49 protein-coding genes, 3 tRNA genes and 4 pseudogenes (1 of these 56 running past the window's edge) are annotated in these 57,671 nt (G+C 54.0%); 31 read left to right on the top strand and 25 right to left on the bottom strand.

Annotated elements, in window-relative coordinates; all coding sequences use genetic code 11:
- Together AACT07_RS03965 and AACT07_RS03960 are read right to left on the bottom strand one after the other, a co-directional pair.
- Positions 1 to 1,285 carry the 5' portion of a site-specific integrase gene (locus AACT07_RS03965; RefSeq protein ID WP_069526663.1) on the bottom strand. It extends 236 nt beyond the left edge of the window, so 1,285 of the gene's 1,521 nt are visible here — the first part of the coding sequence; it begins with the start codon at positions 1,283 to 1,285; its stop codon lies beyond the left edge, outside the window.
- A 3-nt stretch (positions 1,286 to 1,288) separates the two neighbouring features.
- Positions 1,289 to 2,599: a site-specific integrase gene (locus tag AACT07_RS03960; RefSeq protein WP_069526662.1), complete on the bottom strand. Its 1,311-nt coding sequence runs from the start codon at positions 2,597 to 2,599 to the stop codon at positions 1,289 to 1,291.
- 141 nt (positions 2,600 to 2,740) lie between these two features.
- Between AACT07_RS03960 and AACT07_RS03955 the strand changes: the two are divergent.
- The 17 genes and pseudogenes from AACT07_RS03955 to AACT07_RS03875 form a co-directional block, all read left to right on the top strand.
- Positions 2,741 to 3,154, top strand: a pseudogene (locus AACT07_RS03955) (ComEC/Rec2 family competence protein); the annotation flags it as partial.
- Positions 3,155 to 3,258: 104 nt separating this feature from the next.
- Complete coding sequence (gene msbA / locus AACT07_RS03950; RefSeq protein WP_069526660.1) at positions 3,259 to 5,022, top strand: lipid A ABC transporter ATP-binding protein/permease MsbA; 1,764 nt, start codon at positions 3,259 to 3,261, stop codon at positions 5,020 to 5,022.
- Positions 5,022 to 6,017, top strand: a complete 996-nt coding sequence (gene lpxK, locus AACT07_RS03945) for a tetraacyldisaccharide 4'-kinase (RefSeq protein ID WP_069526659.1) — start codon at positions 5,022 to 5,024, stop codon at positions 6,015 to 6,017. Before msbA ends, lpxK begins: the two co-directional genes overlap by 1 nt.
- Before the next feature lie 120 nt (positions 6,018 to 6,137).
- Positions 6,138 to 6,326, top strand: coding sequence for a Trm112 family protein (locus AACT07_RS03940; RefSeq protein ID WP_005347033.1), 189 nt, complete (start codon positions 6,138 to 6,140; stop codon positions 6,324 to 6,326).
- On the top strand, positions 6,323 to 7,072 hold the full coding sequence (kdsB, locus tag AACT07_RS03935; protein ID WP_021229372.1) for a 3-deoxy-manno-octulosonate cytidylyltransferase: 750 nt from the start codon (positions 6,323 to 6,325) through the stop codon (positions 7,070 to 7,072). Before AACT07_RS03940 ends, kdsB begins: the two co-directional genes overlap by 4 nt.
- A gap of 212 nt (positions 7,073 to 7,284) precedes the next feature.
- Positions 7,285 to 7,929, top strand: coding sequence for a UvrY/SirA/GacA family response regulator transcription factor (gene uvrY, locus AACT07_RS03930; RefSeq protein WP_005337448.1), 645 nt, complete (start codon positions 7,285 to 7,287; stop codon positions 7,927 to 7,929).
- A 127-nt stretch (positions 7,930 to 8,056) separates the two neighbouring features.
- Positions 8,057 to 9,910 (top strand): excinuclease ABC subunit UvrC, encoded by a 1,854-nt coding sequence (uvrC, locus tag AACT07_RS03925; protein WP_042081980.1) that lies wholly within the window; start codon positions 8,057 to 8,059, stop codon positions 9,908 to 9,910.
- 199 nt (positions 9,911 to 10,109) lie between these two features.
- Positions 10,110 to 10,664, top strand: coding sequence for a CDP-diacylglycerol--glycerol-3-phosphate 3-phosphatidyltransferase (gene pgsA / locus AACT07_RS03920; RefSeq protein ID WP_031227442.1), 555 nt, complete (start codon positions 10,110 to 10,112; stop codon positions 10,662 to 10,664).
- 181 nt (positions 10,665 to 10,845) lie between these two features.
- Positions 10,846 to 10,921: transfer RNA gene (locus AACT07_RS03915), tRNA-Gly, on the top strand.
- Between the two features lie 35 nt (positions 10,922 to 10,956).
- Positions 10,957 to 11,030, top strand: a tRNA-Cys gene (locus AACT07_RS03910).
- A 41-nt stretch (positions 11,031 to 11,071) separates the two neighbouring features.
- Positions 11,072 to 11,158, top strand: a tRNA-Leu gene (locus AACT07_RS03905).
- A gap of 261 nt (positions 11,159 to 11,419) precedes the next feature.
- A complete protein-coding gene (locus tag AACT07_RS03900; protein WP_069526658.1) occupies positions 11,420 to 12,628 on the top strand; it encodes a tyrosine-type recombinase/integrase in 1,209 nt (402 codons plus the stop codon).
- Positions 12,629 to 12,868: 240 nt separating this feature from the next.
- Complete coding sequence (locus tag AACT07_RS03895) at positions 12,869 to 13,078, top strand: helix-turn-helix transcriptional regulator (protein WP_042056289.1); 210 nt, start codon at positions 12,869 to 12,871, stop codon at positions 13,076 to 13,078.
- Positions 13,079 to 13,088: 10 nt separating this feature from the next.
- A complete protein-coding gene (locus tag AACT07_RS03890; protein WP_069526657.1) occupies positions 13,089 to 13,502 on the top strand; it encodes a hypothetical protein in 414 nt (137 codons plus the stop codon).
- Positions 13,503 to 13,516: 14 nt separating this feature from the next.
- Positions 13,517 to 14,053 (top strand): ash family protein, encoded by a 537-nt coding sequence (locus tag AACT07_RS03885; RefSeq protein ID WP_083249912.1) that lies wholly within the window; start codon positions 13,517 to 13,519, stop codon positions 14,051 to 14,053.
- A gap of 151 nt (positions 14,054 to 14,204) precedes the next feature.
- Positions 14,205 to 14,465: a hypothetical protein gene (locus tag AACT07_RS03880; RefSeq protein ID WP_042056284.1), complete on the top strand. Its 261-nt coding sequence runs from the start codon at positions 14,205 to 14,207 to the stop codon at positions 14,463 to 14,465.
- A 123-nt stretch (positions 14,466 to 14,588) separates the two neighbouring features.
- Complete coding sequence (locus AACT07_RS03875; protein WP_083249911.1) at positions 14,589 to 16,853, top strand: DUF927 domain-containing protein; 2,265 nt, start codon at positions 14,589 to 14,591, stop codon at positions 16,851 to 16,853.
- A gap of 521 nt (positions 16,854 to 17,374) precedes the next feature.
- Here the strand turns inward: AACT07_RS03875 and AACT07_RS03870 are convergent.
- The 17 genes from AACT07_RS03870 to AACT07_RS03790 all read right to left on the bottom strand — a co-directional run bounded on the left by AACT07_RS03870 (position 17,375) and on the right by AACT07_RS03790 (position 32,505).
- On the bottom strand, positions 17,375 to 17,704 hold the full coding sequence (locus AACT07_RS03870) for a DMT family transporter (RefSeq protein ID WP_069526656.1): 330 nt from the start codon (positions 17,702 to 17,704) through the stop codon (positions 17,375 to 17,377).
- 42 nt (positions 17,705 to 17,746) lie between these two features.
- On the bottom strand, positions 17,747 to 18,133 hold the full coding sequence (locus AACT07_RS03865) for a DMT family transporter (RefSeq protein ID WP_069526655.1): 387 nt from the start codon (positions 18,131 to 18,133) through the stop codon (positions 17,747 to 17,749).
- A 19-nt stretch (positions 18,134 to 18,152) separates the two neighbouring features.
- The gene (locus AACT07_RS03860; protein ID WP_069526654.1) at positions 18,153 to 18,854 is read right to left on the bottom strand and encodes a hypothetical protein; all 702 of its coding nucleotides are present in this window, start codon (positions 18,852 to 18,854) and stop codon (positions 18,153 to 18,155) included.
- A gap of 11 nt (positions 18,855 to 18,865) precedes the next feature.
- Positions 18,866 to 19,486, bottom strand: a complete 621-nt coding sequence (locus AACT07_RS03855; RefSeq protein WP_069526653.1) for a phosphate propanoyltransferase — start codon at positions 19,484 to 19,486, stop codon at positions 18,866 to 18,868.
- Entirely contained in the window at positions 19,483 to 19,935 is a 453-nt protein-coding gene (locus AACT07_RS22380; protein WP_069526652.1) for a BMC domain-containing protein, read from the bottom strand. The genes AACT07_RS03855 and AACT07_RS22380 overlap by 4 nt, the downstream gene beginning before the upstream one ends.
- 12 nt (positions 19,936 to 19,947) lie before the next feature.
- A complete protein-coding gene (gene cutD, locus AACT07_RS03845; protein WP_069526651.1) occupies positions 19,948 to 20,895 on the bottom strand; it encodes a choline TMA-lyase-activating enzyme in 948 nt (315 codons plus the stop codon).
- 113 nt (positions 20,896 to 21,008) lie between these two features.
- Entirely contained in the window at positions 21,009 to 24,395 is a 3,387-nt protein-coding gene (gene cutC / locus AACT07_RS03840) for a choline trimethylamine-lyase (RefSeq protein WP_069526650.1), read from the bottom strand.
- Between the two features lie 25 nt (positions 24,396 to 24,420).
- Positions 24,421 to 25,575 carry a 1-propanol dehydrogenase PduQ gene (locus tag AACT07_RS03835; protein ID WP_069526649.1) on the bottom strand — a complete coding sequence of 385 codons (1,155 nt, stop codon included), beginning with the start codon at positions 25,573 to 25,575 and terminating at the stop codon, positions 24,421 to 24,423.
- Positions 25,576 to 25,590: 15 nt separating this feature from the next.
- Positions 25,591 to 25,848: a EutN/CcmL family microcompartment protein gene (locus AACT07_RS03830; protein WP_042056263.1), complete on the bottom strand. Its 258-nt coding sequence runs from the start codon at positions 25,846 to 25,848 to the stop codon at positions 25,591 to 25,593.
- Between the two features lie 26 nt (positions 25,849 to 25,874).
- A complete protein-coding gene (locus AACT07_RS03825; RefSeq protein ID WP_069526648.1) occupies positions 25,875 to 27,461 on the bottom strand; it encodes an acetaldehyde dehydrogenase (acetylating) in 1,587 nt (528 codons plus the stop codon).
- A gap of 53 nt (positions 27,462 to 27,514) precedes the next feature.
- Positions 27,515 to 27,796: a BMC domain-containing protein gene (locus AACT07_RS03820; RefSeq protein WP_017408466.1), complete on the bottom strand. Its 282-nt coding sequence runs from the start codon at positions 27,794 to 27,796 to the stop codon at positions 27,515 to 27,517.
- 11 nt (positions 27,797 to 27,807) lie between these two features.
- Entirely contained in the window at positions 27,808 to 28,092 is a 285-nt protein-coding gene (locus AACT07_RS03815; protein WP_042080492.1) for a BMC domain-containing protein, read from the bottom strand.
- Between the two features lie 16 nt (positions 28,093 to 28,108).
- On the bottom strand, positions 28,109 to 28,387 hold the full coding sequence (locus AACT07_RS03810) for a BMC domain-containing protein (RefSeq protein WP_010634659.1): 279 nt from the start codon (positions 28,385 to 28,387) through the stop codon (positions 28,109 to 28,111).
- A gap of 721 nt (positions 28,388 to 29,108) precedes the next feature.
- Positions 29,109 to 29,522: a FidL-like protein gene (locus AACT07_RS03805; RefSeq protein WP_253182221.1), complete on the bottom strand. Its 414-nt coding sequence runs from the start codon at positions 29,520 to 29,522 to the stop codon at positions 29,109 to 29,111.
- A 101-nt stretch (positions 29,523 to 29,623) separates the two neighbouring features.
- Positions 29,624 to 30,433 (bottom strand): transcriptional regulator, encoded by an 810-nt coding sequence (locus AACT07_RS03800; RefSeq protein WP_069526646.1) that lies wholly within the window; start codon positions 30,431 to 30,433, stop codon positions 29,624 to 29,626.
- Positions 30,434 to 30,454: 21 nt separating this feature from the next.
- The gene (locus AACT07_RS03795; RefSeq protein ID WP_042056255.1) at positions 30,455 to 31,027 is read right to left on the bottom strand and encodes a TetR/AcrR family transcriptional regulator; all 573 of its coding nucleotides are present in this window, start codon (positions 31,025 to 31,027) and stop codon (positions 30,455 to 30,457) included.
- Positions 31,028 to 31,707: 680 nt separating this feature from the next.
- Positions 31,708 to 32,505, bottom strand: a complete 798-nt coding sequence (locus AACT07_RS03790; protein WP_042056253.1) for a DeoR/GlpR family DNA-binding transcription regulator — start codon at positions 32,503 to 32,505, stop codon at positions 31,708 to 31,710.
- A 253-nt stretch (positions 32,506 to 32,758) separates the two neighbouring features.
- Here AACT07_RS03790 and ltnD point away from each other — a divergent pair, with 253 nt between their 5' ends.
- The 13 genes from ltnD to AACT07_RS03725 all read left to right on the top strand — a co-directional run bounded on the left by ltnD (position 32,759) and on the right by AACT07_RS03725 (position 49,075).
- Positions 32,759 to 33,667, top strand: a complete 909-nt coding sequence (gene ltnD / locus AACT07_RS03785; RefSeq protein ID WP_069526645.1) for an L-threonate dehydrogenase — start codon at positions 32,759 to 32,761, stop codon at positions 33,665 to 33,667.
- Entirely contained in the window at positions 33,664 to 34,914 is a 1,251-nt protein-coding gene (otnK, locus tag AACT07_RS03780; protein ID WP_069526644.1) for a 3-oxo-tetronate kinase, read from the top strand. Before ltnD ends, otnK begins: the two co-directional genes overlap by 4 nt.
- Complete coding sequence (otnC, locus tag AACT07_RS03775; protein WP_069526643.1) at positions 34,907 to 35,539, top strand: 3-oxo-tetronate 4-phosphate decarboxylase; 633 nt, start codon at positions 34,907 to 34,909, stop codon at positions 35,537 to 35,539. The genes otnK and otnC overlap by 8 nt, the downstream gene beginning before the upstream one ends.
- Positions 35,536 to 36,309, top strand: coding sequence for a 2-oxo-tetronate isomerase (gene otnI, locus AACT07_RS03770; RefSeq protein WP_069526642.1), 774 nt, complete (start codon positions 35,536 to 35,538; stop codon positions 36,307 to 36,309). Before otnC ends, otnI begins: the two co-directional genes overlap by 4 nt.
- 35 nt (positions 36,310 to 36,344) lie before the next feature.
- Positions 36,345 to 37,292, top strand: a complete 948-nt coding sequence (gene denD, locus AACT07_RS03765) for a D-erythronate dehydrogenase (RefSeq protein ID WP_069526641.1) — start codon at positions 36,345 to 36,347, stop codon at positions 37,290 to 37,292.
- Positions 37,289 to 38,791 carry a GntP family permease gene (locus tag AACT07_RS03760; protein WP_069526640.1) on the top strand — a complete coding sequence of 501 codons (1,503 nt, stop codon included), beginning with the start codon at positions 37,289 to 37,291 and terminating at the stop codon, positions 38,789 to 38,791. Before denD ends, AACT07_RS03760 begins: the two co-directional genes overlap by 4 nt.
- A 232-nt stretch (positions 38,792 to 39,023) precedes the next feature.
- Positions 39,024 to 39,962, top strand: a complete 939-nt coding sequence (locus AACT07_RS03755) for a restriction endonuclease (RefSeq protein WP_069526639.1) — start codon at positions 39,024 to 39,026, stop codon at positions 39,960 to 39,962.
- Between the two features lie 14 nt (positions 39,963 to 39,976).
- Entirely contained in the window at positions 39,977 to 41,581 is a 1,605-nt protein-coding gene (locus tag AACT07_RS03750) for a type I restriction-modification system subunit M (protein ID WP_069526638.1), read from the top strand.
- Positions 41,571 to 42,989, top strand: a complete 1,419-nt coding sequence (locus AACT07_RS03745; protein WP_216093279.1) for a restriction endonuclease subunit S — start codon at positions 41,571 to 41,573, stop codon at positions 42,987 to 42,989. Before AACT07_RS03750 ends, AACT07_RS03745 begins: the two co-directional genes overlap by 11 nt.
- Before the next feature lie 100 nt (positions 42,990 to 43,089).
- On the top strand, positions 43,090 to 46,371 hold the full coding sequence (locus AACT07_RS03740; protein WP_069526637.1) for a type I restriction endonuclease subunit R: 3,282 nt from the start codon (positions 43,090 to 43,092) through the stop codon (positions 46,369 to 46,371).
- A gap of 102 nt (positions 46,372 to 46,473) precedes the next feature.
- Positions 46,474 to 47,403, top strand: a complete 930-nt coding sequence (locus AACT07_RS03735) for an Abi family protein (RefSeq protein WP_216093278.1) — start codon at positions 46,474 to 46,476, stop codon at positions 47,401 to 47,403.
- A gap of 218 nt (positions 47,404 to 47,621) precedes the next feature.
- Positions 47,622 to 48,410, top strand: a complete 789-nt coding sequence (locus AACT07_RS03730) for a hypothetical protein (RefSeq protein WP_139123912.1) — start codon at positions 47,622 to 47,624, stop codon at positions 48,408 to 48,410.
- Positions 48,411 to 48,451: 41 nt separating this feature from the next.
- A complete protein-coding gene (locus AACT07_RS03725; RefSeq protein ID WP_069526634.1) occupies positions 48,452 to 49,075 on the top strand; it encodes a hypothetical protein in 624 nt (207 codons plus the stop codon).
- Positions 49,076 to 49,963: 888 nt separating this feature from the next.
- On the opposite strand, the gene AACT07_RS03720 is transcribed toward AACT07_RS03725, so the two are convergent.
- From AACT07_RS03720 to AACT07_RS03710, 3 genes are all read right to left on the bottom strand, one after another.
- Complete coding sequence (locus tag AACT07_RS03720; protein WP_171902789.1) at positions 49,964 to 50,905, bottom strand: helix-turn-helix transcriptional regulator; 942 nt, start codon at positions 50,903 to 50,905, stop codon at positions 49,964 to 49,966.
- A gap of 209 nt (positions 50,906 to 51,114) precedes the next feature.
- Complete coding sequence (locus AACT07_RS03715) at positions 51,115 to 53,436, bottom strand: beta-glucosidase family protein (protein ID WP_069526632.1); 2,322 nt, start codon at positions 53,434 to 53,436, stop codon at positions 51,115 to 51,117.
- An 11-nt stretch (positions 53,437 to 53,447) separates the two neighbouring features.
- Positions 53,448 to 54,800 (bottom strand): MFS transporter, encoded by a 1,353-nt coding sequence (locus AACT07_RS03710; protein ID WP_069526631.1) that lies wholly within the window; start codon positions 54,798 to 54,800, stop codon positions 53,448 to 53,450.
- Between the two features lie 339 nt (positions 54,801 to 55,139).
- Here AACT07_RS03710 and AACT07_RS03705 point away from each other — a divergent pair.
- A pseudogene (locus AACT07_RS03705) lies at positions 55,140 to 55,835 on the top strand (transposase); the annotation flags it as partial.
- Between the two features lie 152 nt (positions 55,836 to 55,987).
- Here the strand turns inward: AACT07_RS03705 and AACT07_RS03700 are convergent.
- The 3 genes and pseudogenes from AACT07_RS03700 to AACT07_RS03690 form a co-directional block, all read right to left on the bottom strand.
- Positions 55,988 to 57,028, bottom strand: coding sequence for an IS481-like element ISAs19 family transposase (locus tag AACT07_RS03700; RefSeq protein WP_069526630.1), 1,041 nt, complete (start codon positions 57,026 to 57,028; stop codon positions 55,988 to 55,990).
- Between the two features lie 376 nt (positions 57,029 to 57,404).
- Positions 57,405 to 57,533, bottom strand: a pseudogene (locus AACT07_RS03695) (IS1595 family transposase); the annotation flags it as partial.
- Positions 57,534 to 57,540: 7 nt separating this feature from the next.
- Positions 57,541 to 57,671 (bottom strand): annotated as a pseudogene (locus tag AACT07_RS03690) (IS3 family transposase); the annotation flags it as partial.

Here is a 57,671-nt window from a genome sequence, read left to right as displayed (position 1 = left end):
CGCATTCACCGGTGAGTTCACGGCGCCCAGTCGCCAGTTCAATGCTACTGATGGTCTTTTCCTGAGCCATCGGGTCGTTCTTCGAGCGAAATGCCGGGAAGTGCATATCAAAGGCTGGTTCCATCGCCTCGCTCAACGTATCGATCAGACCTTGAAAGGCGATATCAACGTAATACTGGCAGGTATAGGGAGAGGCGTGCTTAAGCACTGCCGCAATAGTCGTCGCAGAGCAGCCAGCCACGGCGAGCTGTGTGCCAACCGTATGTCGCAGACCGTTGAAGTCGAAACTAATCGATTCCTGTAATTTCCGGATCGGATACAGATAGGTTTGATTGAAAGCGGATGGAGTTATTTCGCCGAAATTAGCTTGGGCGAGGCTTGCGACCCAGCGACCATCTGAACCAACCCCGCGTGCCGGAAACAGGGCCAGCTTGCCGATGTCATCGTTGGCAACCAAGTGCCCCCAGGTTTTGATGACCTGGATGCGTTGCGTTTCGAGCAGCTCTCCTACGATGCTATCGAGCTGATAACTCATTTTTTTGAGGGACGTAGCGCTGACGCAAGTTTTTTGGGGAACGACCCACAGGAAGTAAGTCTTGACCTGCGTTTCGGGATCAACGTCGATTTGCAGATCGGCCAGTGTGAGACGCCGATAGCTGGACGGCCTGCAATACACATGAAAGGCCAAATGCAGGAAGGCGAAATGCCCGATGTCGATGGCGCCGCTCTCGTAGGCATCTTCGGCTCGCCGCAGGATATCCACTTGTGCGGCGCGCGAGAGCGCCGTTGCGACAATTTTATCGATTTTTTTTCCATAAAAGCCCTTGATGGGTTTCCTCATAGGGAAGTCCTCGGGGACGAGGTCTGGGGCAAAAAGCGGTGATTCACGATTTTCGGAGTACAGTTGCCGGAAACCCCTGAGGTAATCCATTGGGACATCCTGATGTATCGTTCGCAGGATGAGCAGAAAGGCGTGGTCGATATGCGTGACTCGGGGAGCGTCTGCCCGTTGTGTCTGGATGTTACGAAGCAGGACTCGAGTTTGATCGCTCTCCTTTTTTATTGACTTGAGCGTAATTCGATTTCGGCGCGCGATCATTATGCCCTTAAAAGTCAGGAGGAAGGCGTCCTCGTAGCCCGCGCGCAGTTCGCTCAGGTTGAACGATATAGTCTGCGTTCGCTGATCATTTTTGGGGCCGGTGGTCTCACTCATCTTCCACTCGAGCGGAACCGCATCATCCCATTCCGCAACCGTGTTGCCGATTACTTGCTGTACTATGGACATGGCTTAGCCCTTACCTTTTGTATGCACCTCAGTAATCAATTGACCATAAAACGCTTTCAGTTCCATGTTGGCTTGCTCACTTAAGGCGCGAGCGGCATAGCGTTGAGGCTGCTTGCTATGCAGCGTCCAGCCAAATCGACTCTTCATCTTGTCCAGTGCGCCATCGTTGGTGCCTTTCAGTTCAATAAACAGACTGGCAGCCGAATGGCGCAAGATGTAAGCATAAAAATCGTACTGCTTCTCGCACTTGAAATAGGCGTCGTTACCGACATTCAGCATGCCTAGCTGTGCGAGCCGCTTGCCGACACGATTGAACATGGCTGTCAGCGTGGAGCGGTGCTTGATGGGTTCCCCCTTTTCATTCAGAAAGAGAAAAGTGAGGCTCCGGTTCTTCAAATGTTTGGCAAGGACTGAGTCGCGTTCTTTAATGAGGTACTCGGTGATGGCGGTGACGGTAAACGGCCATAGCGTAATCATCGTCTCAGAGGCGTATGTCACCTTCTTGCTGCCAGCCCCTTTCAGAGCTGGTGTTCCCGTTGTCGGCAGGCCAGGTCGTTGCCTTGTGTTGTCCTTGAGGACGAGGTGACCGCTGTTAGGACGGAAGTCTTCACGCGTGATGTTGCCAAGGGCTCCGGGGCGTAAACCCTCGCAGGCAAGCAGAAACATGGCCCTGTCCCGGTAGAGGGTCGCCGAGGATTTGCCCCCCTCCGTCAGAAAAAGTGTCACAGGCTCCAGGACGACGGCGCGGATAATTTGCAGGAAGCGATGAGAGGGAAGACTCTGGATTGTCAGGTGATGGTTCTGCTTGGTACCAGCCACCTCACGCTTTAACTTTTCCTGTGTTTGGTCATAGGCGGTGATCACCTCACCACGTAAGGTGCCGGACTGGATGTGCGGATCCAAAAACACTTCTCGATAAAACTTCAGGTAGCTGGCGATGTGATTGAGGCGCTTTGCTGCCGTATTTGCCTCAAGTGCACCACGCATGTCTTCAGGTGGTGTTTCTGCTTTGGCGCTTGTGATCAACACGACCTTGGCATCGGATAGCCGCTCTATTTCGCTCAGCGGTCGGTAGCAGAGCCCCGCGAGGCACTTGATCTCGTTGTAGGTCAGGCAGCGCTTATCCAGCATGCGAACGGCCAACTCTATCCTGTGGGCCACAAAAAACCGTTGTAGAATGCGCAGCGATTGGCTCACCAGTTCCCGAGTGTTTGGGTTGTCAAATTCGTCGGTGAGAAACTTGCTGAACGGGTAATGAATCGTTCCATCGTCGCGAAGCAGAAGGTAGTTCCTTTTGGCACTAAATTGACGCATATAAAATGACAATACTTATCTGGTATGAAACCAAAGTTTAGCGCAAACAAAAAAAGACAAGCGATTTTACGCTTGTCTTTTCGGAATGCTCCTGCAACTAAGGTTGTGGTATTTTGTTACACCAACGCTATATCTTCACCATCCGATGGCTGCGTGGTGCGCATCAGCGATGGGCAGCGCAGCGTGCTGCTGAGCGCCGATATCGAGCGGCAGGCCGAGCAACGGCTGGTAGCGCTGGAGGGAGAGGGGTTGGCCAGCACCTTGCTGGTGAGCCCCCATCATGGCAGTCGCACCTCTTCCACACCCCCGTTTGTCGCGGCGGTAGCGGCGCAGGAGGTGATCCACAGCGCCGGCTTTATGAATCAGTGGGGCTTTCCCCGTCCCGATGTGGTGGCCCGCTATCGGGATGCCCGCCAGTGGATCACTGGTCAGCAAGGGGCGATGCTGGTCGAACCCACCGCAGCGGGCTTGAGCGTCACTGCCGAGCGAGATCTGGGCCCCTGGTACCGACGCAGTGGCGAGTGGTGGCGACCGCGAGTGTGGTTTGAGCAATAATCGGCCATTTCTGCCGTGGAGGAATGCGATATAGGTGGCGGCGCTTGGTGTAAGCCTGCGCTTTGGCTAGAATAGCCCGTCATTTCCATTACTAACGGCTATTCATGCAACAAGAAACCTCACAAGAGAGCTGGCCAGTATTCAAACGCCTGCTCGGTTATGTCCGTGATCGCAAGCTGGGCCTGGTCGGTGGCATCATCGGGATGCTGGGCTATGCCGCCGTGGATACCACCTTTGTCTACTCCATCAAGCCGCTGATCGATCAGGGCATCAATGGCAACGACAGCACCGTTTTGAAATGGATGCCTTTCTTCGTCCTCGGCATCGTGGCCCTGCGCGGTGTCGCCAACTTTCTCTCCAACTACTGCATGGCCTGGGTCGGCAACCATGTCGTGATGCGTCTGCAACAGCAGGTGTTCAATCACATGGTGGCGATGCCGATGAGCTTCTTCGATCGCCAGAACACCGGTCATCTGCTCTCCAAGGTGACCTATGACGCCAGTCAGGTCTCCTCGGCGGCGAGCACCACGCTGGTGACCCTGGTGCGGGAAGGGGCGACCGTGGTCGGTCTGCTCGGCCTGATGTTCTGGCACTCCTGGCAGCTGTCGGTGATCTTTTTGGTGGTTGGCCCGCTGGTGGGGGTCATCATCGGCCTTATCAGCCGTCGTTTCCGCCAGATCAGCCGTCATATCCAGCAGGCGGTGGGGGATATCACCACCTCCACCGAGCAGATGCTCAAAGGGCACAAAGAGGTGCTGATGTTTGGTGGCCAGAAGGTGGAAGAGAAACGCTTCTTCCAGGTCAGCAACAACATGCGCCAGCAGACCATGAAGATGGTCGCCGCCGATGCCATCGGCAGTCCTGTGGTGCAGATGGTGGCCTCCATCGCGCTGGCTGCCTTCCTCTACGTTGCGACCATTGACAGCGTCAAGTCAACTCTGACTGCCGGTACGTTTACCGTCATGATCACCTCCATGATGATGCTGCTCAAACCGCTGAAAAGCCTGACCGACGTCAACAACCAGTTCCAGCGCGCCATCACCGCCTGCCACAGCCTGTTTGGCCTGCTCGACAGCGAGCCGGAGCAGGATACCGGCACCCGTACTCTGGAGCGTGCCCGCGGCGAGATCGAGTTTCGCAACGTCACTTTCACCTACCCGACCAAGGACACCCCGGCGCTGCACAACGTCAGCTTCAAGGTGGAGGCGGGTAAATCGGTGGCGCTGGTGGGCCGTTCCGGCTCTGGCAAGAGTACCATTGCCAGCCTGCTGACCCGCTTCTACGACATCGATCAGGGAGAGATCCTGCTGGACGGCATCAACATCCGCGAATACAAGTTGAGCGAGCTGCGCAAGCAGTACGCGCTGGTCTCCCAGCATGTTCACCTGTTCAACGACTCGGTGGCCAACAACATCGCCTACGCGGCAGAAGACAAATACAGCCGCGACCAGATCGTGCAGGCCGCCCGTATCGCTCATGCCGACGAGTTCGTCAGCAAGATGAGCAACGGGTATGACACTGTGGTTGGCGAAAACGGTGCATCCCTCTCCGGTGGTCAGCGCCAGCGTGTTGCCATTGCGCGCGCTCTGCTGCGCGATGCGCCAGTTCTGCTGCTGGATGAGGCCACCTCGGCCCTCGATACCGAGTCCGAGCGCCACATTCAGGCGGCTATCGACGAGCTTTGCAAGGCGCGTACCTCGCTGGTGATCGCCCACCGTCTCTCTACCATCGAGAAGGCGGACGAGATCCTGGTGATCGACGAAGGCCATATCGTCGAGCGCGGTAACCACGCAGCACTGATGGAGCAGCGCGGCACCTATGCCCAGCTGCGCGCCATTCAGTTTGGCAACGCGGGAAGCAAGGCCTGATGCTGGAACGGCTCTGGTATCGCAAAAGTGGCTGGCGCTGGTTGCTGGCCCCCTTTGCCCTGCTGTTTGCCATCATCAGCGGCACCCGCCGCTACGCCTATCGTCACGGTTGGCGCAAGGGGTATCGCTCCTCCTTGCCGGTGATCGTGGTGGGCAATATTTCGGTGGGGGGCAACGGCAAGACGCCGGTGGTGGTCTGGCTGGTGGAGCAGTTGCAAGCCCGCGGCTATCGTCCCGGGGTGGTGAGCCGTGGTTATGGTGGCAAGGCGCCCCATTACCCCTATCGTCTGGATGAGACCAGCACCACGGCGCAGGCTGGGGATGAGCCGGTGCTGATTGCCCGGCGCTGCCGCTGCCCCGTGGTGGTTGCCCCGAAACGAGCCGACGCGGTACGACTGCTGGAGCAGAGCGGTGAAGTGGATATCATCATCACCGACGACGGTCTGCAGCACTACGGGCTGGCCCGCGACATTGAGCTGGTGGTGGTGGACGGAGCGCGCCGTTTCGGCAACGCCTGCCTGCTGCCCATGGGGCCGCTGCGCGAGCCGGTCACTCGTCTCAAACGGGTGGACGCCATCATCTGCAACGGCGGCGAGCCGGGCAAGGGGGAGTACCCCATGCAACTGGTCGCCGACACCCCGCGCCGGGTGCGCGACGATGCCCCGCTGGCAGCCCCCTTGTCGGGGCCGGTCGATGCGCTGGCGGGGATCGGTCATCCGCCCCGCTTCTTTGCCACCCTTGAAGGGCTCGGCTACCAGCTGGATCAGCAGGCCGCCTACGGCGATCATCACCCCTTCGATCGGGATGAGCTGGTGGGCCGCTTTGCCAGCAAGCCGCTGCTGATGACCGAGAAGGATGCGGTCAAGTGTCGTCCGTTTGCCCTCGAAAACTGGTGGTATCTGCCGGTCAGTGCCGAGTTGCCCGCCTCCCTGCTCGATGCCCTGCTGCACAAGCTGGGGGCGAAGGCGAAGGGCGCGACCAAGGCGCAAGATTAATCTCTCTCGCCTCGGCGGGGGAGCAGGGGGGAATATGCCCCGCATGGAATAGCTGGTTGCTCGACATCCATCGCTGGCGTGATGAAGCCGCCAGCGCGACATCGTTGAAGGAGTATCGTTTTGGCTTTGGACATCAAGTTGCTCGACATCATCGCCTGCCCGGTCTGCAAGGGTAAGCTGCATTACAACAAAGCAGTTCATGAGTTGGTCTGCCGCTTCGACAAGCTGGCCTATCCGCTGGAAGAGGGGATCCCGGTACTACTGGAGAACCGTGCCCGTCCGCTCAACAGCGATGAGCTGCCGTCATGAGTTTCGTCGTCGTCATTCCTGCCCGCTATGCGTCAACTCGTCTGCCGGGCAAGCCGCTGGCGGATATCCATGGCAAGCCCATGGTGCAGCACGTGGTGGAGAAAGCTCTGCAATCAGGTGCCGATCGGGTGATCGTTGCCACCGATGACGAGCGGGTACAGCAGGCACTGCAGAGCACCGGCGTCGAGGTGTGCATGACCTCACCGGATCACCAGTCCGGCACCGAGCGTCTGGCCGAGGTGTGCCGTCACTACGGCTTTGCCGCCGATACCATCATCGTCAATGTGCAGGGGGATGAGCCGCTCATTCCGCCCGCCATCATTCGTCAGGTGGCGGATAATCTGGCCGCTGCCACGGCGCCGATGGCGACCCTGTCGGTGCCGATCAAGGATGCCGAAGAGGCGTTCAATCCGAACGCAGTGAAAGTGGTGACTGACAAGGATGGCTACGCCCTCTACTTCAGTCGCGCCAGCATTCCCTGGGATCGGGATCGCTTTGCCAACAGTCACGAGCAGATTGGTGATCACTACCAGCGTCATATCGGTATCTATGCCTATCGCGCCGGCTTTATCCAGCGTTATGTAGACTGGGCACCGAGCGTGCTGGAGCAGGTCGAGGCACTGGAGCAGCTGCGGGTGCTCTGGTACGGGGAGAAGATCCACGTCGCCCAGGCCCTTGAAGCACCGCCGGTCGGGGTGGATACCCAGGCCGATCTTGAGAAGGTGCGGGCCTTTTTGGCCAAGTGATGGCCACAGCACTAAAGTCATGAAAAACGGTGTCGCAAGGCACCGTTTTTTGTTTTGAAAATTTATATAATTATTTGATTTTAAACGCTAAACATGGGTTTTCTCAAACTTTTGGCGTGCATGGTTTGCCAAAGCGACGAGTTTGGTTATGATGCAAGACGCCCTGTTAACCCTAACCGGGCGGCTAAAACGAGATAAAACGGGGTGTTTGGGTGATAAATGTATTCCTGGTCGATGATCATGAGCTGGTGCGTACAGGGATAAGACGCATTCTTGAAGATGTGCGCGGGATCAAGGTGGTGGGTGAGGCACAGAGCGGCGAGACAGCAGTCACTTTCTGTCGCCAACACCATCCGGACGTGATCCTGATGGACATGAACATGCCGGGTATTGGTGGTCTGGAAGCGACCCGCAAAATTCTGCGGATCCGTCCCGATGTGCGCATCATAGTGCTGACCATTCATTCAGAAAATCCGTTCCCCACCAAGGTGATGCAGGCAGGCGCCGCCGGTTACCTGACCAAGGGGGCTGCCCCTGACGAGATGATCCAGGCGATCCGGCTGGTGCACTCCGGTCAGCGCTACATCTCCCCGGAGATTGCCCAGCAGATGGCCCTCAGCCAGTTTGCCTCCGCTGACGAGAATCCCTTCAAGTCCCTTTCCGAGCGCGAGCTGCAGATCATGATGATGATCACCAAGGGGCAGAAGGTGACCGATATCTCCGAGCAGCTCAACCTGAGCCCGAAGACGGTCAACAGCTACCGCTATCGGCTGTTTAGCAAGCTGGGGATCAACGGTGACGTGGAACTGACCCATCTGGCCATTCGCTATGGCATGCTGGATGCCGATACCCTCTAATCGGGTGGCGTGTGGTCACAAAGGCGGCGAGTGCCGCCTTTTTGCTTTTCTGCCCCTTTGCTTTTCGGGCGGCGAGGGCAGTATGCTCTGCCCGTCAATTTTTGCCTTTGTGTGAGCCGAGTAGCTGATGACCCTCTCTCCCGAACCTCTCTTCGACAGCAAGGCGTTTCTGAGCGCCGTCACCCATCAGAGTGGCGTCTACCGCATGTATGACAGCGGTGGCACCGTGATCTACGTGGGCAAGGCCAAGGATCTGAAAAAGCGGCTCGCCTCCTACTTTCGCACCAACGTCGACAGCATCAAGACTCGCACCCTGGTGCGCCAGATCGCCGATATCCAGGTCACCGTCACCCACACCGAGACTGAGGCGCTGATCCTCGAGCACAATCTCATCAAGCAGTACCAGCCCCGTTATAACGTGCTGCTGCGGGACGACAAATCCTACCCCTGGATCATCATCACTGCGCACCAGCATCCACGCATCGGCGTCCATCGCGGTGCCCGCAAGGTGAAGGGGGAGTACTTCGGCCCGTACCCCTCTGGTGGCGCGGTGCGCGAGAGTTTGCACCTGATGCAGAAAATATTTCCGGTACGCCAGTGCGAGGATGCGGTCTATGCCAACCGCACCCGTCCCTGCCTGCTCTACCAGCTCAAGCGTTGCGCTGGCCCTTGTGTTCCTGGACTGGTGAGCGAAGCCGAATATGCCCAGCAGGTGGAGCTGGCCAAGCTGTTTCTGGCGGGCAAGAACCAGCAGGTGATTGGCGAGCTGGTGGGCAAGATGGAGTCCGCCAGCGGCGATCTGCGCTTTGAAGAGGCGGCCCGCTATCGGGATCAGATCCTGGCGCTGCGCCGGGTTACCGAACAGCAGTCGGTGAGCGGCAACGTGCTGGACGAGCTGGATGTGGTGGGGGTCGCCTTCCAGCAAGGTGCGGCCTGCATCCACGTGCTCTTTATCCGTCAGGGCAAGGTGCTCGGCTCGCGCAGCTACTTCCCGAAAGTGCCGGCTGACACCCCGCTTGACGAGGTGGTGCAATCCTTCCTGCTGCAGTTCTATCTGTCGGGGCAGGGGGGACGGCAAATCCCGAGCGAGGTGCTGCTCGACGTGGCGTTGGAGGACGAGAGCGTCATCGCCGAGACCCTGAGCCAGACCGCCGGTTACAAGGTGCGGGTGGTGAGCCGAACTCGCGCCGAACGGGCCCGCTTTATCAAGCTCGCCTCTATCAACGCCGAGACGGCGCTGCGCTCGCGGCTGGCTCACAAGAGCACCATCACCGCCCGCTACGACCAGCTGGAAGAGCTGCTGGAGCTGGAGCGCCCCATCGCCCGCATGGAGTGTTTCGATATCTCCCACACCATGGGGGAGCGCACCGTGGCCTCTTGCGTGGTGTTCAACCGGGAGGGGCCGCTCTCATCGGAATATCGTCGTTTCAATATCGACGGTATCACTGGCGGTGATGACTACGCGGCGATGGAGCAAGCGCTGGAGCGCCGCTTTGGCAAGCAGCAGGAGCCGGACAAGGTGCCGGACGTGCTGTTTATTGACGGTGGCCTCGGTCAGTTGCGCCGCGCCGAAGAGATCCTGGCCCGTCAGCTGGAGTTTCTCGGCGGTAAATATCCGCTGCTGGTGGGGATTGCCAAGGGGGTCACCCGCAAGGCGGGGTTGGAAACTCTCATTATGGGGGAAAGTCACGAAGAGTTGCATTTGCCGGCAGATATGCCCGCTTTGCACCTTATTCAGCATATTCGCGATGAATCCCACCGTTTTGCCATTACCGGCCACCGGGCCAGACGGGCCAAGGCCCGCACCAGCAGCAGTCTGGAGGATATTCCGGGGGTGGGGCCAAAGCGGCGGCAGGCACTGCTCAAATATCTGGGCGGCCTGCAGGAGGTCAAAAAGGCGAGCGTGGATGAACTGGCCAAGGTACCCGGCATCAGTCAGGAGCTGGCCCAGACCATCCACGATGGCTTGCACAGCGCCTGAGCAGGATTTGCGGCATGGCAAAATCGCTAACTCCTTGATGCACAAGAGCCGTGACGCGGGGGGGCCGTAAATGCCATAATGGCCCTCGCATTTTGAGAAGATTGATGGATTAAAAAGACCAAGACGGGCGCCAGTGCGGTTGCATCGCAAATCGGCTTTGGCGCACTATGTAGCGACGTACAAGAAGTGGCTGAAAATAATGACAAACATACCTAACCTGTTGACGTTTTTCCGGATTTTGCTCATTCCCGTCTTCGTCATCCTGTTCTATCTGCCTTATCAATGGTCCTATCTGGCTGCCGCCATCATCTTTATTCTGGCCGCTGCCACCGACTGGTTTGATGGCTATCTGGCTCGCAAGCTCAATCAGTCCACCGCCTTTGGCGCCTTCCTTGACCCCGTTGCCGACAAGATCATGGTTGCCGCCGCACTGGTGGTTATCGTCGAACACTACAACACCATCTGGGTGACCATCCCCGCCATGACCATGATTGGCCGCGAGATCATCATCTCCGCCCTGCGTGAGTGGATGGCCGAGCTCGGCAAACGCTCCTCGGTGGCGGTCAGCTGGATTGGCAAGTGGAAGACCATGATCCAGATGGTGTCGCTCACCGGTCTGATTTGGCAATACAACGTCTGGATGGTGTGGCTCGCCTATGTGATGCTCTATGTCGCCACCGTGCTCACCTTCTGGTCGATGTTCCAGTACATGAAGGCCGCCTGGGGCGATTTGACCCACCACGCCAACCTGTGAGTCACCCGCGCTGCAAGGTGAGGTTTCCGCTGATTTGAGGCAGGAAACGGCCAAAGGCGCTAAAACCGTTCAAAAAGGGCAAAAAATGCCCGAACGATCAGGTAATTAAATATTTCTGGTTGACTGGACGAGGAACATCGCTAGAATGCGTCCTCGTAGTCAGGCAGTCAGCCAGACCAATGCGGGAATAGCTCAGTTGGTAGAGCACGACCTTGCCAAGGTCGGGGTCGCGAGTTCGAGTCTCGTTTCCCGCTCCAAATTCAGACAATTGAGATCCAACTCTCTTTTGCATGGCGCGTTAGCAAAGCGGTTATGCAGCGGATTGCAAATCCGTTTAGTCCGGTTCGACTCCGGAACGTGCCTCCATATTGACAAGCCCGCCACGCGAGCTTGATACCGATTGCGGTGCCCGAGTGGTGAAATCGGTAGACACAAGGGATTTAAAATCCCTCGACGTTCGCGTCGTGCCGGTTCGATTCCGGCCTCGGGCACCAAACTATAGTTTCATACAGTCTCAAGACATACCATAAACCCGCATAGCTAAAGGCTTTGCGGGTTTTTTGTTGTCTCTCGTCGTATCATAAGGCCTCATGACATCCCCCCGAGTTTGGGGGTACTTTTGGGGGTACATGTTCCCACTGGGATAAAAAGTACCCCCACATGCCCGCAATCCCGCGCCATTCCTGGCCTGTGAGGTGGAGGCTTATACCCCCAGCGTCTGTCATGTACCCCCAATTGAATCGGGAGATACCCCCATGCCGCTATCTGATACCGCAGCTAGACAAGCCAAGTTCACTGGTAAGCAGCAGAAGCTGTCTGATGAAAAGGGACTCTTTTTACTTATAACTTCATCGGGGAAGTACTGGCGCCTCAAGTTCCGCTTTGGTGGAAAGGAGAAGGTGCTAGCTCTAGGGGTCTACCCAGAGGTTTCCTTGAAAGAGGCGAGGGCTAAGCGAGAGGAGGCGCGCAGGCAACTGGCAGACGGTATCGACCCCAGTCTTGCCCGTAAGCAGAGCAAGGTGGCCAACCGACTCGCCAGCGAGAACAGCTTTGAGGTCATTGCCAGGGAGTGGCACCAGAGTCAGCTAGCTCGCTGGAGCCCAGGCCATGCCAAGCGGGTGATCGAGTCTTTGGAAGTGGATGCCTTTCCCGACCTGGGGTTGGTGCCGGTTGCTGAGCTGACAGCGCCCATCATGTTGGATGCTTTGCGCAAGATAGAGGCGAGGGGAGCGACTGAAACAGCTGGGCGGGTGCTGCAACGGATCAGTTCCGTCATGCGTTACGCCATCCAGACTGGGCGGGTCAGATACAACCCAGCCCAAGACCTGAAAGGGGCGCTCAGGGCTACCAAGCAAGAACACCGTCCAGCACTTCCACGTGCTGACTTACCGGAGTTTTACCGGCGTTTGGCTGCTGAGCCACTGAACCCTGCAACTCGTCTAGCTATCCACCTATTGATGTTGACGATGACTCGCCCTGGTGAGGTGCGCTTTGCTCGCTGGGATGAGTTCGACTTGGCGCGAGCAGAATGGCGGATCCCTGCTGAACGTATGAAGATGCGGGTACCTCATATCGTACCTCTTTCCCGTCAGGCTCTTGCTGTGCTTGAGGAGCTACGTCAGATAACCGGGCACTGTGAGCTGTTGTTCCCGAGTGAACGGAAGTTGACCAATCCCATCAGCGAAAACACTCTGAGTTATGCTATGGGACGAATGGGTTACAAAGGAATTGCCACACCTCACGGTTTTAGGGCCTTGGCATCCACCATCCTCAATGAGGAGGGCTTTGACCCTGATGTGATCGAACGCCAGCTTGCCCATGCTGAGCGTAACAAGGTGCGGGCGGCCTATCACCGGGCTGAGTACCTTGATGACCGCCGCAAGCTTTTGCAGTGGCTGGCTGATTTCTACGAGTCACAACAGGGCAGCAATGTTCGTCCTGTGAACTTCAATAGAGTAGGGTAGGTAGCGGGAGGATGTGACACGTTACGCGACTGCTTGACTCGTTATCACACCAACGTTAGGATTTCCCCATAATGGCCCATTCTTTAGAGATTGGGCCTTTTTCATATCCAAACCCGGCCATCGTGCCGGGTTTTTGTATTGGAGGATACGAAACCAAAACTGACCTCATTCATTATCAATAACAGTTCCCCCCTTAAGCCCGACCACTGTGTCGGGCTTTTTCATTTCAGGAGAGCGCACATGAAAATTCCAGAAACAGGGTTTATTCGAGAGGCACAACTGGTAACGACGGCCAGCAAGGTAGGTCCATTGCCGTTCAGTAAGTCCACGTTGTGGAGGATGGTTGGCGAAGGCAAATTCCCCAAGCCAATAAAGCTGGGCGCGCGAGTCACTGCCTGGCGCTGTGAAGATGTTCACGCCTGGATCAATGCTCAAGGCAAAGCTGCGTAAGGAGGAGAATATGCAAAAAGAAAAAGGCCTCGCCATTAATGGTACGACCCAGCTTGCACAAGGTCCGCATATCACCAAGTACGAATTGGTTGCTCTCCACTTGTTGGAACAGGGAGTTCAGGGTGTCAGCGCCTTGTCTGGCCTGGCTGGACTCCATGATCTCAACTTGCGCAATAGCATTGGCCTGCTCCGTCGAAACCACGGGATAGCCATCACCGATGCGTTTTTCGAACACCAGCACTGCGGCGGCGGGGCCACCCGCTTCAAGCGCTATTGGCTAGCCGACCGAGATCAAGCCTATAGGCTAGTGGCCCTGGTCAACCACTGGCGATACCAGAGGCAAGCAACCCCTTTGGACGATGACTACGCAGCCGTTCTGTGTGCTCGTACACCGGTATCCAACCCCCTCCCTCCTGCAGCTTAATTCCGAGGTATGCCATGAAAAAACAATATGGGCTCACTGCCCAGGGCGAAGCTTTGCCCAAATCCCAAGAGGTGGGCTTGTTCCTCAATCTTCAACGGGGTAGGATTCGCCCTGTAGCGGCAAAATCCGCTGCCGGGCGTGAGAATCCGAGACTATCCTTGGTGCCGACCCACGCGCCAGCGTGGTTTTTTGTCGGTACTCGACCCCCATTTCTTGGGGCTGCCTTGCTATACCTGCTCGGCAGCTTCTGTTGTGTTATGGCGGTTCGGGCAGGGCAGCCGCAAGGCTGGCCGGTTTCCAAGGTAGCCGGTTTCTCACCCCTGTCCGGGCTGCCACCCATGAGCGTGAGAACTCCAGGTGGCAGAGAAAATCTGACTACCTTGGAGGCTGCCACTATGGCTACTGTCCCCACCCAGGCTTTATCTAGCCGACTCAGATCCCTGATTGCTCATCCGTGTCACTCGGCCGCACTTTGGCGCCTTTGCACTCCCCCTCCCTGTTGCATGACCACCTACCGGGTTACCCCACCTGATGGGGGGCTCATCGTATGAACCTCATTTATCCACTCCCTCTTTACGCCTTGCTCGACCAGTTTGAGGCGCTGCTAGAACAAACCGACCTCAGCATTCAGGAGCGAACACAGTTTCGGTTTCTGCTTGATGCCTTGCGTCACGAGGCTGCTATCTGCCAAAGGAGGTTGTCATGACTTACTTCGCATGGGCCAATGGCACGAATCCACCGACCTTTATTGGTCCACCTAACCCCAGAACAGGGAAGCGTACACAGCGGGGCACCCTGAGTGCTTTCCTTTGCCGAAATGACCGTGATCGTTTTATTGCCCAGACCCAGGGCGCTGCGGTGGCTATCACCGCGAAGGAGGCTCGAGAGCTGAAAGCCGGTTTGGATGAGCGGGCGTTCAAGGAGCTGGTTACCGTTTTGCTGGGAGGGACATGCCATGAGTAAGCGACTGCTCAACACTCTAAATCGCCGCATGTGGTGCGAATTATCACGTAATCCACTTCGCCCCGCGGTACTACGAGAACTCTTCAAGCGGCTGACCAAGGAGAGTAAGCGGAGGGAGATGCAATGACAACGGTATTCCAAAGAACTGTTGGTTCCGGGAATCGTAGTAGTCCTCCATCCCGGGCCGGTGCCTTCCTCAAGTTTGCAGACCTGGATGACCTGCAGGTTGTCGTGATCCACACCGGTGAACAAGCCAGCAGGGATGCTGGCATCAGGGCGACCCTACAGCGTGCTCATAATGACGCGATAGCAGCAGAGAACCCGATTGACCCGGAGCTCGAACCGGAGCAAGTGCTGTACGTGGGGCCGGCCCAACTAGACGAAGGGGGCAAGCTTTACAAAATGGCAGATCGTGATGCCACCAAGCGGGTCATCGTTCACCAGTATGGCAATCTGCACTCTAAGAAAGCCAAACGCCTGATCATGGCTCTACGTGAGCAAGCTCCGAGGGCTGAGATCTATCGTGCCTACCAAGGGCAGAATGCTGAGCCTTGGCCGCTGGTGGATATCGTTGCTTTCGAACAGACATTGGAGGTGACCCCAAACACCGATGAAGCGCCCTGGATGGTTAATGTAGCCCCACTTCATCTGGTGAAAGGTGAGCCAGAGGAGGGGCAAGCATTACCGGCTGGATTTGAGGTGAGAGGCTCGCGTTTGTGTGCCCTGACGACCGTCGGTAGAGGGGAGGATGCCCGGCAAGAGTGGCTCCCAATTGCCAGCCCCATCCACGTGTTGGCTGAAACCTCCGATGAGCAAGGCCGAGGCTATGGCCGATTGCTCGAGTGGCGAGACAGTGCCGGGCGCGTGCGCCAGTGGGCCATGCCGGTGCGTTCCTTGGTCCCGCGCAATGGTGAAGAGGTGTTTGCCGCACTACTGGATGCGGGGCTGCCCTTTATCGATCTCAGCCACAAACGCAGGCTTGCGGCCTACCTGATGAGCTGCCAACCAAAGCGGCGTATCACCTGTGTCGAGCGAACAGGATGGCATGGCAAGGCTTATGTGCTGCCAGGGGGCGCTATTGGGCCGGATGCCGAGCGGGTCATTCTGCAGACTGCCGGCTACACCAGTAGCGACTTTACTGAGCACGGTACCCTGGCCGGCTGGCAACAGGGGGTTGCAGGGCTGGCCGTGGGCAACTCTCGGCTCTGCTTTGCGCTGTCCTTGGCCTTTGCGGCCCCTCTGCTTTCCTTGGTCGGCATGGAGGGCGGAGGCTTTCACCTCAAGGGGGAGAGTACCGACGGCAAAACCACTGTGATGAAGGCGGCCGCCAGTGTCTACGGTCACCCGGACCGCTATGCCCAAACCTGGCGGGCGACCGGCAACGCCATCGAGGGGATCGCCAGCCGGCGCAATGATGCCCTGCTCTGTCTGGATGAACTGGGTGAGCTGGACGGGCGGGAGGCTGGTCAGACTGCCTATATGCTGGCCAACGGCCAAGGTAAGGGCCGCAGTAAACAGGATGGCGAGCTGAGAGAGCGGAAAGCCTGGCGGTTGCTGTTCCTCTCCACCGGTGAGCTGAGTCTTGAGGACCATGCCGCCAGTGCTGGGAAGATTACCCAGGCCGGAATGGAGGTGCGGACAATCCAGATCCCCAGTGATACCGGGCACCATGGCGCCTTTGAGTGGCTTCATGGCATGGATGGCGGCCGTAGTTTTGCCGATACCCTCAAAACCAACTCAGAAGAGCATCATGGCATCGCTTTTCGCACCTATGCGCAAGCTCTGACCCAGGCGACAGATGAACACAGTGAGCGGTTGAGGGCTGAGATTAAGCAGTTGGCTGCCGAGCTGACACCCAAGGGGGCGGGTAATCAGGTAGGGCGAGCCATCAACCGGTTTGCGTTGGTAGCGGCGGCTGGGGAACTGGCCACCCGATTGGGGGTGACCGGCTGGCCAGAGGGAGAAGCCATCAGGGCGGTGAGGGTCTGTCTCAAGGCATGGCTGGCAGAACGGGGACACCTGGGAAATCAGGAGGACTCAGCCACCCTGTTGCAGGTACGTGGTTTTGTCTTTGCCCACCAGTTCACACGTTTTGCTGATTGGTTCGATGCCAACCACCGGCCAGCCAATATGGTGGGCTACCGTAAGGTGGAGTCGGATAGCGTGAGCTTCTTTGTGCTGCCCCAAGGCTGGCTTGAGATCACCAAAGGGAGAGACCCCAAACGAGCGGCCATCTTGTGCCTTGAGGCCGGCTATCTTCTTACTGGCAAAGACAAGAAGCGGTTACAGCGACAGGTCAGATTGCCGGGTATGGGGAAGGGGATGAGGGTCTATGTACTGGGAGAGAGAGTATTGGGTGATGAAGGAGATTGCTTAGAGGATGATTAACCCCAATTAGCAGGAGCCAAGGGCCACCGAGTGTGGCCCTTTCCATTTCGGCCTTGTGCGCGCGCGTGAAAGAACAAGCAATAATGGTGGCTACAGTGGCTACACCACAACAAAACACCGCTGTGGGCCTTATGTATCAAGGGATAGAGGTGTAGCCACCAGGCTTATTTTTAGTGGCTACACAATGGCTACAGTGGCTACACGACAGTGCCTGCGTGGATGGTTTAGAGGGGGAGAGTTATGCAGTAGTTTTAGTCATCTATTTTTGCACTTAGAAAGTTAGAAATTTTCCATTTTTTCTGCATGAGTAAGCTATTTAAATTGGTACGGCACTTATGTTGCACATATGATACTTGGTCAAAAATAGAATTTTATTTAGGTGCTGCATGAATGTTTTTTAGATGAACGAATATGTAGCTGGTGACGTATGTTGTTTAACCTGCTTTTCTGTCCAGATAATACCTAGTGGCTTTTAAAGTAACGGGAACCTTTGCCGATAATGGTGAAGGCTCCCGTACAATTTACATCGCAGAGAATACATTCATAATCACACCGCCTGAAATAATCAAAATCATAGCTGCTATTGCGGGTAAATCAGGCTTCTGCTTATACAGAATCATAGAGCAAATTGTAACGCCAACGATACCAAATCCACACCAAAGTGAATAGGCAACGCCTACGGGGATTGTACTCATTGCACGTGTCAGAGCGAAGTAACAAAGGCTGTAGGCACAAACGACTAATGCTGATGGAGCTAGCTTGCTAAATCCATTAGTTTTTTTAATCATTGAGGTGCCAGTTATTTCAGAGCCGATGGACAGTGCTAGCCATAAAAAACCTATGTTAAACATGGTGTATATTCCTTAATTTTAATTATCAGATTGTTAGCGTTGTTATTTTGAAGCTTCGCCTGATGAGGCGTCATCTTCTTCACTACCCATTTTTGAAAATACGTTCATTATAACTATGCCACTTGCAATAACTGCCATCCCGATAATGGCTGCGGTGTCTGGATGTTGGCCATAAAAAGCCATACCTAATGTAGATACGACTAAAATTCCTGTGCCAGACCAAGTAGCGTAGGCAAGTCCAACTGGAATATCTTTTACCGCACGAGAGAGTGAGTAGTAGCAGGTACAATAGAGCAGTACGAGCAAGCCGAGCAGTAGCATCTTAGTGACGCCCTCACTGCTACCGAACATTTTTAAGGTGGAGGTTGCCGATGTTTCGGACACAATCACCAACAGCATCCATAACCAACATTTTGCTTTTGAAGACATAACTTAAACTCCGGGGTTGTTATTTAAGGTAAGGTTCTCTTTCTTTTTTACTGTTTTTCAAAAAATCAATCGCTGCATCGGTTAGCTGTGCCGTGGGGGCACGGGCCAGCATCGGGTTCATCTCCACATCGCTGACGGTGAGATAGCGTCGTGGGGGGCTCGCCGTATTCACTGGTTTCAAGTCTGCAAAGTGGTCCGATGCCAATTTATCTAGCAGCTCATTCATGGTGCATAAGGTAACGCCAATCTCGTTCAGACCTGTTAGTGCAGCCTGCATATGCCCGGCATACGCCGTGTTCGTTTGCGCACCCAAAAGTTGATTTAGTTCACTCGTGGGATCGCAGTGATAGCGCAGTGCAAGTACCGGCAAGCCGCTCAGCAGGGCATCGTGCAGCCGCCGGGCCACGGGGCTTTGCAGCGAGCCGTTCAGCAGGTCCATCGCCAGCGGATAGTCGAGAAAGGGCAGCACCAGCGCGCGATAGGGGGCGAGCGGTAGGGCCTGTTGCCAGACGTTGGCCGGCACTGTCTCCCCCAGCGGTTGCCACAGCGCGCCATCCTCGATCTCTTCTGCCAGTGCAAGCTGCAGGGGCTGCCCACAGCTGGCCAGACGGTTTCGAATGGCCTGCCGATAGCCCTGGGCCGCGGTCACCATCACCAGCAGTGGCGGCTGTAGGCGCCTGAGCATCTGTTCGACCAAGCGTTCAATCTGTTCGTCGGTCATGGGGATCTCCGTTAGCCGAGCAGCCTGACCTGCGCGCCGTTTTTCAGTCCGGCGGCGTTGGCCTCTTCGGTATCGATGTGAAATTCCAGGGCGAAATCCTCGCGCACCCGCACCACCACCTCATCGAAGGTCAACTGGCGCTCGCCGTCGCTGCGCACGCTCACCTTCTGGCCATTGGTCACGTTCAGCTGGCGGGCGTCTTGTGGCGAGAGGTGGATATGCCGCCAGGCGCAGATCACCTGGGATCGCAACTCCACGTGGCCGGCGGGGCCGATGAGCAGCGCGCTGCCGGTATTTTCCAGCTGGCCGGACTCACGGACTGGTGCCTTGATACCGAGGGTGAAGCAGTCGGCGCGGGAGATCTCCAGCTGTGAAACCGGCCGGGTCGGGCCGAGCACCCGCACCCGGGTTAGCGAGCCTTTGGGGCCGACCACGGTGACGCACTCTTCGGCGGCAAATTGGCCCGGTTGGCGCAGCGGTTTGAGCGGTGTCAAGGTGTAGCCCTTGCCGAACAAGGCTTCCACATCCTGCTGTGCCAGGTGAACGTGGCGATTCGAGATGCCGACCGGGATCGCCGGGCTGACCAGGCTCAGACGGGCGGCGATCTTTTGATGCAACTGGGGATCGATCATGCTTTCTTCCCTTTTCTTGCCGCGGCCTGTCTGTCTTCCGCCTGATCCCCAGCAGGCTGGCTGGCCGGTGGAGTGGCCGGTTCGGTATCGGCACCGCTTGGCAGTGGCAGGGCTGGGGCTGCACCTGTTGCGGCCGTCAGCTCGGTGCTGGTGCTGGCCGGTGCGCGCGGCGGGTAGCCCTTGAGGTTGCTAAGCGCCGCTACTGCGCTTGGCTCCGGGCGTGCAATCACCAGTGAATGGACCTGCTGGTCGATAGTGGCAGCCACTGCTACACCACGCTCGATAGCGGTGTGGATGGCGCTGATCTCCCCTTGGAAGCAGACACTCACCAGCCCAGAACCCACCTTGCGATAACCGATGCAGGTGACGCTTGCGGCTTTGCAAGCAGCGTCCACGGCCTGAATGGCGGCGATCAATCCTCGCGTTTCAATTACGCCCAAACTTTTCATCGTCGACTCCTTTTAGTGGCGGACCAAGCGAATATCGAAATCAAATTGTGCAAAGAAGGCCTCCAGCCGATCCAATTCATCCGGCGTGTAAGAGGGGTCTTGCGTAATCGGGTAGGGTATATCCAGCCGTTCATATTTCTTGCGGCCCAGCTGGTGGTACGGCAGCATGTCGATCCGCAGGATATTTCCCCGCTTTGCCAATTTCTGTACATATTCGATGGCGCCGGTAATGGCATCCCATGAATCGTTATATCCACGGATTAGTGGCATACGCACAATCACCTTGGCGCCGTAATCAACCAGCCATTCCAGATTGCGGCGAATACCTTCATTGCCGATACCCAGCATCGCTTTATGCTGCTCGCTGTTGATTTGCTTGATATCGAACAAAAAGGTATCGGTGACGGGCGCCAGCTGCTGGTAATTGGCCAGCGAGGTGGTGCCCTGGGTCTCGATGGCGGTATTGATCATCATCTTCTTGCATTCGCTAAACAGCGCGACGGCAAAGTCGGTCTGCAGGCTCATCTCGCCGCCGCCGATGGTGACACCACCGCCGGAGGAGATGTAAAAGTCATAGTCCTGCATGATGATCTCCATCAGCTCGCTGACGGTGACATCCTTGCCCATGATGTCCAGTGCATGCTGGGTGCAGACCTCTTCGCATTTGCGGCAGCCGATGCAATCTTTATTGCGATCGACGAAGTGTTTCATGCTGCCGTTCTCTTCGGCCCGGTAATGGACTCCGGCCGGACAGACATTCACGCAGTCACCGCAGTTGATGCATTTGTCGTGCGAGAACATCACCTGAAATTGGCTGCTGAGCCCTTCAGGGTTGGCGCACCAGGGACAGCGAAGGTTGCAGCCCTTGAAAAAAACCAGCGTGCGAATGCCATCGCCGTCATATATCGAATATTTCTGGATATTGAATATGCGGCCGGTTAATTCATTATTTGCGATCACGCTTGCCTCCTCTCCGGATGTGGCAGGCCGCAGTCGCATTATTTGCGACCTGCCATTGCGGAGTACTTCCGGTTATTTTGGTGATTAAGAAAGACGGGTTACCAACGCATCGATCAGAACTTCTCAATCACGGTGCGGCTGATGATCTCGTCCTGCACCTCTTTGCACAGCTCGACGAAATAGGCACTGTAGCCGGCGACGCGCACGATGAGGTCGCGGTACTTCTCCGGCTCCTGCTGCGCCTTTTTCAGCACTTCGTTGTCGACATAGCTGAACTGCATCTGGCCATTGCCGAGGATGGAGGCGGTGCGCAGCAGGGTGATGAGTCCATGCCGTCCCTCCTGGGTATCCAGCAGCCCCTTGAGGAACTTGAAGTTATGCACCATGCCGATGTTCATGGTCTCCACGTTCATCTTGCTGACGGACTTGATGATGGCCGTCGGTCCCTGCTTGTCCGCTCCCTGGGTCGGGCTGATGCCGTCGGAGAGCGGCATCCAGGCCAGACGCCCGTTCGGCGTGGCGTTGGTTAGTTCGCCGATAGGCGTGTTGTTGGAGATGGAGAGGGTACCGTGGCTCAGGGTGGAGTAGAGCATCTTGTACTTGCGGCACTCTCGCTCGGTCCACTCGGTGATATCCAGCGCGTACTGGTCGACGTAGTTGTCGTCGTTGCCGTACTTGGGCGCATTGAGGCAGTCTCGGCGCAGCGCTTCAAACCCTTCGAAGTTGGCCAGCAGCGCATCGCGGATCTGCTCCAGGGTGTATCTCTGCTCCTCGAACACCAGCTTGCGGATTGCCGCCATGGAGTCGACATAGGTCGCCAGTCCCGAGAAGATGAGCCCCGGACCGTGGTTGACCACGGCGCCACCGGCGGAAACATCCTTACCCTTCTCCATACAGCCTTCCACCAGCAGTGACATTAGTGGTTTTGGGGCCACGTCGCGGTGAACGCGCTGGCTGATCACTGTGCCGATTGCTGAGAGACGGACAATGTGGGCAATCTGCCGTTTGACCGCTTCATCGAACTTTTCAAAAGTAGTCAGCTCACGCAGATCGCCGGTATCTATCCCCTGGTAACTGTTGAACAGCACCATCCGTCCCCGGTTGAGCACGAACTCGATGGCTATCGGCCACTGGGTGTAACCGGTGGAGGTCCACTGATAGATTCGTCCCGATTTTTGCGGCTCGACACAGCCCATCAGGCAGTAGTCGCGGGCGTCTTCAAAGTCGAAGCCCTTGCGCAGCATCATCTTGATGTGGGAGTCGTCGAAGTGGCAGGCCGGGAAACCCATCCCCGCCTTCACGACGTCGACGATCTTCTCCATGTATTTCTGCGGTGATTGGTTGTGAATGCGGCAGGCCAGCGACGGCTGGTAGACCTTCACGAAACGCACGGCATCCATGATGAGGTAGGTCAGATCGTTGCAGGCATCGCCGCCGCTGCGCTTCTGGCCGCCCACGGTCAGGTTGATGAAGGGCTGATAGCCGGCGAAATATTTCGCCCCCAGCTCGCTCGACATCCACATCAGCTCGGCACACTTGATGATGAAGGCCTGCATCAGCTCGAGCGCGCTTTCGTGGGTCAGGCGACCTTCGCGGATATCCGCTTCGAACATTGGATAGCAGTACTGGTCGACTCGACCGAGTGACAGGCCGGTCTGGTTCTCTTCGATCTCGAACAGCGACTCCACCGTCCAGATGCTCTGCAGCGCTTCTTGCAGGGTCTTTGGCGGGTTGGCCGGTACATTCTCGTTCACCTCTGCGATGATCAGCAGCTCGGCGCGACGCTGAGCGTCCTGCTCTTTGGCCGCCAGTTCGCGGGCATGGGCCGCGATGCGGCGGGCGTAGTTGACCACCCCTTCGCAGGTTTCGATCGCTGCCTTGTAGTAGTAGATGCGATCGATGTCGTCCGGGTTCTCCATGCTCAGCTGGTCGAGGTGGGCCTGGGCGTCGGCCTTGATGCCGTTCATCCCCTTGGTGAACAGCAGCACGTCGTAGCCCGGGCAGGTGTCGCCGCCCCCGTTGATCTGGTGGTAGGAGAGGTCGCTGACGAAGGTCTCGCCACTGAAAGCCCAGACGCCGGCTTCCCGGTATTGCGCTTCGCAAATCTCGTCCAGCGAGCGGCCTTCCCAGAATGGTACTATCTCTTCGCGGATGGTTTTCTTATCCGCTTCGCTGATTTCAAAGGGATCTTGCGGACGGGTGCTCATGGTATCGAGCTCGTCACGTACCCAGCGCCAGGCTATGTCCGGCGAGAAGGCGCCGGCGCGCGGCTTGCCGCACGGGTGGCCGACGATCAGCTCGTCGTTCTGGATAAGGATGGGGGCGGTTTCACAGGCGTGGCGGAACGCCTTGGCCCGCAGCAAGATGGTCGGCATGCCTGGGTTGGCCTTGACGACCTCGGTAAAGGCCAGTGCCCGGTAGATGGAGACGCTAGGGCGCACGGTCAGATAGTGGTTGCGCAGGCGCTGCAGGCGCGGCGTCAGCCCCTCCATCACCGGCGTATCGGCACCGGCGGCGAACGGGGCTGCAGAGACGTGCTGCACTCCGCGAAAGAGGCGAACCGGCAGCTTGAGGGCGCTCAGGTTTTGCTGGGCGCAGAGGAACATCTCGGAGAGCGGGTTGATGCTCGCCTGCTCCAGGCTGGCGCCGTGCAGCAGGGCATCAAACATGGGGTAGCCGTCGATGGCGCAGGTGGCGCGCACTTCGCTCAGCTCTGCCAGCTTGAACCACAGGCACTCTACGATCTCGTACGCCTGTTGCTCGGTCAGCGTGCCGTTGGCGATATCGCGCTGGAAGTATGGCAGCAGCGCCTTGTCGGCTCCTTCCGGGTTGACCGCATAGCTGCCGTTATCGAGTTGAAGCGCCAGCTGGAACAGGTAGAACGACTGGCAGGCCTCTTTGAAGTTGCGTGCCGGATGGGCCGGTACATGGTGCAAAATGGCGGCGCTGTCGCGCAGCTCGGCCTGGCGGAACGGGTTGGTTTCGGCGGCGGCCAGGGTTTCGGCGCTGTTGGCCAAGTTCTGTGCCAACGCCATCAGGGCATCGCAGGCGTGTATGGCGGCACGGCAGCCGTTGACCTCGTCCATGCCGCTACGGCTGACGGCGCTGCCCAGCGCGCGGGTTTTCTCTTCCAACTGCAGCTTGATGGCCAGCACGCCCTTCTCCACCACCAGCTTGTAGTCGGGGGAGTCGATGGCGTTGTTCAGATTCAGGAACTGAAAGGTAGACGGACGCTGCCCAGCACTTTCATCGTGAAATATGGCGCCGTGGGGGGTACGGGTCTGGTTGCCGACAATCAGTTCGTCGGCACTGATAGTCAGCGGCAGTTGGCGCATCAGTTCGTAAAAACGGCGTGCCGGTTTGACTGCGGCGGGAATGCCTGCGATGTCACCGTCCAGCCTGCTCAGAATCGTTGCGTGTTCGCTGCACAAGGTGCTGCTGTGCGCTAATAAACGTTCAGCCAGCACGTTGATGCGCGGTGTTAAGCTGTAGTGTGCCATGAGGTAAGTTCTCCTGTTCTTGTTCTTAGTGGCTGGGGGCTGTGTTGCCACGCCATGCCTTACGATAGAGTTCGGTTAATGCCCACTCATCCGGTGTGCGCGGGTTGGTTGGGGTACAGTTGTCGCGCAGCGCCTGACTGACCATCTCCGACAGCCGCAAGTCGAAATCGGCAGCGAGGAGGCCGGTATCGCCAATGCTGGCCGGCATCTTCATCTCGTCTTTGAGTGCCTGGATGGCCACCAGCAGGCTGTTTACCCCCTCGCGCGGCGTATTGGCTGGCAGGTCCAGCAGGTGGGCCAGGCGAGCATATTTGTGGGCTGCCGGGGTATCACACTGCCCCTCATAGTCGGCGTTCCATGCCACGACCTGCGCCATCAGGAGCGCGTTGGCTCGTCCGTGCGGGACGCGGAACACGCCGCCGAGGGCATGAGCCAGGCTGTGGGTGATGCCGAGCGAGGCGTTAGTGAAGGCCATGCCAGCCATGCATGAGGCGTTGTGCATCTTCTCCCGTGCCAGCAGATCGTGACCGTTGCGCCAGCAAGCGGGCAGGTAGCGAAAGACCTGTTGCACCACCTTCTCCGCCAATGCGTCGGAAAAATCGCTGGCCGCCCGGGAGACATAGGCCTCCAGCGCATGGCACAGCACGTCCATCCCGGTGTCGGCGGTGATGGCTGGCGGTACCGATGCAACCAGCGAGGGATCGAGAATGGCGATATCCGGCAGCAATGACGGGTCGACCAGCACCAGCTTCTCGCTGCGGGCCTTGACCACCGAGAAGCTGGTCACTTCCGAACCGGTGCCGCTGGTAGTCGGGATGGCCACGAAGCAGGGGCGCTCGCGCCCCAAATTCGGGCGAGTTTGCGCCAGAGCGAACATGACCGCTTTGGCTGCATCAATCACCGAACCGCCACCCAGGGCGATCACCAGATCCGGATAGCAGCTGTCCATGAGTTTCATGCCGCGCACTACCGTTGTTATGTCCGGATCAGCCACAACATCGTCCCAGAGCTGGAATGCGATGCCGCGTTGGCGCAGGATCTGCGTCACCCGGTCGGCCAGGCCAACTTGCACCATCACCTGATCGGTGACCAGCAGCGCCTGGCGGGCCGGCTGTTCGGCTAGGGCAGACAATGCGTCCTGACCGAAGCGGATCCGGGGTTTCAGCAAAAATTCACTCATTGGGTCATTTACTCCTCAAGCGTCCCGAAACACCTTCTCGACAATGGCGACCACCGACATGGCCTTGTAGCGGTCTCTGTTGAGCGCGAGGTACTCCTCGGCCAGAACGATGTCGTGCATGCCTGCGCCGACACTATCGATGGCGACCCAAGAGCGGTCCTTCATCGGTTGTTGCTGATCGTCCAGCTGGGTGATCAACAGCAGGTTGCTGCCGCGCAGCTCATCGCACTTCTGCGTGGCGACGACATGTCCGGTTACCTTTGCGAGAATCATGGTTTTTATCGCCTTATCTCAATGGGTTACTTGCCAAGACGCTCAAGCACCTGACGGATGACCCGCTCCACGTTCTGCTCGCTGATCTCGCCGCCGACCTCGGCGGTGGCGCCGGCAAAGCGGTTGTCGGCGCTGTGGCAGGTTGGCGTCTGGGCACTGAAGCGAGCATCGTCTAGGATGCTGCAGTGCTGGGGCGCTGCCGGGGCGGAGCTTGCGGGCTGCACCGCAACCGGTTGGATGGGGGCTCGCAGCTCTTCGATGGTGCGTACGCCGTAACCCACCTTGCGGATGTTGAGCAGGTTCATCGGGCCGACGTTGTCGGAGCTGGAGCCTCCGCCAACGGCTCCGCAGCCGAGGGTCAGTGCTGGCGTTAGGTTGGTAGTGGCCCCAATGCCACCGAGGGCGGCTGGGGTGTTGATCAGGATTCGGTGGACCGGTTTTTCTAGGCTGAACTGGCGGATCACATCCTGGTTGCGGGTATGGATCACCAGAGTGTGGCCAAGGCCTTCGTTGGTCAGCAGCTCAACCACCCGATGACAGGCGGCTCTCCACTCTTCTTCCACGTAGAGGCCGAGCACCGGGCACAGCTTTTCACGGGAGTAGGGGTTACTGTGGGAGACGGTGGTCTGCTCGGCCACCAGCACGCGGGTGCTGGGTGGTACGCTGAAACCGGCCAGCTGGCTGAGATGAAATGCGGTCTTGCCCACAACTTTCGGGTTGATGGTGCCGTTCGGGCGCAGCAGCAGGGCGGCCATCTTGGCGGCCTCGTCTTCGTTCATGAAGTAGGCGCCCTGGGCTGCCAGCTCGCGATGAACCTCGTCGTAGATGCAGCGTTCGACGATGATCGACTGTTCGGAGGCGCAAATCACGCCGTTGTCGAAGGTCTTGCTGGTGATGATGTCCTTCACCGCTTGGTGAATGTCGGCACTGCGTTCGATAAAGGCCGGGCCGTTGCCCGGGCCGCCGCTGATGGTCGGAGTGCCGGAGGCATAGGCCGCGCGCACCATGCCTTCGCCACCGGTTGCAAGGATCAGTGATACGTCCTTGCTATGCATCAGCTCGGAGGTCGCCTCCAGGGTCAGCTGGGTAACGCCGTCCACGATACCCGCCGGAGCCCCGGCGGCTTCGGCGGCACGCTTGACGATTTCTATGGCTTTCCAGCTGCACTGGCGTGCGCCCGGATGCGGCGAAAAGATGATGGCATTGCCTGCCTTGAGGGCGATCAGAGTTTTGTAGAAGATGGTGGAAGTCGGGTTGGTGGAGGGTACCAGCGCACATATCACGCCCAGCGGCACGCCCACGTCCATCACTTTTTTCACCTGATCGTCATGAATGATCCCGACGGTCTTCATCTCTTTGATGGCATCGTAAACGTGTAGCGAAGCGAACCGGTTTTTCAACACCTTGTCCTGCCAGTTGCCAAAGCCTGTTTCTTCTGCGGCCATTTTTGCCAGCGTTTCGGCATGGCGCGCGGCTTCTTCGGCCACGTTCTTCACGATGGCGTCGATTTTCTGCTGCGAAAAGGTGGCCATAATCACCTGTGCCTGCTTGGCGTTGCGCACCAGTTCTCTCGCGTTCTGGCGGGAGAGCAAATCGGTATCGAGTTCAATCATGAATCTATCCTTCATCAGACTAAAAAAGTGCGGGCGGGGCGTGCCCTCTCAGGTTATGCCTTGTGCTGCGCCGCTATTTTTTCGATGTCGTTGTGCGGGCGGGCGATTACGCGAGAGGTGACCACTTCGCCAATGCGTTTCGCCGCTTCCACACCGGAATCCACCGCCGCATTGACCGCACCGACGTCGCCTTTCACCATGGCGGTGACCAGGCCTGAGCCGACGTTCTCATAGCCGATCAGCTCGACGTTGGCGGCCTTGCACATGGCATCAGCCGCTTCAATGCAGGCCACCAGACCTTTGGTCTCAATCAGACCAAGTGCTTCTTTCATCATGTTCTCTCCCGTTATTCGGAAATTTTGTAGTGGGCGACAATCTTGCTGATGTCACTGTGCGGACGGGCGATAACCAAGGAAGTCACCACTTCACCAATGCGTTGTGCAGACTCCACGCCCGAGTCCACAGCGGCTTTGACTGCCCCCACGTCGCCTTTCACCATCGCGGTGACTAGGCCAGAGCCGACGTTCTCATAACCGATCAATTCGACGTTGGCGGCCTTGCACATGGCATCAGCCGCTTCAATACAGGCCACCAGGCCTTTTGTTTCAATCAAACCCAATGCATCACCCATTTGAACTCTCCTAGCCTTAAGCCTTGTGTTTAATGACGATTTTGTTGATGTCGTTGTGCGGCCGAGCGATAACCAGCGAGGTCACCACTTCACCGATGCGCTGTGCCGACTCCACGCCAGAATCCACCGCCGCCTTCACTGCGCCGACATCCCCCTTCACCATGACAGTGACCAGGCCGGAGCCGATGTTTTCATAGCTGATCAGTTCGACATTGGCGGATTTACACATGGCATCCGCAGCTTCAATGCAGGCCACCAGACCTTTAGTTTCGATAAGCCCCAATGCATCACCCATGGTGATCTCCTCAGAACAGGTTGTGTTGTGTGGTTAAGGAACTCCGTCCGTGTCACGGCGTTGAGCCACGGTTGCGGTGTTCAATCGCCACTATAGGTACTGGCGGTATTTGTGGAATTTGAATCTGCAAAAATGAAATATTTAGTTTGTTGTTCTGAATTTATTGTTTTTATAAGTCGCATTTATCTATTTATGCTGCGGCCACGAGACTGTTTTATGCCTTGCATAAGGCCGAATTCAGGCCCGGGAAAAGATCGTTGGCTGATGTTAATGGGTTGTTGTGTTATGGGGGCCGAGAGGTAATTTGGCCGGCAGCTAACTGTGGCGGAGCTCATGTTTTGCCGGCGACGCTAAATGTAAAAAGTGAGCCGGGTGTGACGGGAAGGAGAGATAAAGGTAGTGACGGCGGGCCAGACGGGGGAGGTTGCATTGAGAGCGGGCGCGAGTCATGTGGATGCCGGCGTGAGGGGGGATGGTACGGGCTGGAAAAGTAGCGGGAACCGGTCCTGCCTGGTGATGCGCAAGGGGCGTCTTGTCGGCACGGATGTGTAGTCGGGGGAAGGGGTGGCCGGCAGTCACCACGGCACTGCCTTTAGGGCAAACAGGCGGACAGGTCGCATTGGGGTGGCGTCATAGGGGCTTGCGCGGGTCAGCTTGTGGGGCAGGGCGATATGTGCGCGTCGTCGACGCTTGGGTCGGGATTGCCGCCGTATTGCCGGAACTAGTTCAGTTTGCTGCCGGATTTGAGGGTGCAGATCCAGAGCGGCGAGTTGATGGAGCTCAGCAGTATGGCCTGCTGATTGAGCCGCTGGGCACTCAGAAACAGCCCATCGTGACTGTCGGACATCTCGCGCATGAAGTAGTCGAAGATCACGTCCGGCGACTGATCGATGGAGGAGGCGCTCGCTTCCCATTTGTTGATGCGGTATTGACGCTCGGTGGAGGAGACCCGGTTGCTGCTGTAGGTAAACGTGACGTAGCGCTGGAGGTAGAGCCAGCCTGCGGCCGAATCGGTATAGCCTTCAACCACCATGGAGCCTTTCCCCTGGCGGCCGAAATTGAAGTGGATGTTGCCGTTGACGTTCTCTTTGTTCATGTCCTCAAAGCGCATGATGCCTTTGGTGGCGCAGCTCATGATGCCATCATTTTCGGTAGGTAGCTGATAACAGGCATAGACTGCCGCAGCTAGGAATACTGAGCAGGACAAAAGAAAGAAGGGACGCGGCGCAAGTTTCATCACGGCTTCCAAGAGTAGTAAAAATAGTTATCGCAATAGCTGAACGGGTTGTCTTCGTGCATGGCGCAGTGGGCAAGAAATACCCTGCCCAAACCGTTGGTCTCCAGCCTATCTCCGTAGAAAAACAGAAAACGTTCGCCGGGTTTGCAGTTGATGTTTAAACGCTGCCGCACCTGGTCGAAATGCTCACCGTAGGCAGTGGCGCTGACCGATCGCAGCATCTCGTCGCTGGCCAGCAATTCGCACTGGTTATTGGGGATCTGTGTCATTGAAAGGGGGCGGGGCTCACGGTCATTCAACAGACCGAATGCCACCAGTAGTAGGGCAAAAACGAGCATGCAGCCACCAGCGATATACCAGCATATTCCTCGTGAGTGTGGAGTGAGGGGAAGTTGCCACTCTGCAGGCTCAATTACCGGTTCGGCGGTTGCCACCATGGCTGGTGGGGTCGCTATTTCATTGGGTGGCGTGGGAGCATCATCGATAGGTTCAATTATGACGTCTGGATTCAGCTGCAAATAACCGCGCGATACCGTGATGATGATATTGTCTATATCGTACTGGCGAAAAGCCTTGCGCAATATGCTCAGGTATTGGTTGAGATTGCTGTTCGATGAAGTTAATCCGTTATCATCCCAGACTTTTTTAAGCACCTCGTCTCGGCTCACGATCCCTGTATTTCGTAAGAAAAAATAAAAAAGCGCATTGGCGGTAATGGATAATTGACTGTCCGGCTCAACACTTTCCCGCTGAGTCAAGGAACCATCTGTCGCATCATAAATGAAGCGGGCATTGATGAAGTAGCGCATCTCGGCCTCAATCCATGTGCTTTATATGGGGAGCGTCATATTATGCAAAGTTTCAACCAGCGCCTGACGGTGCGTTGCAATCATGGTGCGCCCTTCGGTTAACTCCGATAGCCAAATACCGTCCGCGGCATAACGTACCAGCGTACCAGTATGGCTATTGTCCAACTCATCTCCTTGCTCTAGATGTGCCTGCATCCAGTCACGCCAACATTTTCGCAACACTGGTTCATCCGGCATGGCCAATGAAAGTACCATTAACTGGCGACTCTCCTGGGTGTCCGTTAATTCAGGGGCAGAAAGATAGTGCAGGTAAGCACGAGTAAAACGGCCATATTCAGTCTTGTCAGCAGCCATCAGTGCTGAGATAGCCTCTTCCATAATTGCCAGTAGACGAGCAAAGAGAGCAAAGATCAGTGATTGCTTATTAGGGAAATGGTGTAGTAATCCACCTTTGCTTACACCGGCTTCAGTGGCTACGGCATTCAAAGACAGAGCTGCGATGCCGTCTCGAGCAGCGATTGTGGCTGCTGACTCCAGCAGTTGTTCCTGCAAACGGACAGGATCTTTTTTACGGTGTGCTGTTTCCATGTTCATTACTGAATCATACCGACCAGACGGTATGATTTTGTTTGATCGCTATCAACTCAGAAGATGTGTTCCAAGACGAGATGCCATTCTTGTGTATTAGGTCACATTTACCCATGTGCCTTGAGGCCGGCTATCAGCTCACAAGTCCAGATAATGATTAGCGACTGCGGTAGGGCAGATTGCCAGGTAAGGGGAAGTCGATGAGGGCCTATGTGCTGGATGAAAGAGTATTGGGTGATGAAGGAGATGACGTAGGGGGTGAATAACCCCAGTGAGCAGGAACCAAGGGCCACGGGTATGCCATTTCGGCGTTGTTAATGAAAGAAGCAAAAATGGTGGCTACAGTGGCGACAAAAAGGGGCTGTAGCCACCCAGTAAGAGGCGTGTAGCCACCTGTAGCCACCACTTTTTTGAGTAGTGGCTACACGACAAACACAGCAATGGCGCGCTCTAGAAGGGAGTTGTAGCCGCGTAGCCACTGTAGCCACCGATTTTTCATATATACAATGCAATCAGTCGATCGAGATCACACGTTTGTCGTTGGAGGCGCATTACTGGGCAAGAAGATGTGAGTCACTTTGATGACTGGGCCTGTATAGGATGATGAGTCAAATGACGACAACCAGTAAGCAATGGCCTAACGAGAGTTCCTCTTGTTTCCTGCTGCTTTTTAAGTGTGGTCTTTATCATTTGATTAATGTGGCACGCCCCGAATCATGTAGTTCAACCGTGGTCAGCTTAACTCCGTGGGAGAGAAGGAGTTCTTCTGCTGCCAAGGGTAAATTCTTATCAGTGATAACTTGGTCGATCACCTCCCAGCTAGCTACATTAAATGTCCCCACTTTGCCATATTTTGATGAGTCGCAAACGAGAACCCTCTTGGCTGCAGCATCTATTACTGCACGCTTAACAGGCACTTTCTGTTCACTTGGTGTAGAGATGCCTGTTGCATCCCATGAGGAGGTTGAGAGGAAAGCAATATCAAGATGCAGGTTTCGCAAAAAATGAGCAGTGGCTTCACCGGCACAAGACTGATTGTCACGGACTACTAATCCACCTGTGTGATATAGACGATTGCACATTCCAAACTCAATCAGATAGCCGCATACCATGAAATCATTGGTCACAATCATCAGGTCATCACGCGAGGCCAGCAGACGAGCGAGCTCAAGGGAAGTGGTACCTGCATCGAGATAGACAGAACTTCCATGCTCGATAAGTTCAACAGCCGCGTGTGCTATCGCGACTTTAGCATCTTGCATTAACGTTCGTTTGTCCGCATGAGAGGGCTCGCTTCGAATACGCTGAGTCAGGCTTACTCCACCAGAAACAGACAGAACCCTGCCTTGTTCCTCAAGCTTCTGAATATCCCGCCTTACGGTCATATGGGAGACCTGAAGCCACTCAGTGAGCTCCGTAATACTAACTGCCCCACGTTCTGCCAGTAGATGCAGAATTCGTTGCTGCCGCTCTATCGGGATCATGGATATCTCCAGTTCAAAATACTGGAGCCATCTTAGCCCAGGTGAATGGGAAAAAATGGTAAAAACTCTTAAAAAGCATCAGGAATCACATTTATTCACAATGAGAATCGATGTTTAGTGAGATGGAAATCCTACAAACTTGATTAATCACAAATATTAACATCAAAAAGTTAATTTATGTGATCGGTGGTTGATATTTGATCGCCTCAAGCCCCTATCATTGCCTCATCCGTAGTTATTGAGGAACTAACAGATGAGCAAACCATATCACGTTGCCGTCATAGGCCTAGGTGCCATGGGTATGGGTGCAGCTCGCTCCTGCCTGCGGGCCGGGCTTGTCACCTATGGCATTGACCTTTGCGAGAACGCTCGAGAGCAACTGCAGGCCGCCGGGGCTGCTGCTGTTATGGCCGACGCCCGCCCCTTAGCAGAGACGTTGGACGCAGTCCTACTGCTAGTGGTCAACGCAACCCAAGTACGCAGAATCCTGTTTGGCGAGAACGGTTTGGCCGCTCATCTCAAACAGGGAACGGGCGTAATGATTTCCTCCACTATCTCAGCAGATGAGGCTGCCACTTTTGCTCGCGAGTTGGCAGGGTTCGGACTATTGATGCTGGACGCCCCAGTCTCAGGCGGTGCAATTAAAGCCGACGCGGGTGAGATGACAGTAATGGCTGCTGGTGCCGACGCTGCCTTTGCACACTTGCGGCCGGTTCTCGATGCTGTGGCTGGAAAGGTCTACCGGATCGGCAGCGAGCCAGGACAAGGCAGCACAGTCAAGATTATCCACCAGTTGCTGGCAGGTGTGCACATTGCGGTCGCCGCCGAGGCCATGGCACTCGCAAGCCGTGCCGGCGTTTCACTGGACCTTATGTATGACGTTGTGACCCATTCTGCCGGTAATTCCTGGATGTTCGAAAACCGCATGACCAGGGTACTGACCGGTGACTATCAGGCTCGCTCGGCAGTCGACATCTTCGTCAAGGACCTCAATCTGGTTGCTGATACAGCCAAGGCGCTGAACTTCCCGCTGCCGCTGGCTAGCACTGCTCTCAATATGTTCCTCACGGCTAGCAATGCCGGTCATGGAAAGGAAGACGACAGCGCTGTCATCAAGATCTTCAACGGGATAATCCTGCCGGAACAGGAGGGCGCAGCATGAAACTTGGTGTTATTGCAGACGATTTTACCGGCGCAACCGATATCGCAGGTTTTCTAGTGGAAAACGGCCTCGCCACAATCCAGTTCTCCGGTATCCCTGCAGCGGTGGACCTGACGGGAGTTGATGCTGTGGTGATAAGCCTCAAGAGCCGTTCCTGCCCGACTGACGAGGCGGTGCGCGATACCTTGGCTGCCCTAGACTGGCTCAAGGCACTCGGTTGTCCACGCATCTACCAGAAATATTGCTCTACCTTCGACAGCACGGCAGCCGGCAATATCGGTCCGGTCACTGACGCTCTGCTGGGGGCGTTGGAAAGCAGGTTCACGCTTATCTGCCCAGCGCTGCCGGTAAACGGGCGTACCGTCTATCAAGGAAATCTCTTTGTTGGTGCCCAGCCGCTCGCTGAGTCTGGTATGCGACACCACCCCATCACTCCTATGACAGACAGTAATTTGCTGCGACTGATGGAGGCACAGGCCGCGGGGCGTGCCGGACTGGTGCCGTTCGCCATCATCGAGCGGGGCCCTCGTGCCATTACTGACGCTTTTGAACAACTTAAACAAGATGGTGTGCGTTACGCCGTGGTAGATACCCTTACCGAGCAGCATTTGTTGGACATTGCTGAGGCCGCTATCGATATGCCGTTGGTCACTGGTGGTTCCGGACTCGCCATCGGTTTGGCCCGGTTGCTCGGCAGCGGTAATCTGGCCGCTGCCCGCGAGGCAGGACGGCCAGTCGGTACCCGCGCTGTTGTGCTGTCGGGCTCCTGCTCCGAAATGACCAACCGCCAGGTCGCACACTATCGATCTGTTGCGCCGGCACTGGCCCTTGATGTGGCTGCTTGCCTGACACAAGCAGACTATCCGGCCGAGCTGGCCCGTTGGGTCCTGAACCAACCGGTTTCTCCTGCCCCTATGATCCACGCTACGACCAGTCCGAACGAGCTAGCTGTCATTCAGGAACGCCATGGCCGTGACGCGGCAAGTAAAGCGGTGGAGCAATGCTTTGCACAAGTGGCCGTGCTGCTGAAAGAGGCCGGCGTGGATAACTTCATCATCGCTGGCGGCGAAACCTCAAGCCGCATTACCCAGGCATTGGGCATCGCAGCTTTCCACATAGGCCCCCAGATTGCTCCCGGCGTGCCATGGGTTCGAGCTACCGACGCACCGCTTTCACTGGCGCTTAAATCGGGCAACTTTGGTGACGACACCTTCTTCAGCCGGGCACAGGAGTTTTTCCATGACTGAACAGGCTCTGCGCAACACCATGGTGATGCTGGGCGCATCTCTTTTCGAACGGGGTTATGCCACAGGCGGTGCTGGCAATCTCTCGGCCAAACTACCGGATGGCACGTTGCTTGCCACCCCAACCGGCTCCAGCCTTGGCAGGCTCGATCCGACTCGTCTCTCAACCGTGAGCATGAGCGGTGAACACCTCGGGGGGGACCGCCCTTCCAAGGAGGTAGCTTTCCACCTCGCTATCTACCACAACAATCCGGACTGTCAGGCAGTGGTACATCTGCACTGCACCCATCTAACCGCCCTCTCTTGTCTAGAGGGGTTGGATCCGACCAATGTGATACGTCCCTTTACCCCTTATTACGTGATGCGAGTTGGCCAGCTGCCGCTCATTCCCTACTACAAGCCTGGGGATGTACGCATAGCTGAGGAATTTGGTCGCCGTGCTCCTGATGGCAACGCCTTCCTGCTGGCTAACCATGGCCCCGTGGTCACTGGCAAGGATCTGGTCGAGGCGGTCAACAACATGGAGGAACTGGAAGAGACGGCTCGCCTGGCCCTGCTGCTGCAAGGCAGGCAGATCCGCTATCTGAACGAACCAGAAATCAAGGAATTAAGGAGTCTGAAACCATGAGCAAATTTGCCGCCAATCTCACCATGCTGTTTACCGAGTTACCGTTTCTGGAACGTTTCGCTGCGGCCCGTGAGGCTGGCTTTGAAGCGGTGGAGTTCCTGTTCCCCTACGAGTGGCCAGCCTCCGAGCTCGCCTGCCAGTTACAGCAGTTCGGCTTGACGCAAGCGCTGTTCAACATGCCGCCGGGAAACTGGGCGATGGGGGAGCGCGGCATGGCTGCCATCCCCGGCAGAGAAGCCGAGTTTCGCAGCCACCTATCAACAGTGCGTGACTACGCCCTGGCGCTTGGATGTCGCAAGGTACACGCCATGAGCGGCATCGTAGATCCGGCCCACAGCTTTGCAGCCCATCGCCAGACCTTGATAGAAAACATCCGCTTCGCCGCCGACTTTTTGGCAGAAGACGGCATCAAGGTGCTGCTTGAGCCGCTGAACGATCGGGACGTGCCCGGCTACTTTCTGGCTCACCAGCTCTATGCATTGGCGCTAGTAGAGGAGATAGACAGACCGAACGTAGGGGTACAGCTTGACCTCTATCACGCTCAGATCATGGACGGGGATCTCACCCGTCTCATCGGCAAGCTGGGCTCGGCTATTGGCCACGTCCAGATCGCCTCAGTGCCGGATCGCCACGAGCCGGACGAAGGGGAAATCGCCTACCCGCACCTGTTCAAGGTACTGGAGGAGGTGGGCTACCACGACTGGATCGGCTGTGAATACAACCCCAGAGGCAATACCCGGCAAGGACTAGCCTGGCTGACAAAGCAATAACTACCCTACACACGAATGAGTCTGAGGATAACGATATGCAGATAATTATCACCGGAGGCGGCGGCTTTTTGGGACAAAAGCTGGCTCGTGCCCTGTTGCAGAGTACAGTCTCTTTCAGCGAATTACTGTTGGTAGACATTCAGGAGCCACAGCGCCTGCCCGATCCACGTGTACGCTGCCTGCAGGCAGACCTGACTACCCCAGGGGTTGCCGAATCTCTGATATGCGAACGCACTGCCATTGTCTATCACCTTGCTGCCATCGTCAGCAGCCACGCCGAGCAGGATTTTGATCTCGGCTGGAAGGTCAACCTGGACACCACCCGCAGCCTGCTGGAGGCATGCCGTCATGCCCATCCTAGCATCCGCTTTGTATTCACCAGCTCGCTGGCTGTCTATGGCGGTCCACTGCCTGAGATTGTGGACGACAGCACCGCGCTGACCCCGACTTCTTCTTATGGCGCGCAGAAAGCGATGGGGGAGTTACTGGTCAACGATTACAGCCGCAAAGGTTATGTGGATGGGCTGGTTCTGCGGCTGCCCACTATCTGCGTACGACCAGGTAAGCCGAATCGCGCCGCCTCATCATTTGTCAGCAGCATTATTCGCGAGCCTCTGCAAGGGGAGAGCGCCATCTGCCCGGTGAGCCCCGAGCTTCGTCTTTGGCTCTCAAGCCCCGCCACTGTAGTTGATAACTTCCTGCGGGCCGCCAGGCTTACCGCCACTGGCGATTTCCGCAGCATCAACCTGCCCGGCATCAGCGTTACCGTGGGCGAGATGATGGAAGCCCTCGCTCGAACGGGTGGTCAGGCTGCGCTGGAACGGGTGCAGTTTGCTGCCGATCCTGCCATCGAGCGCATCGTTGCCAGTTGGCCTGGACAGATTGACAACAGTCGGGCATTGGCATCCGGCTTCATGGCAGACAGGACGTTTGCTGAGATCATTGACAGCTTTATAGCCCATGACCTGCAGGAGGCATTATGAGCACCATTCCTACCCCTATCATTGGCCTTATCATTGCGGTTTTCGTATTGGTGTTTCTGGTTATCCGCACTCGGGTACATGCCCTTATTGCCATGTTGGCGGCGGCCTGTATCGCCGGGATCACCGGAGGCATGAGCATCGACAAGACCCTCTCCGTCATCACCCAGGGCTTTGGCTCCACCCTTGGCAGCATTGGTATCGTCATTGGCCTCGGTGTCATGATGGGCCGCCTGTTGGAAGTGTCGGGAGCAGCAGAGCAGATCGCTTATAGCTTCATCAAATGGCTCGGCAAACGTCGCGAGGAGTGGGCGCTAGCCATTACCGGCTACATAGTCAGCATTCCTATCTTTGTCGATTCCGCCTTCGTCATCCTATACCCGGTTGCCAAGGCGCTGGCGAAAAGCGGCAAGCGTTCCCTGCTCACCCTGGGAGTTGCACTTGCTGGTGGCCTGGTAGTGACCCACCACACCGTGCCGCCAACACCGGGCCCACTCGGTGTTGCCGGTCTGTTTGACGTGGATATTGGCGCCATGCTTTTGATGGGCATGGCCCTGGCCATCCCCTGCGTGATAGGCATCGTCTTCTACGCTCAGTGGCTAGACCGCAAGTACCCCGAGTTTTCTCAGCAGGCGGAAAAAACGCCGGATGAGTTGCAGGTCACCTACGAACAGTATCTCAAGGAGAAGGAGGGCAAGCCCTTGCCAAGCCTGACCTTGTCGCTGCTGCCGATCTTGGTGCCCATCGTGCTTATCTTCCTCAAGGCCATCTTCACCACGCTCGCCACCCTGGAGGGAATGAATGGTCTGATGGAGAACCCCTTGGTGCAGGGCGTCAACTTCATTGGCACACCGATAATCGCACTCGCTATCAGTGTGCTGCTGGCGGTCTATACCTTGGTGCCGCACATGGACAAGCATGCCACCGCTGAGCGCCTTGAAGAGGGGTTGCAATCGGCCGGTATCATCTTGCTGGTGACCGGTGCCGGGGGGGCGTTGGGGGCAGTTCTACGCGACAGCGGCGCTGGCCAGCAGCTTGCCGAGCAGATTGCTTTGCTGCCAATCTCCCCAATCCTGATCCCCTTCATCGTGGCAACCTTGGTACGCATCATCCAAGGTTCTGGCACAGTCGCCATGGTGACGGCAGCCTCCATTTCGGCACCAATCTTGGCGCAGATCCCCGGGGTCAACATGTTGCTGGCTGCCCAAGCTGCCACCATGGGCTCACTGTTCTTCGGTTACTTCAACGACAGCTTGTTCTGGGTGGTTAACCGTATGATGGGGGTATCCGACGTGAAGCAGCAAATGGTGGTCTGGTCTATTCCTACCACTATCGCCTGGGCTATCGGCGGTACTTGCGTAGCCCTGCTCAACCTGCTGTTTGGCTCCGGTGGCACTTGGCTTGATCCTGTTCTGCCATTACTGGTACTGGCGCTTATTATCTGGATTGTTCGTCGTCAACCTGTTCCGGTTCTCAGTGACACTGTGACGGAAAATAAATAGCGACTAGCTCACATAGCTACACCGACGTTCACTGAGAGAGCCGCACTAACAGAGCGGCTCTCTCTGTTCCTGGCACTGAAGAACCAACCAGCTCTGACTCATTGATTAAAATCTCAACGTTCGGTAATTGCTCGTGTACTTTTTGAGACCTTTTGAGTCCTGATTCAAACAAATTGGCACGGTTTTATGGGATGATTACATCCCATGTCGTGTCGAACCCTGCTAATCCTCCATGAGTGACTCCATACCAAGCTACGAGCGCATGATGCCCGTGGTGCTCTCGGTACTGCAAAGTGGCGAAATCCTTCCACTGCGTCAGGTGAATCAGGCCGTATGCGATCATTACGGTTTCACCCCTGAGCAGTTGGCTCACACCCTGCCAAGTGGGCGACAAACCACAGTTTGCTCCAGGGTCGGCTGGGCCAAGACCTATCTGGTCAAAGCGGGCCTCATCGAGCAACCCAAGCGGGGCGTCTGCCTTATTACCGAACGTGGTAAGGCAGCCTTGGCATCGGGTCAGAACATCGACAACCACTATCTGGCTCAGTTCAAGGAGTTTGTGACCTTTACTCAGGCGTCCTGTGAAAGCACAGGTAAGTTGACACAAGGCACAACCGATGCCGCGGACGAGCCTCATAACGTACAAGCCAGCACACCACAAGAGCAGATTGAGCAGGCGTTGGCCGCGATCAATCAATCCCTTGCCGATGACCTGCTTGTCGAGATCCTTGGACTTTCCCCTCGCTTCTTCGAACAGCTGGTAGTTGACCTGATGGTTGCCATGGGGTACGGCGGCAGTACTCAAGAAGCTAGCCATACTACCCGCTACAGCAGTGATGGCGGTATCGACGGCATTATCAAGGAAGACAAGCTAGGGCTCGACTCCATCTACCTGCAGGCCAAGCGCTACACCGATAAAATCGTCGGCCGTCCCGAGATACAAGCTTTTGCCGGGGCGCTCGACCTTTACAAAGCCCGGAAAGGGGTCTTTATCACCACATCTGGCTTTAGCCGTGAGGCGCAAGAATATGTGGGGCAGATTGAGAAGCGCATCGTGCTGATCGACGGCAATCGCCTCACTGCTCTGATGATTGAACACAACGTGGGTGTCTCCACCCGTCAGGTCTTCGCCATCAAGGCGCTGGACTCCGATTATTTTTCAGAAGAATAAGAGAATACAGATACATGGCTAAATCGCCCGCCAAGAAAGCCAACAAAGGCTTTGAAGAGACCCTCTGGGATACCGCCAACCAGCTGCGTGGCAGCGTGGAATCTTCCGAATACAAGCACGTGGTGCTGAGCCTGGTGTTCCTGAAATTTATCAGCGACAAGTTCGAGGCCAAGCGCAAACAGCTGATCGCCAGTGGCCAAGAGGCCTTTGTCGATATGGATGTGTTCTACCAGCAAGACAACGTGTTCTTCCTGCCCGAAGCGGCCCGCTGGTCCTATATCAGCACCCGCGCCAAGCAGGATGATATTGCCGTCATTATCGATACGGCCCTCTCGACCATCGAGAAGTGTAACGCCTCGCTCTCTGGTGCCCTGCCCGATAACTACTTCTCCCGGTTGGGGCTAGACGCGACCAAGCTTGCATCCCTCATCGACAGCATCGAGAACATCGACACCCTCGCCAGTGAATGCGATCTGACCGAAGAGGATCTGGTTGGCCGGGTGTATGAGTACTTCCTCGGCAAGTTTGCCGCCAGTGAAGGCAAGGGTGGCGGTGAGTTCTATACCCCCAAGTGCGTCGTCACCCTGCTGGCCGAGATGCTGGAGCCCTATCAGGGCAAGATCTATGACCCCTGCTGTGGCTCGGGTGGCATGTTTGTCCAGTCTCTCAAGTTTGTGCAAAGCCATCAGGGCAAGAGCCAGGATATCGCCATCTACGGTCAGGAGCTTACCGCCACCACCTACAAGCTGGCCAAGATGAACCTGGCGGTGCGCGGCCTCTCTGGCAATCTGGGGGAGCGCCCGGCCGATACCTTCTTTGCTGACCAGCACCCGGACCTCAAGGCCGACTTCATCATGGCCAACCCGCCGTTTAACTTGAAGGATTGGCGCAATGAGGCGGAGCTGACCAACGACCCGCGCTTTGCCGGTTTCCGTACCCCGCCCACCGGCAATGCCAACTACGCTTGGATCTTGCATATGCTCTCCAAGCTCTCCGAGGATGGCATCGCGGGCTTTGTGCTGGCCAACGGCTCTATGAGCTCCAATAGCAGCGGTGAAGGAGAGATCCGCCAAAAGCTGATTGAAGATGACCGCATCGAATGCATGATCGCCCTGCCGGGCCAGCTGTTCTACACCACCCAGATCCCGGTGTGCCTGTGGTTTATCAGCAAGAGCAAGCAGGCCAGCATTAAATATGGCTATCGCGATCGCCGTGGTGAAACCCTGTTTATCGATGCCCGTAACCTCGGCACCATGATCAGCCGCACCCAGAAAGAGCTGACGACGAGCGATATCGCCACCATCGCTGATACCTTCCACGCCTGGCGCAGCGACGCGAACGAACTGAAACGCCGTATTGAAGACAAAGAGATCGCTATCGAGCTCTACCAGAACCAAGCCGGGTTCTGCAAGGTAGCAACACTGGATGAGATAAAGGCCAACGACTATGTGTTGACCCCGGGCCGCTATGTGGGAGCTGCCGAACTTGAAGATGATGGCATCGCCTTTGAAACCAAAATGCAGGAACTGACCCAAGCCCTCTATTGTCAGCTCAATGAAGCTACTGAGCTTGATAAGGCGATCCGTTCTAGCATGGAGGCGATTGGTTATGGCAGTTAAAACAATCGGGACGTACGTCACATTACAAAGGGGCATTACCTACAAAGGTAATTTAGTGGGAAAGGAAGGTCCGGCGCTACTTGGTTTAGGCTCAATAGCTCCCGGCGGTGGCTTTAGAGAAAGCGACTATAAAACATATGGAGGCGACTGCCCTGAAAAAATATCACTCAAACCTGGGGATCTTTTTGCTTCATTAAAAGGTGCGACAAAAGACGGGAAAATGATTGGTTCTGTGGCAAGAGTTCCGAACTCAGTCCCTAAAGGACGCTTGACACAAGACACTGTAAAATTGGTTTTTATTGAGCGAAGCACTTCGTTTGAGAACTATATTTACTGGCTTTTGCGTACACCTCAATACCGTGACTATTGTGCGAAACGAGCAACAGGAAGTACAGTAGTAGCGTTAAGTCGAGATGATTTTCTTAACTATCCTGTCCCTAATCCATCTAATGTACATTTTCAAATTGTTGAGTTACTTGAACATATTGAACAGAAGACAAACCTCAACCGCCAAATAAACCAGACCTTGGAACAGATGGCGCAGGCACTATTTAAGTCGTGCTTTGTGGATTTTGATCCCGTAGTCGATAACGCGCTGGATGCGGGCTTCTTCGAGCAGGATTTAGCCTTCTCTGACGAGCTGCTACGCCGTGCGGAGGCACGTAAAGCAGTGCGTGAACACGGCGATTTCAAGCCGCTGCCGGAGGCTACCCGCCAACTGTTCCCCGCTGCTTTTGAGGAGTGCGCCGAGCATTCACTCGGCATCGGCGGTTGGGTGCCGAAGGGATGGAAAATAACGAAGCTTGATGAGATAACTTGTGAGTTACGCCGTGGCATATCTCCCAAATATGTTGAGGAAGGTGGTGTTCAAGTTATAAACCAGAAATGTATTCGCAATCATGAAGTATCTTATGAGCCTGCTCGTCGACATAATCACGAAGCAAAGAAAGTTGATGGTAGAGAGCTCTGCATTGGGGATGTCTTAGTAAACTCAACTGGTGTTGGCACTTTGGGCCGTATAGCTCAAGTAACTAATTTACCTGAAGCAACCGTTGTAGATTCTCATGTTACGGTTGTGAGAGTGAACGATGGTGCATGCCCAATTTACACTTTTGGACAATTAATGCTTTCTATGGAAGGTAAAATCGAACGGTTGGGTGAAGGCAGTACAGGGCAAACTGAACTGAGTCGAAAAATTCTCTCAGAACAACTGGTTGTTTTGCCGCCGCTCGATATTGCTGCGCAAGTAGAAAAATCATTTAAATCATTTTCTGAAAAGCAAGTTTCAAACCGTAAGCAATGCGCTACGTTAACCAATCTTCGTGACATCCTTTTACCCAAGCTAATCTCCGGCGAACTACACCTTGATCAAATTAAGGCGGATCTAGCCAAGGAAGGGGTGGCCTAAACCAGAGGGCGACGTAGCCATTGCTGCGCCGCCCTTTTACCATCACCAATACGCCCAGCATTAACGAATCCATTTTGAACAAATAGAAGAAGCCATTGCCATGAGCCATATTTTCACGGAAGCAAAGCTGGAACAGGCCATCATTACCCTGCTGGGACAGCATCTCACTACGGCTGGCCAGCCCAGTTACCCCCACTATGTCGGCAGCGATGTGCCGCGCAAAGATAACAGTGAGGTGCTGATTGTTGATGACCTGCGTGAGTTTTTGGCGCGCCAATATCAGGCCGATGGTATTACCGAGGGGGAGATCACGACCATTCTGCACCAGTTGCAGACCCTGCCCGCCAGTGACCTCTACCAGAGCAATAAAACCTTCTGCCACTGGCTCAGTAATGGCTTTTTGCTCAAGCGCGAAGATCGGGATCAGAAAGACCTCTATATCGAGTTGATAGATACCCAGACCTTGCCGAGCCAGCTGGCCAGGCTGTTCGTGGGGCAAGAGGATGTGATCGCCGAAGCCGACCACAATATCTACCGAGTGGTGAATCAGCTGGAGATCGAAGGTCATACCCGGGATGGCGGCCTGCAACTGCGCAAGCCTGACGCCATTCTCTACGTCAATGGCCTGCCACTGGTGGTGTTCGAGTTCAAGTCAGCGGTGCGGGAAGAGGCCGCCACCATCTATGATGCCTGGCGCCAGCTCTGTGTGCGCTACCGGCGTGATATCCCCAAGCTGTTCGTCTATAACGCCCTGTGTATCATCAGTGACGGGGTGAACAACAAGATGGGCAACCTGTTCGCCCCCTATGAGTTCTACTATGCCTGGCGCAAGGTAACCGGTAACGAGTCTACCGAGCAGGAGGGTATCAACGGTCTCTATACCCTGATCCAGGGGCTGTTTCACCCGGTGCGGCTACTCGATGTGCTGAAGAACTTCGTCTTCTTCCCTGACACATCCAAGAGTGAAACCAAGATCTGCTGCCGTTATCCGCAGTATTACGCGGCCCGCAAGCTCTACTACAACATCAAAAAAGAGCGCAAGCTGATAGCCGCCAATGGTGAAAACATCGGGGGTAGCGGTAAGGGAGGTACCTACTTTGGCGCCACCGGCTGTGGCAAGAGCTACACCATGCAGTTTTTGGCGCGACTGTTGATGAAGAGCATCGACTTTGCCAGCCCGACCATCATCCTGATTACCGACCGCACCGATCTCGATGAGCAGTTAGGTGAACAATTCTGTACCGCCAAGGCGTTTATTGGTGATGACATCATTCAGCCAGTCACCAGTCGCCAGGATCTCCGTGACAAACTGGCAGGGCGTGCTAAAGGTGGGGTATTCCTCACCACCATTCACAAGTTCACCGAAGATATCCAAAAGCTCTCCGATCGCAGCAATATCATCTGTATCTCTGATGAGGCCCACCGCAGCCAGATCAACCTCGACCTGAAGCTCACGGTCGACCAAGAGAAAGGCACCATCAAGAAGACCTATGGCTTCGCCAAGTACCTGCACGACTCGCTGCCCAATGCCACCTATGTGGGCTTTACCGGTACCCCTATCGACGCCACCCTGGATGTGTTCGGCCCCACCATCGACAGCTACACCATGACCGAGTCGGTCAACGACCAGATCACGGTACGCATTGTCTATGAAGGGCGCGCCGCCAAGGTGGTACTCGATAACAGCAAGCTGGAAGAGATCGAGCAGTACTACCAGGAGTGCGAAGCGCAGGGTGCCAGCGAGCACCAGATTGAAGAGAGCAAGAAGACCACGGCCAGCATGAACTCGATCTTGGGCGACCCGGATCGCATCGAGGCACTGGCCAAGGACTTCGCCAAGCATTACGAGCAACGAGTAGCGGAAGGCTCGACCGTCAAAGGCAAGGCGATGTTTGTCTGTGCCAGCCGGGAGATTGCCTATGTCTTCTATCAGAGCCTTAAAGCTCTGCGTCCCGAGTGGTTCGAGTCAAAACTGGCCATCGATGGTGTCACCCTGACCGAACAGGAGCAGGAGGAACTGATGCCACTCCCCATGGTCAATATGGTGATGACCCGTGGCCAGGATGATGAGCAAGCCATGTATGACTTGCTCGGCACCAAGACGTATCGCGGGGAGTTGGACAAGCAGTTCAAGAATCCCAAATCCAACTTCAAGGTAGCCATCGTGGTAGACATGTGGCTTACCGGCTTTGATGTGCCGGAGCTCGATACCATCTACATCGACAAGCCGCTGCAAAAACACAACCTGATCCAGACCATCTCCCGGGTCAACCGCCGCTTTGAAGGCAAGGAGAAGGGGTTGGTGGTCGATTACATCGGGATCAAAAGCCGGATGAACATGGCGTTGGCCATGTACTCGAAGGCGGACAAGTCCAACTTTGAGGATGTTCAGCAGTCGCTGATCGAGGTGCGCAACCACCTGCATCTGCTTGGCCAGGTGTTCCATACCTTCGATAACAGTGATTACTTCTCTGGCACGCCAACCCTGCAGCTCGACTGCCTTAACCGCGCCGCTGAATTTGCCCTGCAAACCAAGAAGATTGAGCTGCGCTTTATGGGCTTGGTGAAACGGCTCAAGGCCGCCTATGACGTGTGTGTGGGCAGTGAAGATATTGGCCAGGAGGAGCGCGAGCTGATCCACTTCTATCTGGCGGTACGCTCCATCGTCTACAAGCTCACCAAGGGCGATGCGCCGGATACCGCACAGATGAACCAGAAGGTGCGGGAGATGATTGCCGAAGCCCTCAAGGCGGAAGGGGTGGAGGAGATATTCACCCTTGGTGAGGACAAGGCCGAGACCATCGATATCTTTGATGACGAGTACATGGCTCGCATCGGCAAGATCAAGTTGCCCAACACCCGGATGCAACTGCTGCAAAAGATGCTGGCCAAGGCCATCAGCGATTTTCAAAAGGTGAACCAGCTGCAGGGGATCAACTTCTCTAAACGCTTCCAGGCCCTAGTGGAACAGTACAACCAGCGTAAAGAGAACGACGTGCTCAACGGTGAAGAGTTCGATGCCTTCACCCAGCAGATGGCCGACATGATCTATGACATCAAGTCCGAGATGATGTCATTCACCGATATGGGCATCGACATGGAGGAGAAGGCGTTTCTCGATATCCTCGAGCACATGTGCGTGAAGTACCAGTTCACCTATGACGAAGAGAAAATGCTGGAGTTGGCCAAAGAGATGAAGGTGACGGTTGATAACAACGCCCAGTACCCCGACTGGAGCAACCGCGACGATATCAAGGCCAAGCTGAAGGTTGACCTGATCCTGCTGCTACACAAATTCGGCTTCCCACCAGTGGCCAACGATGAGGTCTACAAGAGCGTGTTGGAGCAAGCGGAGAACTTCAAGAAGTACCAGCACAGCTGACAAAACGTTGAATACAGTTAAGAAGGGATTAACCCATAGATGGCCTATAGCAAACCCTGGCTAAGTCACAGGGAGCAACTAAACCAACTCCAGCAGAGAGGTATGACGGTCACCGATGAGGAGGCTGCTCTCGATTATCTCGAGCGGATTGGTTATTACCGCCTCAGTGGTTACTGGTATCCGTTTCGAGAGCGCTCTGGTGAGGTCGTGCTGCTTTCAGAACAAGGTAGAAAGCCCCAGAAAGTCAGAACAACTCGCTTGGTCATGGAAGGTTTCAAGCCTGGGAGCCGCTTTATTGATGCTGTAGAACTGTATGTGTTTGATAAGCGTCTTCGGTTACTGACTATGGATGCGCTAGAGCGTATAGAGATCGCTATTCGGGTTGATATCTCCCATACTCTGGGTCATCTCGATCCCTTCGCATATCTCAAACCTGAGTATCTCTTTACCGATTTTTGCCAGAAACTGGATAGTAAAACAGGGCTTAGCGAACATCACGCTTGGCTAGCGAGTCACGCCCGCTTGATTGGCCGTTCCAAAGAGGAGTTCGTTAAACACAACAAGAACAGATATGGTTTACCTCTTCCAATCTGGGTCGCCTGTGAAGTCTGGGATTTTGGCACTATGTCGATGCTTTATGCTGGCATGCGGCCGGAAGAACAGGATCAAATTGCGTCGACCTATGGCATTACCAATGGTCGAGTATTCGCTAGTTGGTTGCGTAGTCTCAACTACCTGCGCAATGTGTGTGCTCACCATAGCCGGCTATGGAATCGCAACATAGCAGATCAGCCTAAGCTGCCTAGCTCATCAGCCATACCTTGGATCGCTGAGTATGAGCACAATGAACACGCTTTGGCTCGCTGCTTTCTGCTGCTTCGGATCTGCCGCCATCTATTGATTCATATCAATCCCAATTCAACTTGGCCACAACGGATGCGCGAGCATCTTGAAGAGTTCCCCGATTTGGAACATTTAGGGCTTAATGTAGCGGGAATGGGGGCTCCGGCAAATTGGCTGGAGAGCTGGTAGAGGTAACGTAAATAACAAAAAACCCCTGAGCAGTTTTGCTGACTAGCAGCATCACCGACAGGGGCCGTGTTGAGATCAAGACTAAAGAAGCATGCTCTGGATGTCAACAAATTGCCCATACCAGGTCGTGCCAAACCGTATCTACTCGTACCAATTCGTATCAAGTTGACGCAACCCTTCCATTTTCTGGTGCGAGGATACAATCACGGCAAGGAGTGATGATGTTAAAGGCTGTATTGAGTAACAAAGCTGGACGAGCTGAACATGGAGGCCAATCACTTCGTTGGCGTGACCTGTTCAAACGCAATGAAGACTTGCTCACGGCCACTTTCTTCGGCCGACTGCCTTATCTATCTGGTGATGCCTTCAAGACAGTACTGGGTTGCCTGATAGGATTTGAGCAGGCGAAGCGGCTAGCACCTACCTTCATTGAACTTGAACTCTGGCCTCGCCTCACCGAATGGGAAGAACGTGGGTATGTTGAACCCGATGTGATCCTTCGCTTCGAGCGTGAGCTGGTAATGATCGAGGTCAAACCACCCTTTGGCGGTAACCAGAGCCACGACCAGTGGCAAGCACAGATGAACGCACTGAATGTAGAGCCGGAGTATCAGGGTTATGAACGGATCTACTTTGTCGCTCTCGGCAATACCCTGCGAGCTTCTTTAGCCATTCCTGCTGACCTCCGGCGCTTCGTTCCCATGACGCAATTGGAGTGGGCCGATATTCGTCGCTTATTGCAGAATGAGTCACTCTTCAGTGTCTGTCGGCAGGATGCTGCGATACGCCAAGATTGGCTCGAAGCATTCAGATTGTTTGGGATGTTACCTGCGGTACCAAGCTGGCAACCCTTGCTGGATTTCGCCAGTCGATTAGAGCTGGCAACTGCCCATCAGCAGTTGTCATTGCTCACGCCAAGAGACCTTCAGGATGACTGGACGCCATTATTGAACTTCGCCAACGGTTTACATCTGGATCACCGTCTACTGGCGACCAACGTCCAATAAGTTGCTTTCATCATCACAGAGGCCGGATAAGGATTTATCGAATGATTCATGACATAACCAAGACCGAGCAGTTAGTCGAACAGTTGGGACAAGCCCACCGCCTGGTGGCCGGTTTCTATCAGCGGATCTTGCCGTTGTTTGATCAGATAGCCCAAGAGTCCATTGATGCCAGCTTCTGGTATTGGAATCCAAGCGAAAATGCCCGTCCATGCTCAAGTGCTAAGCGTCCCTCTAGTTATTGGGCTTGGGACTATATACCTCTGTTTGCCTCTACACATGGCTACCGAACCTGGGAGGGTAACAAAGCCCTTAGCGGTGATATGACCTTGGCATTTAGGCTCTATATCGATGATGCCATCAAGAAAGATTCCCCGCAGCGGGGAGGAGGGAAAGGAGAGCCAGACCCAATAGGGATGAAGTTGGGCAATGCAGTAGTTGAGGTTTATCTATTCCGCTGTACCAAAGACAGCGAACATAGCTTTGAGGTGCTGTGGGACGATATCCCATGGCCTGAACCTACTGAACAGTGGACCGCTTCAATTCAACATCCGGAGGTTGAATTTTGTGTGAGGCATATTCCACTTGCCAAACTGTTGGTCGACTCTGCAGCGGTAACCGGTTGGCTCACATCCTGTGTGGCTCTGGTGGTAGAACAGCATAAATAGTAGAAGCAGAATTTAGCCCAGATCGGCTATGCTTCCTGCCGCCACCTGGTGGACCCTGTTCATGCGGCGCTATTCCCTGGCCATTAGCTGTGTTCACCAGGTGGTTCCCTGCAAGTGATCGTGTCGGCTACTCCCTGACACAAACCTGTAAATCCAAAAGCGGTTATTCGGTATCGATTGTGACTGCTTTGCGTTGCAGCATCTGGATGAACCTGTTTACTCGGTTGCCCCCTCTGAGCATCTGCGCAATTCTCATTGAGATGCGCACTACAAACTGCGCAAATTGCGCACTTATTTGCGCATTGGAACTGCGCATAATCGAAATACAAAGGACTGCGAAATTCTCATAAATCCCTTATGTGGCAAGCCTTTGGAGGGAAATCTAGGGCGCGGGAGAATGCGCAATTGCGCAGAAGTGCGCAAAACGAAATGCAACGGTGCGAAAAACAACTCGGTGGGTGTGAAGGGAGGAAAGTGGGAGCAATAGGGAGCTGGTTGCCAGCTGGTCCTTGGTTATAGCTAATACCGTCATCAGCCTCACATTTGGAAGGGAATCTGGTGCGGTCAATTTCGTGAAGCATTGCCTGTTTCTGGGCCTGTGGCATCAGGTTGCCATGGTGCGAGTTTTTAGGGGGCACAAGTCAGTGTTAATGCCCATTTTGAGGACGCTAGGTTACGCCTTCATAGATGTAGGTGAGCTGAAACACATGTGGATAGGCGGATCAACGGTAGCGAATATGGCTGGCAGGATTCTTACCTTGACGGTATAAGCAGTTTGTGTAGCCGCGAAGGCAATAAACGATGATGGATGCGATGAAGCAATGGGTCTCAAAGGGGGTTACTGTGCTAGCTAAACCTCTCGGTGGTATTACCTGCACACTGAGCATTTTACCTAGGACATTTAGCCACATCTTTTAATCTAATTGGTCGATTGGGAAACGCTTGTAAATCACTTGAAGCAGAAAACCAGTTAGGATCTGCAAGAAAATGCTTTCTATATGATGATGGCGTTTCACCACAGTATTTTTTAAATGCTGCTATCATTAATCTGTGCTCATTAAATCCAACTCTGTGACTTATTTCTGTAATGGGGGTGTTAACGTTTTTTAATAATGATTTGGCCATATTCACTCGAACCATAGTGATATACTCAGATGGTGTGAAACCACTTATTTTTTTAAATGTTCGAGAGAAGTGAAAATAACTGCTGTTAGCATGTTCGGCTAAATCTGAAACTGATAGTGGCTCATGGAAATGGCAATTAATAAAATCAATGCTATCTCGTATGGTGCGCTCGTCTTTACTTTTCAAAAGCGCAAATTGCATCGACTCGGGAGGGACATTCTTTTCAATTTCAGCCAATATATTGTAAATGTGGGCGAGGTGAGTTAAATTTCTCTTTGCGGATTGTACTATAAAGTCTAGATGCGTAGAGCATGCATTATAAAGCTCATCAAAGCCACTATTTGATTTTTCTAACATGAAATAGTATTTCGGTGCGATATGTGTAAGGTCAAATAAACGCGGTGAAAACTGCCAGGTCACCAATACGCTAGAGGGTTGCGTTTGTTCTAATGAGTGAATAATATCTGGTCCAATATACAATAAGCTACCCTTGCAGGCTAATATCTTGGTCTGATGTACGGTAATTTCAAAACCACCACTAATTACATAGATTAATTCTGGTGCATCATGCCAATGTGGTTGACAATAAACAACCTCTGCTGCGAATACATTTAAATGTTCAGAGTCAAAAGAAATTCTCTCACACGATGTTTCTGATGGTGTGAAGTGACCATGATTAGACATATTTGAGTTAAATGGCTGCATGTATCCCTCTTGCGACAATGAATAGTAAGACATTAATCGATTGCACTCGACTAGTTAGAGCAAGTCCCACAAGGGACGATTGGTCTAACCAGCATACAGTTTGGAAAAGAGCAGCGCTCCGAAACCACAGAGTACACTGAGTACGTGGAAATTTCGAGCACTGCCCGAGACCAATATGGCAAGTGAAATAACCCAAATACGATGGGCTATTAGTTTAACACTTCAATCAACTCACTACGTGTTACCTCGACGCCCAGAAACTCTGTCAAGGCAACAAAGAGACCACAAAACAGCTCAGGAGCAATATCCATTAGCCGTGTGCGAATCACCTGCGGCTCAAGGTTGCTTTTTCTTGCGACCAATTCAACAACTCGATTAAATGCCTGCTCATTTTGGATTACTTGCACGAGAGAGTTATCTTCCTTCAAGGGTAAACTATGTCTGGTTCCCATTACTTCTATCGCATGACTCAGCGGTAACGTTCGTGAAGATCCACCGATAAAAATTTCATATTGACCCGACTCAATGATCCATTGATGCAAGTTTGGATGATAGGACTTGAACTCCTCAGGTGTCAAAGTGATGGTGACCACCTTACTCTCTCCGGCCTCCAACTCGACCTTAGCGAACCCTTTTAGAGCCAAAGGGGGATGAGGTAGCTCGGTCTGAGGATGCTTGATATAAAGTTGTACAACCTCCTTACCTCTACATGATCCAGTATTCTGAAGTGTGATCATCACATCAATGGAGTCACTGACGGTCATGGAATGCTGTGAAAGCTCAACATGTTTATATTCAAACTCAGTGTAACTTAATCCAAAACCGAAAGGATAGCTTGGTGTCATCTTCCTTTTATCATAATAGCGATAACCTACATAAATTCCTTCATTGTAGTAATGAGATAAGCCTTCACCTGGATAATATAAAAATGCTGGTGTTTCTTCGAGCGAGTTGGGTACTGTAACAGTTAATTTACCACTTGGATTTGTAATGCCAAAAAGAATATTTGCAATAGCTCGTCCAGCTCCTTGCCCACTAAAAAATGTCTCTACAATACTTTTACATTTGTCCTTCCAGCTCATCACAACTGAATCTGAATTTGCTAATACCACGACCAGATTCTTCTGTACTGCAGAAATAGAGTCTATTAATGATTCTTGGGTAGGTGCAATAAATAAATCTTTGCGATCACCATTTTCGCCATCCTCACCAATGACAGTATTCACAAATACAACAGCAAGATCAGAAGAGGCTGCAAGTTTAACCGCCTTATCAATTTCTAAAGGTGAGTCTAGATAAGGATCCGGCGCACCAACGGCATAGTTGATATGAAAATCGCTACCTGCTATATCCATTATCTCATCGAGTGGGCGATCGAGCATATAGGGTATTGTGGTTGCGCATCCTGAACCTTGAATGATTGGATTATGCGCGGCACGGCCAATGATAGCTATCTTTTTATATTTTTCAGAAGTAATCGGCAAGGTATGATCGTCATTTTTAAGTAAAACTATTGATTCTTCAGCAATCTTCTGTGCCAGTTGATGATGCTGCTTAAAATCTACCTCACACGACGTATAGTTTTTAAACTTATCGAGTAAAGAAAGTATCCGTAAACAAGATTTGTCAAGATCAACGGTCGATATCTCTTGATTTTCAATGGCTGCGATTAATTCACGTTTATCACGCTTTACTTCAGGCATAGCAAGATCATTTCCGGCTAGCAAGGCGGCTGGTCTATCTTTAACGCCATACCAGTCTGAAATCACTAGGCCCTGATACCCCCACTGTTGACGCAAGATTTCCGTCAGAAGGTGATGACTTTGTGAAGTTTGTTCGCCATTCAGTCGGTTATAAGACGACATGACTGTCCACGGGGCTGATTTATCGATGGCTCTCTTAAATGCGGACAGGTAAATTTCATGTAAAGTGCGTTCATCCACTATAGAGTCCATTTCCGTTCGTCGATATTCTGAATTATTACAGGCAAAGTGTTTAAGACTGGCGCCTACACCATTATCCTGCAATCCATTAATTAAACTAGCTGCTAGCTCACCACTAATAAATGGATCTTCAGAATAGTATTCGTAACCTCGCCCAGAAAGCGGCGTACGACGGATATTTATACCTGGTCCCAACAGAATGTTAACGCCTAACGCACGACATTCATTGGCTAATGCCTGTCCCATGTTATATACCAATTCTCTATCCCAGCAACAAGCTAGCGATGAACCATTGGGAAAGCAGGTTGCTGGCAACGTCTTACCAAACAGCGCTTCACTACCCCCTTTGGAGTCTGCTTCATCATCAGCTGACTGATGCACGACACTGAGGAAATCAGTGATTTCCCACGTCGCATTATTGTCAATCTGAGCGGGGCTATATCTAACACCATAAGTGCCATCCGTCATAGTCAAGCTATTAATTCCATGGTGTTTAAAACTTGCTGTTTTCCAAAGGCCACATCCTGCCAATAGAGTTATTTTTTCATCGATAGTCATTTTATTTAGAGTAAAGCTATAATTTGACATGAGTAATTCCTTTAAGATTGTGATTTACGCTGTTGAATTTTTATGACAAGTGAGCGATAAGTGTCTTCATTTAATTCATAGAACATAACAACAAGGAAACAAAGTAGAAAGAGTCCGGCAGGGAATAATGTTATTGATATATTAATCCCCATGATGGCTGTTTCGGTGATATGTTCACTCGAGTATTCAAATAATTCCAACATTAGCCCAGCACACCCACCCCCCAATGCCATGCCTATCTTGGTGATAAAATTATAAAAACCATAAATGCTACCCTCTGCTCTTACCTGATGATGCCACTCGGCGTGTTCAACAGTGTCAGGTACCATAGACCACATGGTGACAAAACCAATTCCTAATGTTATGCTGAACATGCAAATAAAAGCCATGATTAAATAAATATTATCTTCCGCTACGAAATATTGAAGTATCAGACCAGCCATACCAAATAGCAAACCGTATAATGCCGCGTTTTTTTTACCAAACCAGATAATTAATTTTTCGGAAACAATCACGCCAGTTGTATAAGCTGCTGTTTGAATAAGAAAAAATAATGTGACGAAATTCGGCATGTCAAGTACATACTGAATATAGTATATAATGATTGCCATCCAAACGGTGTAAGCAATATAAAACAAAAGTGTATAAAGGGATACGTTAATAAGTGGCTTGTTTTTAAAAACAATACTTTTAATATCATTAAATGATAATGAATCTTGCTTTTCCTCGATGGAAACGCGTTCTTTAGTAAAATAAAAGCATGCGATGAATGCAATGGTAGCTATCGAGGAATAAATAGCAACAGCAGATAGGTAGCCAATTTGTTGAGTGGAAAATGATGCAACCAAGGGGGTGGCGCTGGTGGAAACAACTAAATAACCAAGACTTGCCAACGTGAAGCGATAAACAGATAAAGAGGCTCTTGATTGTTCATTCTGAGTAATTGTGTTTGTCATTGCCGAATAGGGTGTATTTACTGTTGTGTAAGCTAAGCAATATAATGTGTAACTAAATAAAGCAAATGTGAATTTATATTCGCCATTAATTAAAATAAAGCATAAAGTTGTCAGTAATCCAAGTGGAATTGCTCCATATAATAGGTATGGTCGTAATTTACCATGCTTGGAATTTGTATTATCAACAAGATATCCAATCGCCAGGTTATAAATTGCATCAATGATTCTAGCAACGACAAAAATAATGCTCGCTTGCGCTGCCGTTATGCCATATATATCTGTGTAATAGAATAACAAAAACAGTGATACGAAACCAAAAGATAGGTTGGAAGCAAAGTCACCGAGTCCATATCCAATTTTTTCAGTTACAGAAACACTAACATAGCTGTTACTTATTGAATGTGTCATTATATTATGCCCCTTATAATGGTAGAACTAGCCTAGCAAATTTGAGTATTCTCACTTACTGAAATATGCTATTTTTATTACTTTTTTTTGCTCTACTTAAATAAATATGAACCAATGCACATTTTCAGGATTATCTGCCTCATTTTTCATCATTTTCTTGCTTTGCCGTATTACTATCTGATGTGTTGTAGTTAAAATCAGCAAACAATCTAGTCAATAGCAACTCACGAGGTATATTTACAAGGGTAAGAGCAAAGTCAGTATGTTATTTTATTAATCTCGCTAACTTAAACCATCAACTCTCCTACCAGGTAGTTGTATTTTCATCGAGAGATTATCCTGCCGGCAAGTTGTAATTCATGGAGTTCGGTCTATAACATCTTGCAAAGTTGGCACAGTACAAGTCGTATTAATGCTAAAAGTTAAGCATTTCAACGGCATCATAGTGAAGAAAGGCCTATTAGGTTCGACCTGTGATGTCGGATCGCGTAAAAATACTTCACTGAATCAAGGGATTGGTCGCTCGCGTGGCGGTTGTTGGGGGCACAATTCTCTTGGTCACCGATGGTAATGGTTTACAGCTGGAGTTCTGTCTCTCATCAGGACAATCAGCAGAATTATGATATGCGACAAAAGCATTGGCCATGGCATGGATAGCGACCTCATCTGGCCGTGATCGTTCGCTGCCAGCGCATCTTGCTGCAGATAAGGCTTATAGCTGTAGCGCTTTGCGTAAAAAACTCCGGCGCAGAAGTATCAAAGCGGTCATCCCGCTGCACAGCGATCAAAAGATGTACCAAAAATGGACGTCTACCGGTATTTGATAAAGCTCGATATTGCAGGGGATATGTGGCCGAGCGGAGCTTCGGATGTCTGAAGAATTTTTGCCGATTCTCAACGAGATATGAAAAGCTGGCGGTACATTTTGTTGCTTTTATCCAGCTGGATTTCTGCATTCGTTATTTGCGGGAACTATTGGTGGATAGAACTTCAGCATTTTGGGAACACTGCCTAGAGACGAGATGGGAGGCTTGAAATTGCGCAAAGCGAAATGCAACGGTGTGAAAAACAACACTGTGGCGTAAAGCCAGGGAAACGAGAGCAGTAGGGAGCTGCTTGCCAGTTGTTTTTTGGTGACTGTACAGATCTAGTTATCACCTGACACCGGCCTCAAACCGGTGTCTTGTTTACGCTACTTTAGTGCGCACTTCCTTCGGTATCAATTTCAGACCCTTCCTGAACATGCTGTAGGGGGTTTGCCCCTCCATCATCCTGCCCTGATGTGGCCGCTGGGTGTTGTAGTGCTCTAAGTAGCTATCCAGGTCTGTCTGCATCTGCTCTACCGACTCATACCAGGTCGTTCTCCCCTTGATACGGAAGTGTTCATCCAACAAGGTTCGATGTAGCCGCTCGATAAAGCCGTTGCTCTGTGGCCTGCGTACCTTGGTTGTCCGGTGCTCAATCCCCTCCAGTTGCAGGAACAGCTCGTAGGGATGGTGGTCAGGTCGTCCACAGAACTCGCGCCCGTTGTCCGACAGGATGGTATAGACCCGTGCCTCGTGGGCTTCGAAAAACGGCAGCACAGTTTCATTGAGTACATGAACTGAGGTCACCGGCAGCTTGCTGGTGTAGAGCCGTCCCCAGGCATGGCGACTGTAGCAGTCCAGCACGGTTTGCAGATACACCTTGCCAACCCCCTTGAGCGCGCCGACGAAGAAGGTGTCAACCGCCACCAGTTCTCCGGTGTAGTGGACCTCAATCTGGCGTTCGCGAAACTCGGGGCTGAAGCGTTCTAACAGGCGAATCTGCTCGTCATTGAGCTCAATGGTCTGCTCCCGGTGCGTTTTCTCGAGGCGCAACAAGCGGTCGTGTTTGGAGAGCAAGTCGTGACGTTGCCACACGCCATGCACACCCCCCGCACTGACATTGATGCCCTGCAGAGCCAGCTCTTGTGCGACCCGCAGCGGGCCGTGAGTAGGCCTAGTGAGGGAGTAATCGAGGATGGCCTGCTCAATCTCGGGAGCGACCCGGTTGGGATGAGCCCCTTTACAGCCGGGCAGTTTATCGAGCAAGCCCTCGGCGCCATAGGTCTGGTAATTACGACGGATTTCGTAGAACTGCTGACGACTATAGCCGATGAGCTTGCAGGCTTTGCTGACGTTATTGAGCTCTTTGGCGAGCTCTAGCAGGCTGAGTTTGCGACGTGCTACTTTCTCGTTGGTGGTCATATGGTGACTCCAGATAACACGGTAGGGGTACCGTTTTGTTATCCGGTTTGAAGCCGTATGACCACTCCCTTTTGTGGGCAACTGTCAGGTGAATACCATCTCCATACAAACCGGCTCGACACTGTACTTTCCCTCCAACAAGACAATTTCCTCGAGATAGAGCTGGGGCTTAATCTTGAAATATCCCCTCATGCTCCAGAGGTACAGATACTACTGCCACTGTGGTGGGGGTACTTTTGGGGGTATAAGCAACATTCACATTATAAATTTATATTTAAAATCATGTAGATGGGGTGATGTTTCGAGAGAGGCCTCGGGCACCATTAAAATCAAAGAGTTACAGAAGGCCACTAGATATAGTGGCCTTTTTCTTTGGCTATGTCCCAATTACGTGTTGCATGGGGTGCCCCAACGCCTCATGCAAACACGCTTTGATATTTACGCCCCTCCCGTAACGCTCCAGCATCCTGCGCCAACCCAGATAGTTCTTCAGATAGTGGGTCGTGTAGTGATCAACTAAATCCGGACACTTGGTTAGGCCGTTCTTCGGCTTTTGCTGGCGGTATCCCGTCATTGTATTGATGTGGACGCCGCCAGTTGTAGTAATCCATCAGGTAATAACTGATATCCCGCTTTGCCTCCC

Source organism: Aeromonas sp. ANP5 (genome assembly GCF_963870295.1).
Taxonomy (GTDB): Bacteria; Pseudomonadota; Gammaproteobacteria; order Enterobacterales; family Aeromonadaceae; genus Aeromonas; species Aeromonas veronii.
Note: the sequence above shows the minus strand (reverse complement) of the source record. Positions and strands in the feature narration are given on the sequence as shown.

Bases quoted from the DNA above. Each gene is read 5' to 3' on its own strand.
- AACT07_RS03960 (WP_069526662.1), bottom strand. From the start codon at position 2,599: ATGCGTCAATTTAGTGCCAAAAGGAACTACCTTCTGCTTCGCGACGAT.
- msbA (WP_069526660.1), top strand. From the start codon at position 3,259: ATGCAACAAGAAACCTCACAAGAGAGCTGGCCAGTATTCAAACGCCTG.
- lpxK (WP_069526659.1), top strand. From the start codon at position 5,022: ATGCTGGAACGGCTCTGGTATCGCAAAAGTGGCTGGCGCTGGTTGCTG.
- kdsB (WP_021229372.1), top strand. From the start codon at position 6,323: ATGAGTTTCGTCGTCGTCATTCCTGCCCGCTATGCGTCAACTCGTCTG.
- uvrC (WP_042081980.1), top strand. From the start codon at position 8,057: ATGACCCTCTCTCCCGAACCTCTCTTCGACAGCAAGGCGTTTCTGAGC.
- pgsA (WP_031227442.1), top strand. From the start codon at position 10,110: ATGACAAACATACCTAACCTGTTGACGTTTTTCCGGATTTTGCTCATT.
- AACT07_RS03900 (WP_069526658.1), top strand. From the start codon at position 11,420: ATGCCGCTATCTGATACCGCAGCTAGACAAGCCAAGTTCACTGGTAAG.
- AACT07_RS03895 (WP_042056289.1), top strand. From the start codon at position 12,869: ATGAAAATTCCAGAAACAGGGTTTATTCGAGAGGCACAACTGGTAACG.
- AACT07_RS03890 (WP_069526657.1), top strand. From the start codon at position 13,089: ATGCAAAAAGAAAAAGGCCTCGCCATTAATGGTACGACCCAGCTTGCA.
- AACT07_RS03885 (WP_083249912.1), top strand. From the start codon at position 13,517: ATGAAAAAACAATATGGGCTCACTGCCCAGGGCGAAGCTTTGCCCAAA.
- AACT07_RS03880 (WP_042056284.1), top strand. From the start codon at position 14,205: ATGACTTACTTCGCATGGGCCAATGGCACGAATCCACCGACCTTTATT.
- AACT07_RS03875 (WP_083249911.1), top strand. From the start codon at position 14,589: ATGACAACGGTATTCCAAAGAACTGTTGGTTCCGGGAATCGTAGTAGT.
- AACT07_RS03870 (WP_069526656.1), bottom strand. From the start codon at position 17,704: ATGTTTAACATAGGTTTTTTATGGCTAGCACTGTCCATCGGCTCTGAA.
- AACT07_RS03865 (WP_069526655.1), bottom strand. From the start codon at position 18,133: ATGTCTTCAAAAGCAAAATGTTGGTTATGGATGCTGTTGGTGATTGTG.
- AACT07_RS03860 (WP_069526654.1), bottom strand. From the start codon at position 18,854: ATGACCGACGAACAGATTGAACGCTTGGTCGAACAGATGCTCAGGCGC.
- AACT07_RS03855 (WP_069526653.1), bottom strand. From the start codon at position 19,486: ATGATCGATCCCCAGTTGCATCAAAAGATCGCCGCCCGTCTGAGCCTG.
- AACT07_RS22380 (WP_069526652.1), bottom strand. From the start codon at position 19,935: ATGAAAAGTTTGGGCGTAATTGAAACGCGAGGATTGATCGCCGCCATT.
- cutC (WP_069526650.1), bottom strand. From the start codon at position 24,395: ATGGCACACTACAGCTTAACACCGCGCATCAACGTGCTGGCTGAACGT.
- AACT07_RS03835 (WP_069526649.1), bottom strand. From the start codon at position 25,575: ATGAGTGAATTTTTGCTGAAACCCCGGATCCGCTTCGGTCAGGACGCA.
- AACT07_RS03830 (WP_042056263.1), bottom strand. From the start codon at position 25,848: ATGATTCTCGCAAAGGTAACCGGACATGTCGTCGCCACGCAGAAGTGC.
- AACT07_RS03825 (WP_069526648.1), bottom strand. From the start codon at position 27,461: ATGATTGAACTCGATACCGATTTGCTCTCCCGCCAGAACGCGAGAGAA.
- AACT07_RS03820 (WP_017408466.1), bottom strand. From the start codon at position 27,796: ATGATGAAAGAAGCACTTGGTCTGATTGAGACCAAAGGTCTGGTGGCC.
- AACT07_RS03815 (WP_042080492.1), bottom strand. From the start codon at position 28,092: ATGGGTGATGCATTGGGTTTGATTGAAACAAAAGGCCTGGTGGCCTGT.
- AACT07_RS03810 (WP_010634659.1), bottom strand. From the start codon at position 28,387: ATGGGTGATGCATTGGGGCTTATCGAAACTAAAGGTCTGGTGGCCTGC.
- AACT07_RS03805 (WP_253182221.1), bottom strand. From the start codon at position 29,522: ATGAGCTGCGCCACCAAAGGCATCATGCGCTTTGAGGACATGAACAAA.
- AACT07_RS03800 (WP_069526646.1), bottom strand. From the start codon at position 30,433: ATGCGCTACTTCATCAATGCCCGCTTCATTTATGATGCGACAGATGGT.
- AACT07_RS03795 (WP_042056255.1), bottom strand. From the start codon at position 31,027: ATGAACATGGAAACAGCACACCGTAAAAAAGATCCTGTCCGTTTGCAG.
- AACT07_RS03790 (WP_042056253.1), bottom strand. From the start codon at position 32,505: ATGATCCCGATAGAGCGGCAGCAACGAATTCTGCATCTACTGGCAGAA.
- ltnD (WP_069526645.1), top strand. From the start codon at position 32,759: ATGAGCAAACCATATCACGTTGCCGTCATAGGCCTAGGTGCCATGGGT.
- otnK (WP_069526644.1), top strand. From the start codon at position 33,664: ATGAAACTTGGTGTTATTGCAGACGATTTTACCGGCGCAACCGATATC.
- otnC (WP_069526643.1), top strand. From the start codon at position 34,907: ATGACTGAACAGGCTCTGCGCAACACCATGGTGATGCTGGGCGCATCT.
- otnI (WP_069526642.1), top strand. From the start codon at position 35,536: ATGAGCAAATTTGCCGCCAATCTCACCATGCTGTTTACCGAGTTACCG.
- denD (WP_069526641.1), top strand. From the start codon at position 36,345: ATGCAGATAATTATCACCGGAGGCGGCGGCTTTTTGGGACAAAAGCTG.
- AACT07_RS03760 (WP_069526640.1), top strand. From the start codon at position 37,289: ATGAGCACCATTCCTACCCCTATCATTGGCCTTATCATTGCGGTTTTC.
- AACT07_RS03755 (WP_069526639.1), top strand. From the start codon at position 39,024: ATGAGTGACTCCATACCAAGCTACGAGCGCATGATGCCCGTGGTGCTC.
- AACT07_RS03750 (WP_069526638.1), top strand. From the start codon at position 39,977: ATGGCTAAATCGCCCGCCAAGAAAGCCAACAAAGGCTTTGAAGAGACC.
- AACT07_RS03745 (WP_216093279.1), top strand. From the start codon at position 41,571: ATGGCAGTTAAAACAATCGGGACGTACGTCACATTACAAAGGGGCATT.
- AACT07_RS03740 (WP_069526637.1), top strand. From the start codon at position 43,090: ATGAGCCATATTTTCACGGAAGCAAAGCTGGAACAGGCCATCATTACC.
- AACT07_RS03735 (WP_216093278.1), top strand. From the start codon at position 46,474: ATGACGGTCACCGATGAGGAGGCTGCTCTCGATTATCTCGAGCGGATT.
- AACT07_RS03730 (WP_139123912.1), top strand. From the start codon at position 47,622: ATGATGTTAAAGGCTGTATTGAGTAACAAAGCTGGACGAGCTGAACAT.
- AACT07_RS03725 (WP_069526634.1), top strand. From the start codon at position 48,452: ATGATTCATGACATAACCAAGACCGAGCAGTTAGTCGAACAGTTGGGA.
- AACT07_RS03720 (WP_171902789.1), bottom strand. From the start codon at position 50,905: ATGCAGCCATTTAACTCAAATATGTCTAATCATGGTCACTTCACACCA.
- AACT07_RS03715 (WP_069526632.1), bottom strand. From the start codon at position 53,436: ATGTCAAATTATAGCTTTACTCTAAATAAAATGACTATCGATGAAAAA.
- AACT07_RS03710 (WP_069526631.1), bottom strand. From the start codon at position 54,800: ATGACACATTCAATAAGTAACAGCTATGTTAGTGTTTCTGTAACTGAA.
- AACT07_RS03700 (WP_069526630.1), bottom strand. From the start codon at position 57,028: ATGACCACCAACGAGAAAGTAGCACGTCGCAAACTCAGCCTGCTAGAG.